This is a genomic window from Mesorhizobium sp. WSM4904 (assembly GCF_029674545.1).
Classification (GTDB): Bacteria; Pseudomonadota; Alphaproteobacteria; order Rhizobiales; family Rhizobiaceae; genus Mesorhizobium.
The window spans coordinates 224,568-281,544 of sequence record NZ_CP121354.1; the positions used below are offsets into that span (position 1 = coordinate 224,568).

At 64.5% G+C, this 56,977-nt stretch carries 53 protein-coding genes (2 of these 53 only partly in view); 29 read left to right on the forward strand and 24 right to left on the reverse strand.

Annotated features, from left to right (window positions below; translation table 11 throughout):
• The 5 genes from nhaA to QAZ47_RS01070 form a co-directional block, all read right to left on the reverse strand.
• Window positions 1-959, reverse strand: partial view of a Na+/H+ antiporter NhaA gene (nhaA, locus tag QAZ47_RS01050; RefSeq protein ID WP_278232193.1) — the 5' portion only. The gene continues 226 nt to the left of window position 1, outside the view; the window shows 959 of its 1,185 coding nt (coding positions 1-959); the start codon lies at window positions 957-959; its stop codon lies off the left edge, out of view.
• A gap of 321 nt (window positions 960-1,280) precedes the next feature.
• Window positions 1,281-1,844 carry an ActR/PrrA/RegA family redox response regulator transcription factor gene (locus QAZ47_RS01055; protein WP_278075268.1) on the reverse strand — a complete coding sequence of 188 codons (564 nt, stop codon included), beginning with the start codon at window positions 1,842-1,844 and terminating at the stop codon, window positions 1,281-1,283.
• Between the two features lie 105 nt (window positions 1,845-1,949).
• Window positions 1,950-3,275 (reverse strand): ActS/PrrB/RegB family redox-sensitive histidine kinase, encoded by a 1,326-nt coding sequence (locus tag QAZ47_RS01060; RefSeq protein WP_278232194.1) that lies wholly within the window; start codon window positions 3,273-3,275, stop codon window positions 1,950-1,952.
• Window positions 3,276-3,656: 381 nt separating this feature from the next.
• Window positions 3,657-6,119 carry an ATP-dependent helicase HrpB gene (hrpB, locus tag QAZ47_RS01065; protein WP_278232195.1) on the reverse strand — a complete coding sequence of 821 codons (2,463 nt, stop codon included), beginning with the start codon at window positions 6,117-6,119 and terminating at the stop codon, window positions 3,657-3,659.
• Between the two features lie 56 nt (window positions 6,120-6,175).
• Window positions 6,176-7,066 (reverse strand): DMT family transporter, encoded by an 891-nt coding sequence (locus QAZ47_RS01070; protein ID WP_278232196.1) that lies wholly within the window; start codon window positions 7,064-7,066, stop codon window positions 6,176-6,178.
• 25 nt (window positions 7,067-7,091) lie between these two features.
• Between QAZ47_RS01070 and QAZ47_RS01075 the strand changes: the two genes are divergently transcribed.
• The 15 genes from QAZ47_RS01075 to QAZ47_RS01145 all read left to right on the forward strand — a co-directional run bounded on the left by QAZ47_RS01075 (window position 7,092) and on the right by QAZ47_RS01145 (window position 21,158).
• The gene (locus QAZ47_RS01075) at window positions 7,092-7,781 is read left to right on the forward strand and encodes a PIG-L deacetylase family protein (protein WP_278232197.1); all 690 of its coding nucleotides are present in this window, start codon (window positions 7,092-7,094) and stop codon (window positions 7,779-7,781) included.
• A 242-nt stretch (window positions 7,782-8,023) separates the two neighbouring features.
• Window positions 8,024-9,355: an ABC transporter substrate-binding protein gene (locus QAZ47_RS01080; protein ID WP_278232198.1), complete on the forward strand. Its 1,332-nt coding sequence runs from the start codon at window positions 8,024-8,026 to the stop codon at window positions 9,353-9,355.
• Window positions 9,356-9,462: 107 nt separating this feature from the next.
• Window positions 9,463-10,410, forward strand: coding sequence for a sugar ABC transporter permease (locus tag QAZ47_RS01085; protein ID WP_278232199.1), 948 nt, complete (start codon window positions 9,463-9,465; stop codon window positions 10,408-10,410).
• Window positions 10,407-11,357, forward strand: a complete 951-nt coding sequence (locus QAZ47_RS01090; RefSeq protein ID WP_278075262.1) for a carbohydrate ABC transporter permease — start codon at window positions 10,407-10,409, stop codon at window positions 11,355-11,357. Before QAZ47_RS01085 ends, QAZ47_RS01090 begins: the two co-directional genes overlap by 4 nt.
• Before the next feature lie 216 nt (window positions 11,358-11,573).
• Window positions 11,574-11,777 carry a hypothetical protein gene (locus QAZ47_RS01095; protein ID WP_278075261.1) on the forward strand — a complete coding sequence of 68 codons (204 nt, stop codon included), beginning with the start codon at window positions 11,574-11,576 and terminating at the stop codon, window positions 11,775-11,777.
• A 2-nt stretch (window positions 11,778-11,779) separates the two neighbouring features.
• Window positions 11,780-12,886, forward strand: coding sequence for an ABC transporter ATP-binding protein (locus tag QAZ47_RS01100; protein ID WP_278205117.1), 1,107 nt, complete (start codon window positions 11,780-11,782; stop codon window positions 12,884-12,886).
• Window positions 12,879-13,892, forward strand: coding sequence for an ABC transporter ATP-binding protein (locus QAZ47_RS01105; protein WP_278232200.1), 1,014 nt, complete (start codon window positions 12,879-12,881; stop codon window positions 13,890-13,892). The genes QAZ47_RS01100 and QAZ47_RS01105 overlap by 8 nt, the downstream gene beginning before the upstream one ends.
• 77 nt (window positions 13,893-13,969) lie before the next feature.
• Window positions 13,970-15,610 (forward strand): dihydroxyacetone kinase subunit DhaK, encoded by a 1,641-nt coding sequence (locus QAZ47_RS01110; RefSeq protein ID WP_278232201.1) that lies wholly within the window; start codon window positions 13,970-13,972, stop codon window positions 15,608-15,610.
• 10 nt (window positions 15,611-15,620) lie between these two features.
• Complete coding sequence (dhaL, locus tag QAZ47_RS01115) at window positions 15,621-16,220, forward strand: dihydroxyacetone kinase subunit DhaL (protein ID WP_278232202.1); 600 nt, start codon at window positions 15,621-15,623, stop codon at window positions 16,218-16,220.
• A complete protein-coding gene (dhaM, locus tag QAZ47_RS01120; protein ID WP_042645089.1) occupies window positions 16,220-16,609 on the forward strand; it encodes a dihydroxyacetone kinase phosphoryl donor subunit DhaM in 390 nt (129 codons plus the stop codon). The genes dhaL and dhaM overlap by 1 nt, the downstream gene beginning before the upstream one ends.
• A gap of 19 nt (window positions 16,610-16,628) precedes the next feature.
• On the forward strand, window positions 16,629-16,931 hold the full coding sequence (locus QAZ47_RS01125; protein ID WP_278075255.1) for an HPr family phosphocarrier protein: 303 nt from the start codon (window positions 16,629-16,631) through the stop codon (window positions 16,929-16,931).
• Window positions 16,932-16,972: 41 nt separating this feature from the next.
• Window positions 16,973-18,547, forward strand: coding sequence for a phosphoenolpyruvate--protein phosphotransferase (gene ptsP / locus QAZ47_RS01130; protein WP_278232203.1), 1,575 nt, complete (start codon window positions 16,973-16,975; stop codon window positions 18,545-18,547).
• A 7-nt stretch (window positions 18,548-18,554) separates the two neighbouring features.
• Window positions 18,555-18,986, forward strand: a complete 432-nt coding sequence (locus QAZ47_RS01135; RefSeq protein WP_278232204.1) for a hypothetical protein — start codon at window positions 18,555-18,557, stop codon at window positions 18,984-18,986.
• A gap of 80 nt (window positions 18,987-19,066) precedes the next feature.
• Complete coding sequence (dhaK, locus tag QAZ47_RS01140; protein ID WP_278232205.1) at window positions 19,067-20,053, forward strand: dihydroxyacetone kinase subunit DhaK; 987 nt, start codon at window positions 19,067-19,069, stop codon at window positions 20,051-20,053.
• A gap of 79 nt (window positions 20,054-20,132) precedes the next feature.
• Window positions 20,133-21,158, forward strand: coding sequence for a nucleotidyltransferase family protein (locus QAZ47_RS01145; protein WP_278232206.1), 1,026 nt, complete (start codon window positions 20,133-20,135; stop codon window positions 21,156-21,158).
• Between the two features lie 16 nt (window positions 21,159-21,174).
• On the opposite strand, the gene QAZ47_RS01150 is transcribed toward QAZ47_RS01145, so the two are convergent.
• The 3 genes from QAZ47_RS01150 to QAZ47_RS01160 are packed head-to-tail and all read right to left on the reverse strand — an operon-like array spanning window position 21,175 to window position 22,879.
• On the reverse strand, window positions 21,175-22,161 hold the full coding sequence (locus QAZ47_RS01150) for a serine kinase (protein ID WP_278232207.1): 987 nt from the start codon (window positions 22,159-22,161) through the stop codon (window positions 21,175-21,177).
• A complete protein-coding gene (locus QAZ47_RS01155) occupies window positions 22,158-22,592 on the reverse strand; it encodes a lasso peptide biosynthesis B2 protein (protein ID WP_278232208.1) in 435 nt (144 codons plus the stop codon). Before QAZ47_RS01155 ends, QAZ47_RS01150 begins: the two co-directional genes overlap by 4 nt.
• The gene (locus QAZ47_RS01160) at window positions 22,592-22,879 is read right to left on the reverse strand and encodes a PqqD family protein (protein WP_278232209.1); all 288 of its coding nucleotides are present in this window, start codon (window positions 22,877-22,879) and stop codon (window positions 22,592-22,594) included. Before QAZ47_RS01160 ends, QAZ47_RS01155 begins: the two co-directional genes overlap by 1 nt.
• 594 nt (window positions 22,880-23,473) lie before the next feature.
• Between QAZ47_RS01160 and QAZ47_RS01165 the strand changes: the two genes are divergently transcribed.
• The 3 genes from QAZ47_RS01165 (at window position 23,474) to QAZ47_RS01175 (ending at window position 27,570) form a co-directional block, all read left to right on the forward strand.
• The gene (locus tag QAZ47_RS01165; RefSeq protein ID WP_278232210.1) at window positions 23,474-25,381 is read left to right on the forward strand and encodes a propionyl-CoA synthetase; all 1,908 of its coding nucleotides are present in this window, start codon (window positions 23,474-23,476) and stop codon (window positions 25,379-25,381) included.
• Window positions 25,382-25,512: 131 nt separating this feature from the next.
• Window positions 25,513-26,592 (forward strand): acyltransferase, encoded by a 1,080-nt coding sequence (locus tag QAZ47_RS01170; protein ID WP_278232211.1) that lies wholly within the window; start codon window positions 25,513-25,515, stop codon window positions 26,590-26,592.
• A 264-nt stretch (window positions 26,593-26,856) separates the two neighbouring features.
• A complete protein-coding gene (locus tag QAZ47_RS01175; protein ID WP_278232212.1) occupies window positions 26,857-27,570 on the forward strand; it encodes a metallophosphoesterase family protein in 714 nt (237 codons plus the stop codon).
• Between the two features lie 82 nt (window positions 27,571-27,652).
• On the opposite strand, the gene QAZ47_RS01180 is transcribed toward QAZ47_RS01175, so the two are convergent.
• On the reverse strand, window positions 27,653-28,645 hold the full coding sequence (locus QAZ47_RS01180) for an NmrA/HSCARG family protein (RefSeq protein WP_278232213.1): 993 nt from the start codon (window positions 28,643-28,645) through the stop codon (window positions 27,653-27,655).
• A 143-nt stretch (window positions 28,646-28,788) separates the two neighbouring features.
• Between QAZ47_RS01180 and QAZ47_RS01185 the strand changes: the two genes are divergently transcribed.
• Complete coding sequence (locus tag QAZ47_RS01185; RefSeq protein WP_278232214.1) at window positions 28,789-29,721, forward strand: LysR family transcriptional regulator; 933 nt, start codon at window positions 28,789-28,791, stop codon at window positions 29,719-29,721.
• 102 nt (window positions 29,722-29,823) lie between these two features.
• Here the strand turns inward: QAZ47_RS01185 and QAZ47_RS01190 are convergent, their stop codons facing one another.
• The 6 genes from QAZ47_RS01190 to QAZ47_RS01215 all read right to left on the reverse strand — a co-directional run bounded on the left by QAZ47_RS01190 (window position 29,824) and on the right by QAZ47_RS01215 (window position 37,424).
• The gene (locus tag QAZ47_RS01190) at window positions 29,824-32,208 is read right to left on the reverse strand and encodes a polysaccharide biosynthesis tyrosine autokinase (protein ID WP_278232215.1); all 2,385 of its coding nucleotides are present in this window, start codon (window positions 32,206-32,208) and stop codon (window positions 29,824-29,826) included.
• A 167-nt stretch (window positions 32,209-32,375) separates the two neighbouring features.
• Window positions 32,376-33,272, reverse strand: a complete 897-nt coding sequence (gene galU, locus QAZ47_RS01195) for a UTP--glucose-1-phosphate uridylyltransferase GalU (protein WP_127857925.1) — start codon at window positions 33,270-33,272, stop codon at window positions 32,376-32,378.
• 74 nt (window positions 33,273-33,346) lie between these two features.
• Complete coding sequence (locus tag QAZ47_RS01200; protein ID WP_278232216.1) at window positions 33,347-34,297, reverse strand: glycosyltransferase family 2 protein; 951 nt, start codon at window positions 34,295-34,297, stop codon at window positions 33,347-33,349.
• Entirely contained in the window at window positions 34,287-35,225 is a 939-nt protein-coding gene (locus QAZ47_RS01205) for a glycosyltransferase family 2 protein (protein WP_278232217.1), read from the reverse strand. Before QAZ47_RS01205 ends, QAZ47_RS01200 begins: the two co-directional genes overlap by 11 nt.
• Window positions 35,222-36,208, reverse strand: coding sequence for a glycosyltransferase family 2 protein (locus tag QAZ47_RS01210; RefSeq protein ID WP_278233746.1), 987 nt, complete (start codon window positions 36,206-36,208; stop codon window positions 35,222-35,224). The genes QAZ47_RS01205 and QAZ47_RS01210 overlap by 4 nt, the downstream gene beginning before the upstream one ends.
• A gap of 28 nt (window positions 36,209-36,236) precedes the next feature.
• Window positions 36,237-37,424 carry a glycosyl transferase family 1 gene (locus tag QAZ47_RS01215; protein WP_278232218.1) on the reverse strand — a complete coding sequence of 396 codons (1,188 nt, stop codon included), beginning with the start codon at window positions 37,422-37,424 and terminating at the stop codon, window positions 36,237-36,239.
• 372 nt (window positions 37,425-37,796) lie between these two features.
• Here QAZ47_RS01215 and QAZ47_RS01220 point away from each other — a divergent pair, with 372 nt between their 5' ends.
• The 4 genes from QAZ47_RS01220 to QAZ47_RS01235 all read left to right on the forward strand — a co-directional run bounded on the left by QAZ47_RS01220 (window position 37,797) and on the right by QAZ47_RS01235 (window position 42,865).
• Complete coding sequence (locus QAZ47_RS01220; protein ID WP_278232219.1) at window positions 37,797-39,104, forward strand: glycosyltransferase family 4 protein; 1,308 nt, start codon at window positions 37,797-37,799, stop codon at window positions 39,102-39,104.
• A gap of 260 nt (window positions 39,105-39,364) precedes the next feature.
• Window positions 39,365-40,861, forward strand: a complete 1,497-nt coding sequence (locus tag QAZ47_RS01225) for a lipopolysaccharide biosynthesis protein (RefSeq protein ID WP_278232220.1) — start codon at window positions 39,365-39,367, stop codon at window positions 40,859-40,861.
• An 80-nt stretch (window positions 40,862-40,941) separates the two neighbouring features.
• Window positions 40,942-41,964: a phosphoribosyltransferase gene (locus QAZ47_RS01230; RefSeq protein WP_278205149.1), complete on the forward strand. Its 1,023-nt coding sequence runs from the start codon at window positions 40,942-40,944 to the stop codon at window positions 41,962-41,964.
• 109 nt (window positions 41,965-42,073) lie between these two features.
• Entirely contained in the window at window positions 42,074-42,865 is a 792-nt protein-coding gene (locus QAZ47_RS01235; protein WP_278232221.1) for a family 16 glycosylhydrolase, read from the forward strand.
• A 64-nt stretch (window positions 42,866-42,929) separates the two neighbouring features.
• On the opposite strand, the gene QAZ47_RS01240 is transcribed toward QAZ47_RS01235, so the two are convergent.
• The 9 genes from QAZ47_RS01240 to QAZ47_RS01280 all read right to left on the reverse strand — a co-directional run bounded on the left by QAZ47_RS01240 (window position 42,930) and on the right by QAZ47_RS01280 (window position 51,759).
• The gene (locus QAZ47_RS01240) at window positions 42,930-44,009 is read right to left on the reverse strand and encodes a glycosyltransferase (RefSeq protein ID WP_278205151.1); all 1,080 of its coding nucleotides are present in this window, start codon (window positions 44,007-44,009) and stop codon (window positions 42,930-42,932) included.
• A gap of 60 nt (window positions 44,010-44,069) precedes the next feature.
• Entirely contained in the window at window positions 44,070-44,513 is a 444-nt protein-coding gene (locus tag QAZ47_RS01245; RefSeq protein WP_278232222.1) for a hypothetical protein, read from the reverse strand.
• Window positions 44,514-44,524: 11 nt separating this feature from the next.
• Window positions 44,525-45,970, reverse strand: a complete 1,446-nt coding sequence (locus tag QAZ47_RS01250; RefSeq protein ID WP_278232223.1) for a GMC family oxidoreductase — start codon at window positions 45,968-45,970, stop codon at window positions 44,525-44,527.
• Between the two features lie 111 nt (window positions 45,971-46,081).
• A complete protein-coding gene (locus tag QAZ47_RS01255) occupies window positions 46,082-47,413 on the reverse strand; it encodes a UDP-glucose/GDP-mannose dehydrogenase family protein (protein WP_278232224.1) in 1,332 nt (443 codons plus the stop codon).
• A gap of 131 nt (window positions 47,414-47,544) precedes the next feature.
• A complete protein-coding gene (locus tag QAZ47_RS01260) occupies window positions 47,545-48,417 on the reverse strand; it encodes a glycoside hydrolase family 16 protein (RefSeq protein WP_278232225.1) in 873 nt (290 codons plus the stop codon).
• Window positions 48,418-48,545: 128 nt separating this feature from the next.
• Complete coding sequence (locus tag QAZ47_RS01265) at window positions 48,546-48,935, reverse strand: hypothetical protein (RefSeq protein ID WP_278232226.1); 390 nt, start codon at window positions 48,933-48,935, stop codon at window positions 48,546-48,548.
• Window positions 48,936-49,060: 125 nt separating this feature from the next.
• The gene (locus tag QAZ47_RS01270) at window positions 49,061-50,077 is read right to left on the reverse strand and encodes a glycosyltransferase family 2 protein (RefSeq protein ID WP_278232227.1); all 1,017 of its coding nucleotides are present in this window, start codon (window positions 50,075-50,077) and stop codon (window positions 49,061-49,063) included.
• 61 nt (window positions 50,078-50,138) lie between these two features.
• Window positions 50,139-51,296, reverse strand: coding sequence for a nucleotidyltransferase family protein (locus QAZ47_RS01275; RefSeq protein WP_278232228.1), 1,158 nt, complete (start codon window positions 51,294-51,296; stop codon window positions 50,139-50,141).
• A gap of 274 nt (window positions 51,297-51,570) precedes the next feature.
• Complete coding sequence (locus QAZ47_RS01280; RefSeq protein WP_278232229.1) at window positions 51,571-51,759, reverse strand: hypothetical protein; 189 nt, start codon at window positions 51,757-51,759, stop codon at window positions 51,571-51,573.
• A gap of 36 nt (window positions 51,760-51,795) precedes the next feature.
• Between QAZ47_RS01280 and QAZ47_RS01285 the strand changes: the two genes are divergently transcribed.
• From QAZ47_RS01285 to QAZ47_RS01310, 6 genes are all read left to right on the forward strand, one after another.
• Window positions 51,796-51,948, forward strand: a complete 153-nt coding sequence (locus tag QAZ47_RS01285; protein ID WP_278075231.1) for a lasso peptide — start codon at window positions 51,796-51,798, stop codon at window positions 51,946-51,948.
• 163 nt (window positions 51,949-52,111) lie between these two features.
• Window positions 52,112-52,411: a PqqD family protein gene (locus QAZ47_RS01290; protein ID WP_278232230.1), complete on the forward strand. Its 300-nt coding sequence runs from the start codon at window positions 52,112-52,114 to the stop codon at window positions 52,409-52,411.
• Window positions 52,395-52,811 (forward strand): lasso peptide biosynthesis B2 protein, encoded by a 417-nt coding sequence (locus QAZ47_RS01295; protein WP_278232231.1) that lies wholly within the window; start codon window positions 52,395-52,397, stop codon window positions 52,809-52,811. Before QAZ47_RS01290 ends, QAZ47_RS01295 begins: the two co-directional genes overlap by 17 nt.
• A 3-nt stretch (window positions 52,812-52,814) precedes the next feature.
• Entirely contained in the window at window positions 52,815-54,737 is a 1,923-nt protein-coding gene (locus QAZ47_RS01300) for a lasso peptide isopeptide bond-forming cyclase (RefSeq protein WP_278232232.1), read from the forward strand.
• Window positions 54,734-55,723: a serine kinase gene (locus QAZ47_RS01305; RefSeq protein ID WP_278232233.1), complete on the forward strand. Its 990-nt coding sequence runs from the start codon at window positions 54,734-54,736 to the stop codon at window positions 55,721-55,723. Before QAZ47_RS01300 ends, QAZ47_RS01305 begins: the two co-directional genes overlap by 4 nt.
• A gap of 8 nt (window positions 55,724-55,731) precedes the next feature.
• Window positions 55,732-56,977, forward strand: partial view of an ABC transporter ATP-binding protein gene (locus QAZ47_RS01310; protein WP_278232234.1) — the 5' portion only. Its footprint extends 662 nt past the window's final position; the window shows 1,246 of its 1,908 coding nt (coding positions 1-1,246); its start codon is at window positions 55,732-55,734; its stop codon lies beyond the right edge, outside the window.

Here is a 56,977-nt window from a genome sequence, read left to right on the forward strand (position 1 = left end):
GCAAGGCCGAGCCGGATGGCGATTGCCGAGGAGCCGAACACGCCGACCAGCTTGCCGAGCACCAGGCCCGCCGCGACACCCAATGTCAGCGGTTCGACCAAGGCGGAGACGCTCAGGCCGCCGAGCGAGACGCCGGCATTGGCGAAGCCGAAGATCGGGATGACGATGAACGGCACGAGCTTGTGCAGGCCGTGCTCCAGCCGGTGCAGCGGCGAATGCTCGACATCGTGGCCTATGCCGGGCGAGCGCTCGAGCGGAATGGTGAGCGCCAGCGCCACGCCGGCAAGCGTTGCATGCACTCCCGATTTCAGCACCAGCACCCACAGCACCGCGCCTATCACGAGATAGGGCAAGAGGTTCATCACCCGCATGCGGTTGAGCGCGATCAACACGGCGATAGCCGCGAAGGCCGCCGCCAGATAGGCGAGCGACAGGCCGCTGGTGTAGAACAGCGCGATGATGATGACCGCGCCGAGATCGTCGATGATGGCCAAGGCGGTGAGGAACACTTTCAGCGAGGCCGGCACGCGGCTGCCGAGCAGCGAGAGCACGCCGAGCGCGAAGGCGATGTCGGTGGCGGTGGGGATCGCCCAGCCGGACAGCGCCGCCTGGTTGTCGCGGTTGACGGCGACATAGACGAGCGCCGGGACCAGCATGCCGCCGGCGGCGGCGATGCCCGGCAGCACGCGGTGCGGCCAGGTCGAGAGCTGGCCGTCCAGCATCTCGCGCTTGATCTCCAGGCCGACCAGCAGGAAGAACACCGCCATCAGCCCGTCATTGATCCAGTGCGAGACGCTGAGCGGCCCGAGATAGGCGTGGAGGACTGCGAAATAGGTTTCGGCGAGCGGCGAATTGGCGACGATGAGCGCCAGCGCGGCGGCGGCCATCAGAATGATGCCGCCGGCCGCCTCGCCGTCGAGGAATTCGCGCAGGATCGATTTCGGCCGCTCGTCGCGCATGGGATCTCCCTAACTCAGCCTGTTGGCCGGAAACCTGTAGTCCAATGATGCGCAGCGTCAGTGGCGATGCAAGGCTTACGATTTACACGGCAGCGCAGGCTTCGAAAATTAGCTGAAATGCCCACCCCTTCGTCATCCACGGGCGAAGCAAGGAGCGAAGCGACGCGGCGCAGACCCGAGGATCCATTCCGTTATATCGGAGCGGTGCCAACGGTGCAGAATTCTGCACCGCTGCATTCTTCGGCCGGCGTCACGGAATGGATCCTAGGGTCTTCGCGACGGAGCTTCGCTCCTGCTTCGCCCTAGGATGACGACGCTGGTTCACCGAGGCGCGCGTTTGGCTAGTATGCGCTGCAAGGTGCGGCGGTGCATGTTGAGCCGGCGCGCGGTCTCGGAGACGTTGCGGTCGCACATTTCGTAGACGCGCTGGATATGCTCCCAGCGCACGCGGTCGGCCGACATCGGGTTTTCGGGCGGCGCGGCACGCTCGCCGGCGGTGCGCGTGAGCGCGGCGAAAACGTCGTCGGCATCGGCGGGCTTGGACAGATAGTCGATGGCGCCGAGCTTTACCGCCGTCACCGCTGTGGCGATATTGCCGTAGCCGGTCAGGATGATGGTGCGCGCATCGTCGCGCTTCTCGCGGATGGCGGCGACCACGTCGAGGCCGTTGCCGTCGCCCAGCCGCATGTCGACCACCGCATAGGCTGGCGGATGGGCGCGAGCCTTGGCGACGGCCTCTTCCACGCTCTCCGCCGTCTCGACCAGGAAGCCCCTGGTTTCCATGGCGCGGGCAAGCCGGGTGAGGAACGGCTTGTCGTCGTCGACGATCAGCAGCGAGGTGTCCTCGCCCTCAACCATTGCGCCAGTGGTTTCGTCCGCGCTCATTTCATCAGCATCCTACTGCCTTACTTTTACGCAGATACAATTCCGCAACAGCAATGTCCAATTTTTACAGCCGGCAACAGACCTGCCATGCAGCAGGCGCAAGGCTCAGGCATTGTCGAAGATGGAGGCGGACACCTGCTCCTGATTGAGGAAGACGCTTCTGGGCCAGGTGATCTGCACCACCGCACCTTCGCCGAGCCCGCTCGAATTGCGGAAATCGATCGTGGCGCCCGAGCGCTCCAGCAGGGTCTTGGCGATGAAAAGCCCGAGGCCGAGGCCGCCGCCGGCCTCCGTGCCCTGGCGCGTCGACATATATGGCTCGCCGATGCGGTCGATGATTTCCGGCGGGAACCCCGGTCCGTCGTCCGTGATGGAGAAAGAGACCTCCTCGCTATCCCAGTTCCAGCTGACGGTAACCGTCTTCTTGGCAAAGTCGACGGCGTTCTCTACGAGGTTGCCGAGCCCGTAGATCACGCCGGGACTGCGCTGCCCGACCGGTTCCGGGCCGATACGCTCGCCGGGACGCAGCTGGATCGTGATGCCGAAATCGCGATGCGGGGCCGTCACCTCCTCGACCAGGGAAGTCAGCGGCAGGCGCGAAAGATGCGCCTCTCCCTCCGAAGACAGGCTGGTCAGCCGCTTCAGGATCTCGCGGCAACGCTCGCTCTGCGAACGCAGCAGCTTCACGTCCTCGCCGAATTTCGCATCCTGGCCGAGCGCCTTTTCCATTTCCTTGGCGACGACGGTGATGGTGGCCAAAGGCGTGCCGAGCTCATGTGCGGCTGCCGCCGCGAGGCCGTCGAGCGCGGAGAGATGCTGCTCGCGCTGCAGGACCAGCTCGGTGGCGGCGAGCGCATTGGCGAGCAGCCGCGCCTCCGCCGCGACGCGGAAGGCATAGATCGCGGTGAAGGCAATCGAGGCGAACACCGCCATCCACATGCCGGCGACATAGATGAAGGGCATCGGCAGCGGCGCACCCCCGTACCAGGGCAGCGGCAGGTGGAAGAACACAAGCAGCGTGGCCGCCGCGATGACCAGCGCGCCGAGCACCGCGGTGAGCCGCAGCGGCAGCGAAGCGGCGGAGATGACGACGGGCACCGAGAGCAGGACCGAGAACGGGTTGGTGAGCCCCCCGGTCATGTAGAGCAGGCCGGCGAGTTGCAGGCTGTCGATGGTGAGAATGGCAAAGGCGGAGAGCGGGGTCAGCCGATGTGCCGCCGGATAGCGGAAGGTCAGCCAGAGGTTCATCCAGGCCGAGCAGGCGATGAGCGCGAAGCACATCGAGACCGGCAGCGGGAATTCCAGCCCGTAGGCCACCACGAGAACGGTGAGGCTCTGGCCGACGATGGCCAGCCAGCGCAGACGGATCAGCGTGTTGAGCCGCAGCCGCTGGCTCTGTTGGGAATCGGGTGCGCGCAGAATGTTGATCATCGACTTACGATTATAGCCGCAGGAGGGTAAGCGCTAGTAGCGCTGTAAAGGCGCCTTGACTGGCTGGCACCCGGTGTTTCGGTTCACCATCACGGGCGCTTGGTGATTGGCCGGGGCCTCTCGCGATTCGTCATCCACGGGCGGAGCGACGCGAAGCGGAGCGCAGACCCGAGGATCCATTCCGTTACCTTGACCTTAGAATGCTGCGGAGCAGAATTCTGAACCGTCGCAACGCTTGGAAGTCACGGAATGGATCCTCGGGCCTACGCGCGTCGCTACGCTCCTTGCTCCGCCCGTGGATGACGAAGTGATGGGCATTTGCGCCAATCGCCAACGCGCGTTGCCCACTAACGCGAATGGCCCGCCGAAAGCGGCACGAACCTATGCCCCGCGCGGCTTGGCGCGGCTGGTGGCGGCGGCAAGCAGCGGGTTTTCCGGCCAGACATGCTTGGGATAGCGACCGCGCATGTCTGCGCGCACGTCCGCCCAGGAGCCGCGCCAGAAGCCGGGCAGATCGCGTGTCGTCTGGATCGGGCGGTGCGCCGGCGACAACAGCTCGAGCGTCAGCGGCACCGTGCCGCCGGCGATCGCCGGATGTTTGTCGAGGCCGAACAACTCCTGCACGCGGATCGCCAGAACCGGCCATTCGCCGTCATATCGGATCGGCACATGGCTGCCCGAGGGCGCGCCGAAATGGGTCGGCGCCAGCGCATCGACCTTGTGCTGCAGCTCGTGCGGGACCAGCGACATCAACCCTGCCGCGAGCGTGGCCGGCTCGATCGCCGCGAAAGAGGCCTCGCCGGCAAGGAAAGGCAGCAGCCAATCGTCGAGCCGATCGATAAGCACCTGGTCCGAGACGTCCGGCCAGGGCGCGCCGAGGCCGCGATGGAGCCAGCCGAGCCGCTGGCGCAGCGTCTCCGCCTCCTTGCCCCAGTCGAGCAGCGCCAGGCCATGCTTGCGCAAGGCATCGAGGATGGCGCGGTCGGCATCGGCGCCCGACGGCGCCGGCAGCATGCGCTCGGAAAGCGTGATGGCGCCGAGGCGTGCAGTCTCGCGCACACGCACGGCGCGTCGCTCGCGGTCGAAGTTGGCTTCCCGTTTCGTCTCGATGCGGTTGGCGAGCGCCGCGCGGATATCGGCCTCGTCGACGGGCGCGGCGGCGGTGATGCGGGCGTTCTGCGCCTTGCCCTGAAGGTCGGCGACGACCAGCCAGGTCTCGCCAGCGAGCGGATCGGCGGCGTCGACCATCGCGCCGGAACCGTTGGCGAGCACGAAGCGGCCGCGTTCGCCGCGCGCCCTCGCGACGCGATCCGGCCAGGCATGGATCAGCAACGCACCGGCCGCGGCCGGCGTGTCGGCCTTTCGGTCGCCAGCCTGCCTGGCCAGGCGCTCGGCAAGCTGCCGGGCGGCATTGGCGCGCGGCGATTTTTCGGTGCGAAAGCGCATCAATCGGCGCTCGAGGTCGGCGCTGTCGCCGCCAAGCCCGCGCTCGGTGAGCAGCACGGCAAGCGTCGCCGCTTCCAGCGCCTGGCCCGTCTTTGCCGCTTCCGCCACCATATGCGCGAGCCGCACCGGCAGCGCCAGCTTGCGCATCGCCGCGCCCGCCTCCGTCAAGCGACCGGCAGTGTCGATGGCGTGCAGCGCCTCGAGCAGCACCCGCGCCTCGTTGAGCGCGGGCGCCGGCGGCGGATCGAGGAATGAGAGGCTCGTCGGATCCGCTACGCCAAAAGCGGCGCAGTCGAGCAGCAGGCCGGAAAGGTCGGCCTCGAGGATTTCCGGCGGCGTGAAGGCGGGGAGTGCTGCCGTCTGCTCGGCGCGCCACAGCCGGATGGCGACGCCCGGCTGCGTTCGCCCGGCGCGGCCGGCGCGCTGGTCGGCGGAAGCTCTGCTGACGCGCACGGTCTCCAGCCTCGTCAGGCCGCTCGCCGGCTCGTAGCGCGGCAGGCGCGACAGGCCGGAATCGATGACGACGCGCACGCCGTCGATGGTGATGGAGGTCTCGGCGATCGACGTCGCCAGCACCACCTTGCGGCGGCCGGGCGGCGCCGGCTTGATTGCCGCGTCCTGCATCCTGTTGTCCAATTGGCCGTAGAGCGGGACGATATCGGTGTCAGCCGCGACGTTGCCTTCGAGCCGCTCGGACGTGCGCTCGATCTCGCGCTGTCCCGGCAGGAAAGCGAGCACGCTGCCCTGCTCCGTGCCAAGAGCGAAACGGACCGCCTTGGCCATGGCGTCCTCGACGGCCGTGCCGGCCGGCCGCTCGTCATAGCGGATGTCGACCGGGAAGGCTCGGCCCTCGCTCTCGATCACCGGCGCTCCGGAAAGAAGCCTGGCGACGCGCGCGCCGTCGAGCGTCGCCGACATGACCAGCAGGCGCAGGTCCGGCCGCAACGCCCCCTGCACGTCGAGCGCCAGCGCCAGCCCAAAATCGCCGTCGAGAGAGCGCTCGTGGAATTCGTCAAAGATCACCGCCGAAACGCCGGGCAGTTCCGGATCGTCGAGGATCATGCGGGACAGCACGCCTTCGGTGACGACGAGGATTTTTGTCCGCGCCGAGGTGCGGTTCTCCATGCGCATCGCATAGCCGACAGTGCCGCCGGGCTCCTCGCCGAGCAGCTCGGCCATGCGGTGGGCGGCGGCGCGGGCGGCGAGCCGGCGCGGCTCGAGCAGCACGATCCGGCCCGCGCCAAGCCAGGGCGCGTCGAGCAGCGCCAGCGGCACCAGCGTCGTCTTGCCGGCGCCGGGCGGCGCCACAAGCACGGCGCTGTTGCGCCCGGCAAGTGTTTGCCCGAGCGCCGGCAGCACGGCTGTGACCGGAAGTTCCGGCAAGGGTTTCATCGTCATCGCGTCCGCATATCAGCCGTCGCAGTCGCCGCGCAACGTGTGAGACAGGCGACCGGTCAAAGCCTTGTTCGCGAAAATGGGTTCCAGCGCACGGTGCCGAGCCGCACTTCCTCCCGCACCATCGTCAGCAGGCCGGAGCCGCCGACCACCGCCAGACCAACCAACGACAGCCAGTCTGGGTATTCCTTGAAGAACAGCGCGCCGAGGATAACCGCCCAGACGATCTGCGAATAATGCGTTGGTGCGATCCGGTTGGCGGGAGCGTATTTGACGGCAAGCAGCTGCAGCAATTGTCCGCCGGCGGTGAAGACACCGGCCAGGATCAGCCAGACCAGTTGGCCCAGATTGGGAAGCGAGAACGACGTCGCGGCCGTGCCGACCCCGTTGAACAGCAGGCCATAGCCGACCAGCGCGCCGAGGATCGTGGTACGCCTTTCCTGCTGGGCAAGCGAACGCATCAGGATGACGCTGGTGGCGGCGAGGAAGGCATTCGCGAAGGCGGCGAGATGGCCGAGATGGAGTTCGCGAAAGCCCGGCCGCACCACCAGCATGACACCGGCGAAACCGGCGGCGACGGCAAGCCACCGCCAGGGGCCGACGCGCTCTTTCAGGATGACGGTCGAGAGGATGGTGACCAGCAACGGCGCCAGGAAGATCAGCGCATAGACTTCGGCCAGCGGGATGGTGGTGAAGGCATAGACGCTGAGCACACCCGAGGCGATGCCGGCCCAGGCGCGAGCCTGCACGGCCCATGGGCGTTTGGTGCGCCAGAAGTCGCGCCATCGCTCATCGGCCGGACGGGTGAAGAACAGGAAACAGCCGGCAAACAAGGTTACGAAGAAGCCTATCTCGAAGACCGTGAACTGCCCGCCCAGGCTCTTGATGACGGCATCGCTGCACGAATAGCTTGCATAGGCGATCAGGGCGAGCAGGATTCCGTTCGGCACGTTTCGATTTCCGGGAGAGAAGCAAGTGAAGGTACTGGCACTGGGGGCCCATCCCGACGATATCGAGATATTCATGTTCGGTACGCTCGCCGCCTATGCGGCGCTAGGCGCAGAGCTCACTTTTGCGATAGCCACGGACGGCGCCAAGGGCGGCAAGGACGACCCCGCGGCACTTGTCCGCGCACGCCGCGAAGAGGCGACCATGGCGGCCGGCCTGCTCGGCGTCACGCCGCGGTTCCTCGAGTTCCCCGACGGGGCACTGGTTGCCGATGCCGCGCTCATTGCGGCGCTGAAGGCGCTGATCGCCGAGGTGAAGCCCGACCTTGCCATCACCCATGCGCCCAACGATTATCATGGCGACCATCGCGCGCTGTCCGACGGCGTGCGCATCGCGGCGTCCTTCGCGGTGCCGGCATTGCATGCCGACACGCTCGGCGGCACTGGCTTCTCGCCGACGCATTACGTCGACATCTCCGCCCATTGGGACATCATGGCGCAAGCGATCCGCGCGCATCGCTCGCAGGATCCCGAGCGTTTCGTCGCCAGCGCACGCACGCAGAACGAATTCCGCGCCGGCCAGTGCAACGGCGCGCCGGGCGCGCTGGCCGAGGCTTTCCGCTTCGAGCCGGTCTTCCCCTTTGCTGACATCCGCGAACTGCTGCCGCCGGCGCCGCCGATCCTGCCGGTGACGGTCAGCACGAAGAGCGCCAAGTAGCCGGCTGACGAACGACCGGTCGGAGCGACCGGCGGTTATTTCCCAACGATTTCAAGCATCGCTTTCGCCATGCTGCGACGCAGCAACGAATTCACTTGCGTTGTTTAGTAAAAAGAGCATCACTAAACAAATTACTAAACATCGGCGACGCATCGCGCGTCATGTTTGGGCCCTCGGAGGAGCGAGGGTCGAGGGCTTTTGAAACCGTCATCCGGACGCGTTTCGCAAATGGGAGGTAAGGCATGAAATCGACCTGGAAACTGGCGTTGGGACTGGCCTCGGCGATCACCGCGTCGACCGCCATCTCGAACGTCGCGCATGCGGAAGACCTGACGCTTTGCTGGGCGGCCTGGGATCCGGCCAACGCGCTCGTGGAACTGTCCAAGGACTTCACCAAGGAAACCGGCATCGGCATGAAATTCGAATTCGTGCCGTGGACCAACTATGCCGACCGCTTCCTCAACGAGCTCAACTCGCACGGCAAGCTCTGCGACCTGATCATCGGCGACAGCCAGTGGATCGGCGGCGCGGCCGAGAACGGCCACTACGTCAAGCTGAACGACTTCTTCGACAAGGAGAAGATCAGCATGGACGATTTCGTGCCGGCGACGGTGGTCGGCTATTCGGAATGGCCGAAGAACACGCCGAACTACTGGGCGCTGCCGGCCATGGGCGACGTCGTCGGCTGGACCTATCGCAAGGACTGGTTCTCGCGGCCCGAGCTGCAGAAGGAGTTCAAGGAGAAATATGGCTGGGACCTCGCCCCGCCGACCACCTTCGACCAGCTGAAGCAGATCGCCGAATTCTTCCAGAAGCGGCAGATCGACGGCAAGACGGTCTACGGCGCCTCGATCTATACCGAGCGCGGCTCGGAAGGCATCACCATGGGCGCCATGGACGTGCTCTACAGCTATGGCTTCCAGTACGAGAACCCGAAGAAGCCCTACGAGATGGAAGGTTTCGTCAACTCCGAGAAATCGGTGAAGGGGCTGGAATTCTACAAGGCGCTCTATGACTGCTGCACGCCTCCTGGTTCCTCCAATGCCTACATGGGCGAAGGCGTGGACGCCTTCAAATCCGGACAGGTGGCGATGCATATGAACTTCGCCTTCACCTGGCCGGGCCTGCAGAAGGACGAGAATGTCGGCGGCGACAAGATCGGTTACTTCGTCAACCCGAAAGGTCCCGACGGCGACCAGTTCGCCCAGCTCGGCGGTCAAGGCATCTCGGTGGTTTCCTATTCCGACAAGCAGGAATCGGCGCTGAAATACATCAAGTGGTTCGCCAACAAGGACGTGCAGGCGAAATGGTGGTCGCTCGGCGGCTATTCCTGCCTGAACTCCGTCGTCAAGGACCCGAAGTTCCCGTCCAGCCAGCCCTATGCGCAGGCCTTCCTCGACTCGATGGCCATCGTGAAGGACTTCTGGGCCGAACCGAGCTACGCGCCGCTCTTACAGGCCTCGCAGAAGCGCTTCCACGACTATGTCGTCGCCGGCCAGGGCTCGGCCAAGGACGCGCTCGACGGACTGGTCAAGGACTGGACGCAGATCTTCCAGGACGACGGCAAGATGTAAGGCTCCTCCCGAGCTTGATCGAGGCGTCCCGTGCCGCCCTTGGCACGGGACGCAGTTCAGATAAATTCCATCGCCGAGACTGACCCGTGACCGAAGCAGGACTAACCATGCTCAATCGGACTGCGGACAACGTTGCCCGGGCGACACCGGAGCCGTTGGCCAGGAGGATCCGGGGCATCAGCGACAAGGGCCTCGCCTGGCTGTTCATCTCGCCGACGATCCTGTTGCTTTTGGCCATCAACATCTTCCCGCTGTTCTGGGCGATCTATCTCTCCTTCACCAACTACCGCGCCAACCGGCCGAACGAGGTGGTGAAGAATCTGGGGCTTGCCAATTACCGGCGCATCTTGGGCGATCAGGACATCTGGATCGCCATGCAGACGACGGCGCATTTCGTGTTCTGGACGATCCTCCTGCAGACGGTGATCGGCTTCACGCTGGCCTGGCTGATCGACCGCAAGTTTCGCGGCCATGCCTTCTGGACGACGATCATCCTGGTGCCGATGATGCTGTCGCCGGCGGTGGTCGGCAATTTCTGGCGCTTCCTCTACGAGCCGCAGATCGGGCTGTTCGCCTATGCCGTCTCCTTCGTCACAGGCATTCCGCCGACGAATGTGCAGATGCTGTCCAATGTCGAGCTCGCGCCGTGGGCGATCATCATCGTCGACACCTGGATGTGGACGCCTTACGTGATGCTGATCTGCCTCGCCGGCCTGCGCTCCATCCCCGAATACATCTATGAGGCGGCCGAAGTCGACCGCGCCTCCAACTGGCGGCAGTTCTGGTCGATCACGCTGCCGATGGCGCTGCCCTTCATCATGCTGGCGGTGCTGTTCCGCGGCATCGAGAACTTCAAGATGTTCGACATGGTCAATCTCCTGACCGGCGGCGGGCCGGGCTCGACCACCGAGGTCGCCTCGATCACGTTGAAGCGGCAGGCCTTCGAGAGCTGGCGCACCGGCTATTCCTCGGCCTTCGCCATCATCCTGTTCGTCGCGGTGTTCGGGCTGGCCAACATCTACGTCAAGGCGCTCAACAAGGTGAAGCAGAGATGAGCCTGACCACCGCCCATTCCGTCGTCGCGCCTTCGGCGAACTCGAAGCGGATCGCCGGCGCGATCGTCGTCGGCTACGCGCTGGTCTCGATCGTGCCGCTGCTTTGGATCTTCGCCACCAGCTTCAAGACGCCGCCGGATTCGATCGCCTATCCGCCGAAAATCGTCTTCCAGCCCAGCATCGAGGGCTATTGCAACCTGTTCACCACCCGCACAAGGCAGACGCCGGAATATATCAACTCGCTCGGACCGGCGACCGGCTTCTGCGACGAGACGGTACGCAAGCGCAACATGGTGATCGCAGGGCCGTCGAACTTCCTGCCGCGCTTCGTCAATTCGCTGATCATCGCCTTCGGCTCGACCTTCTGCGCGGTGTTCCTCGGCACGCTCTCGGCCTATGGCTTCTCGCGCTTCAAGGTGCCTCTCGCCGACGACCTTCTGTTCTTCATCCTGTCGACGCGCATGATGCCGCCGATCGCGGTGGCGATCCCGATCTATCTGATGTACCGCGAGCTCGGCCTCTCCGACACCGCGCTCGGCATGATCCTGCTCTACACCGCGGTCAACGTCTCTTTGGCCGTGTGGCTGCTCAAGGGCTTCATCGACGAGATCCCGCGCGAGTATGAAGAAGCGGCGATGATCGACGGCTATACGAGGCTGCAGGCCTTCTGGCGCACCGTGCTGCCGCAGGCCACGACCGGCATCGCTGCGACCGCCATCTTCTGCCTTATCTTCGCCTGGAACGAATATGCGTTCGCCGCACTTCTGACCTCCGGCACGGCGCAGACCGCGCCGCCCTTCATCCCGACCATCATCGGCGAAGGCGGCCAGGACTGGCCGGCGGTGGCCGCGGGCACGACGATCTTCCTGGTGCCGATCCTCGTCTTCACCATCCTGCTCCGCAAGCAATTGCTGCGCGGCATCACCTTCGGCGCGGTGCGCAAATGATTGATGTGGGAATAACTCGACCCCCACTCCGTCGAGCTTCGCTCGACACCTCTCCCCGATCGACGGGGGAGAGGAAGGGCGCGAACTTCATTCAGCCAGGCTCCTTTCCTCTCCCTCCGGAGGGGGGAGAGGCGGCGCTGCGAAGCAGCGACGGAGTTGGGGAACCACTTGGCAACCATCTCTCCCCCTAAACGGGGAGAAGGACGGGAGGAACGCATGAGCCGCACTGTTGTCTCAAAGCGCTCCTCCTGGCCCCGCTGGGCCCGGCGCGGCCTGATGGAGAACATCGCCACGGCGATCATCGCCATAGGTTTCCTGATGCTGTTCCAGTCCTTCGCGCTGGCGCTCTACAGCTATTCCTTTGTCACCATGCTCGCCGGCACGGCAATGTTCATCATCGTCTCGAAATTCCCGGAATAGCCATGGCCGAGATCCGCGTTCAGAATCTGAGGAAAGCCTTCGGCGAGTTCGTCGCCGTGCAGGATTCCAACTTCGTCGTCGAGGACGGCGAGTTCTTCGTCATGCTTGGACCATCGGGTTGCGGCAAGACGACGACGCTGAGGATGATCGCCGGACTGGAACTACCATCCGGCGGCAAGATTCTGCTCGGCGGTGAAGACGTCACCATGCGCCGGGCGCGCGAGCGCGACATCGCCTTCGTTTTCCAGCTCTTCGCGCTCTATCCGCACATGAATGTGCGCAAGAACATCGGCTTTCCGCTTTTGGCGCAGGGCATGGCCTCGGCCGAAATCCGGCAGCGGGTGGAGGAAACGGCGAAGCTGCTCCGCATCGATCACCTGCTCGACAAGTCCGTCTCCGGCCTGGCCGGCGGCGACCGCCAGCGCGTCGCGCTCGGCCGCGCCATCGTGCGGCGACCGAAATGTTTCCTCATGGACGAGCCGCTCGGCACCCTCGACACCGAATTCCGCGATCTGATGGTGCATGAGCTGCGCGAGCTGCACAATCGCATCCACGCAACGACGGTCTATGTCACGCATGACCAGATGGAAGCGATGTCGATGGCCGATAAGATCGCGGTGATGAACCACGGCGTCATCGAGCAGTTCGGCAGCCCGCGCGAGATCTACGACCGGCCGGCGACGATGTTCGTCGCCGACTTCATCGGCTCGCCGCCGATGAACTTTTTGCGCTTCGGCGGCGGGCTTGCCAAAGGCGCGAAGGAGATCGTCGTGCAAGGCGCCAAGGTGGCCGTGCCGGAAGTGCGCGAGGATATCGCGCCCGCCGACATGGCGCTTGGCATCCGGCCCGAGCACATCCGCTTCGACGACGCCTCGAAGCTGCGCGGCGCGATCTACGGCACCGAATATCTCGGCACCACGCAGATCGTCGCGGTGGAGACGGCGGACGGCATCATCAAGGCGCGGGTGCCGGCCGGCATTCATCTGAATCCGGGCGAACGGGTCGGGCTGACGCTGAGCAGCGCCAGGCTTTCGCTGTTCGATAAAGGCACTGGACGCGCGGTCAGAACCGCCATGCATGATCAGGCAGCGGAGGCGCGCCATGGCTGACGTCCATGTCCATGGGGTGACCAAGAGCTTTGGCGAGACCGTCGCCGTCAGCGATCTCGACCTGCAGATCAAGGACGGCGAATTCGTCGTATTGCTTGGCCCGACCGGCGCCGGCAAGACGACGACGCTCAGGCTGATCGCCGGGCTGGAGCGGCCGGACAGCGGCACGATCCGCATCGGCGGGCAAGACGCGACGACACTGTCGCCGGCCGAGCGCGACACCGCCTTCGTGTTCCAGCAATATTCGCTCTACCCGCATCTGTCGGTCTACGACAACCTCGCCTTCCCGCTGCGCTCGCCGGCGCGGCGTTTTCCCGAGGAAGCGATCCGCCGCCGTGTCGAGGAAGTGGCGCGGATGGTGCGCATCGACCATAAGCTCGAAAATCGCTCGACCAGATTGTCGGGCGGCGAGATGCAGCGCGTCGCCATCGGCCGCGCGCTGGTGCGGAAGCCCGCGATCTACCTGATGGACGAGCCGCTGTCTTCGCTCGACGCCAAGCTGCGCGCCGATCTCAGGCTCGAGCTGAAACGCATCCAATCGGAGCTCGGCGCCACCATGCTCTATGTCACGCACGACCAGGTCGAGGCGATGACCATGGCCGACCGCATCGGCATACTGGCCGACGGCGTGCTGGTGCAGATCGGCACGCCGCGCGCGATCTATTCGGAGCCGACAAACCTTCATGTCGCCGCCCGGCTCGGCCAGCCGGCGATCAACCTGTTGCCGGCCGGGCTGCTGCCCGATGGCGGCGCGCCGACCGGCACGACGACGATCGGCGCGCGCACCGAGCATCTATCGATCGAGAAGGCGGCCAACGGCCATGCCGACGGTGTCGTCGACTGGGTCGAGCATCTCGGCGACCAAAACCATCTGCATGTCACGGTAGGCGCAAAGAAGCTGGTGACGCTGACCGATCCCGACACGCCGCTCGAAAAGGGGGACAGAGTGACGATCCGCTACCGCTCGCCGCTTTATTTCGGCTCGAACGGGCAAAGGCTGATGTAGCGGGGATAGCCGGCTCGCATTGTTTGCACACGCCACATTCCGATTGACGATACGCAGATACGGACTGGACGAAATCCATGAAGCACTTTTTCAATCGCAAAGAGACGATCGTCACCGAGGCGCTGGACGGTTTTCTTGCGACCGCGGGCTCTGGCACGCTGGCGCGCCTCGACGGCTATCCCGAAATCAAGGTCGTGCTGCGCGCCGACTGGGACAAAACGAATGTCAGCATCGTTTCCGGCGGTGGCGCCGGGCATGAACCCTCGCATGCCGGCTTCGTCGGCGCCGGCATGCTGACGGCGGCCGTCTCCGGGGAGATCTTTGCTTCGCCGAGCGTCGAGGCGGTGCTGGCGGCGATCCGCGCGACGACCGGGCCGGCCGGCTGCCTTTTGATCGTCAAGAACTACACCGGCGACCGGCTCAATTTCGGTCTCGCCGCCGAAAAGGCGCGCGCGGAGGGTTTTGCGGTCGAAATGGCGATCGTCGCCGACGACATCGCGCTGCCCGACATCGCCCAGCCCCGCGGCGTCGCCGGCACGCTGTTCGTTCATAAGATCGCTGGGCATCTGTCGGAAAGCGGCCATGACCTGGCTACGATCACAGCCGCAGCGCGCGCGGCGGCGAAAGACATCGTTTCGCTGGGCATCTCGCTCTCCTCCTGCTCGATCCCTGGCCAGGCGCATGAGGACCGCTTCGGCGCGGATGATGGCGAACTCGGCCTCGGCATCCACGGCGAGCCGGGCGCCGAGCGCATCGCGCTGCAAAGCGCCGGCAAGCTGGTCTCCGTGATGGCCGAACGCCTCGCCGCGCGGCTCGACGTCGGCAGCCATTATGCGATGCTGATCAACAATCTGGGGTCGGTGCCGCCGCTGGAGATGTCGCTGATCGCCAATGCCGTGTTGTCCTCGCCGCTGGCAAAGGCGGTGACGCTGACCGTCGGCCCCGGGCACCTGATGACCGCGCTCAACATGAACGGGTTTTCGCTGTCGCTGATCAAGCTCGACGCGGAACGCGAAGCCGCGCTGCTGGCGCCGGTCGGCCCGCACGCGTGGCTGCCGGCGAAACCGGTGCGCCGCCCGGTCGTTATCGCAGCGGGCAAGGCCGCCATTGGTGGCGCCGCCAAGGCGGCCAGCCGCGACGCCGGCTCCGAACGGCTGATCGCCGCGATTTGCAGAAGGCTGATTGCGCTCGAAGAGCCTCTCAACACTCTCGACGCCAAAGCCGGCGACGGCGACACCGGATCGACGGTGGCGACCGGCGCGCGCAGCGTGCTCGACCGCCTCGACACGCTGCCGCTTGCCGATCGGGCGGCAACGCTTGCCGCAATCGGCGACACGCTGGGCACCTCGATGGGCGGCTCGAGCGGCGTGCTTTTGTCGATCTTCTTCACCGCCGCGGCGCAGGCGCTCAATGGCGGCGCATCGCTTAGCAAGGCGCTGCTCGCCGGCCTCGACCGGATGACCTTCTACGGCGGCGCCAAGGTCGGCGACCGCACCATGGTCGACGCGTTGGAACCGGCGCTGAAAGCGCTCGACGCGAGCGGGCTGGAAGCTGCGGCCCAGGCCGCCCGGCACGGCGCGGAGACGACTGCGGCCATGCAGAAGGCGAAGGCCGGCCGCTCCGCCTATGTCGGCCGGCAGCTTGACACAGCGGATCCGGGCGCCTTTGCGGTGGCCGAGGCGTTCGCGGCCGTAGCGGCCATGTTCGCCCCGGCATGAAGGACAGAGAATGCCCGCATCCGAATTCTCTCGATTGATCGCGGCGGCGGCGGATACGATCGCGGCGCATGCCGACGAGTTGACCGCGCTCGACCAGGCGATCGGCGACGGCGACCATGGGCTGAACATGAAGCGCGGCTTCGAAGCCGTGCGCGCCGAGGCCCAAGCAATCACGGCGAAACCGCTGCCGGACGCGCTGAAGGCGGTCGGCACCAAGCTGGTGATGACGGTCGGCGGCGCCTCCGGGCCCCTGTTCGGCACGCTGTTCATGGCGCTCGGCAAGGAGTTGCCGCCGACGCCCGACCGCGCCGCGCTGACGGCGGCGCTCGGCAAGGCGATCGAGGCGGTTTCGGCGCGCGGCAAATCGCAGCCCGGGCAAAAAACCATGCTCGACGTGCTGCAACCGGTGTATGAGGCGCTGGGGCAGGGCAAGACGGCCAGCGAAATCGCCGAAGCCGCCGACCGGGCGGCCGAGGCCACCGTGCCGATGAAGGCCCTGCGCGGGCGCGCCTCCTTCCTGGGAGAGCGCTCGATCGGGCATATGGATGCCGGCGCGCGCTCGACCGCGCTGCTGGTGCGCGCAGTCGCTGAAGCGATCGAGGGTAATTGATGAGCAATGTCGGCATCGTCATTGTATCGCATTCGCCGCTGGTCGCCGAGGGCACGGCCGACATGGTGCGCCAGATGGTGGGCGACGAAGTGCCGCTTGCATGGTGCGGCGGAAACGGCCATGGCGGGCTCGGCACCAGCGTCGAGGCGATCATGGGCGCGATCGACAAGGCCTGGTCGGAAGCCGGCGTCGCCATCCTGGTCGATCTCGGCGGGGCCGAGACCAACAGCGAGATGGCGGTCGAGATGATCGGCGAGCCACGCTCGCACAAGATAGTCGTCTGCAACGCGCCGATCGTCGAGGGCGCGGTGATGGCGGCGACGGAATCCTCCGGCGGCGCCTCGCTCAAGGAAGTGGTGGCGACGGCGCATGAATTGTCGCCGTCTTGAGTGAACGGGAACCGACTGAATGTCCGCATCCGCCGAAGCCACGGTTCTGATCACCCACGAGGTGGGGCTGCACGCGCGTCCTTCGGTGAAGTTCACCAAGCTCGCAAAGTCGTTCGCGGCCGAGGTGGAAGTGGCGGTGGCCGCCAACGGTCCGTGGTTCGACGCCAAGAGCATCGTCAAGGTCATGGCGGCCAAGGCGCCGAAGGGAACCGTGCTGCACATACGGGCAAGAGGTGACGGCGCCCAGGAAGCGGTCGGCGCGCTGGTCGAGCTGGTGCAGCGCGATTTCGACGAGGATGCGGACCATGCCCGCTCCGCTTGACGCAAGCCAGCCCAGTTCCCCGGCCGCAAGGAACGAGGGTCATGCGGCTTGAGGGCATTCCAGCCTCTCCAGGTTATGCCGAAGGGCCGCTGTTCGACGTCGACCGGCCGCCAGCCGGCTATAAAGCCAAGGCGAGCGGGGCGGAAGAGAAAGCAGCCCTGAAGGCGGCGATCGGCAAGGCTGTGAGCCGGCTGACCTCGCTTGTTGAAATCGCCGATGGCGATGCCGCCGGCATTCTCGAATTCCACATCGCCATGCTGGAGGACAATGCGCTGAGCGGTCCGGCTTTCGCGGCGATCGGGTCCGGAGAGCCGGCCGATCTTGCCTGGCGGCAGGCGCTGGATGCCGAAATCGCCGGCTATGAGGCGTCCGACCAGGACTATTTCCGCGCGCGTGCCGCCGATTTGCGCGACATCCGCGACCAGGTGCTGCGGGCGCTGAGCGAGGACGGCGGCACGGCGGCACCTCCCGGCGCCATTCTCCATGGCGTGGACCTCGCGCCGACGCGCTTCCTGGAAACGGATTGGAGTCGCGGCGGCGGCATTGCGCTCGAGGCCGGCAGCACGGCCAGCCATGTCGCCATGCTGGCGCGCTCGCGCGGCGTGCCTATGGTGGTAGGACTTGGCGCTTTGGCGGACAGGCCAGTCGGGAACGCGCTGCTCGATGCCGAGCATGGCGGTGTCGTGATCTCGCCCTCGCCGGCGGAGATCGAGGCGTTCCGGCGGTCATCCTCCTCCTTCGCGGCACGACAAGGCCAGGCGCAGAGTTTTCTCGCGCAGCCGGCGGCGACCAAGGCCGGCACGCCCGTGCGGGTGCAGGTGAATATCGCCTATCCTTCCGATGTCGACAGCATCGGTATCGAGACATGTGACGGCGTCGGCCTGATGCGGACGGAATTCCTGTTCGGCAAGGCGCTGCCGGACGAGGAGACGCAATACCAAGCCTACCGCAAGGTGCTGGAGTGGGCGGGCGAAAAACCGGTGACCATCCGCACGGTCGACGCCGGCGGCGACAAGCCGATCCCCGGATTTACCGTCGAGGAGACCAACCCGTTTCTAGGTTTGCGCGGCATCAGGCTGTCGCTGGCGCGGCGCGACATCTTCCGGGTGCAAATCCGGGCATTGCTGCGCGCCGCCGTACACGGCAATCTGAAGGTCATGTTCCCGATGATCGCCACCGCCGAAGAATATGCCCAAGCCGCAGCGCTGTTCGCCGAAGAGCAGGCGGCGCTCGCGACGGGAGGTGTGGCGCACAGAATGCCGCCGCTCGGTATCATGGTCGAGGTGCCGTCGGTCGCCATCGCACCAGAGGCGTTCGCCGATGTCGCCTTCTTCTCGATCGGCTCCAATGATCTCACGCAATATGTGATGGCGGCGGCACGCGATAATGCCGCCGTCGCGCATCTGAATTCCGTCCGCCATCCGGCGGTGCTGCGGCTGATCGAGTCGGTAACCCATTTCGGACGGGAGAAAGGCATTCCGGTCAGCCTCTGCGGTGACGCCGGCGGCGATCCCGCCGCCATCCCGACGCTGCTCGAAGCCGGCCTGCGCGATCTTTCGGTGGCTCCGACGCAACTCGCGATGGCCAAGGCGGCGATCGCTGAGGTTTCGGTGTAAGCGCGGCATGGCCAAGGCAGCCAAGATACAGGAAGCCAGCTCGGAAGACGCGATCCGCGCCTACAAGACGATCCTGTCGCAGGTCATCGACCAGCGGCCTTCCGGCATGCGCCAGCGGCTTGCCGATGCGCTCGGCAAGCACCGCAGCTTCGTCACGCAGATCTCGAGCCCGGCCTATTCGATCCCCATTCCGTCGAAGCATTTGCCGGCTATCTTCACCGTCTGCCATTTCAGCCCGGCCGAGCGCGACCAGTTTCTGGTCGCCTATCACCAGGCGCATCCCGGCAAGATGCCGGCAGCCTCGGGCCCGCGCAAGACACGCCACGTCTCGCTCATCGTGCCGGATTTCGGCGACGACAGGCAGAATGCCGCGCTCGACCGGGCGATCAACGAATTCATCCAGAAGATCACCAGCATCGCCGGCAAGGGCAGCGGCTGACAAAGCAATCTCAGGAAGAGTGCGTGGCGGTTTTCCTGGAATTGCGCATATCGGATCCAAGGCTATTCGGGAGGACGGCCATGAAGAAGTTTCTCAATTCGGTGGACACGGTGCTCACCGAAAGCCTGGACGGCTTCGTCGCCGCGCATTCGGACATTCTCGTGCTCGGCGACGAGCACAAATTCGTCCGCCGCAGAGAACTGAAACCGGGCAAGGTGGCGCTGATCTCCGGCGGCGGCTCCGGCCATGAGCCGCTGCATGGCGGGCTGGTCGGCCACGGCATGCTGGACGCCGCCTGCCCCGGCCAGGTCTTCACCTCGCCGACGCCGGACCAGATGCTGGCGGCCGTGCAGGCGGTCGACACCGGCGCCGGCTGCCTGTTCATCGTCAAGAACTACGAAGGCGACGTTATGAACTTCGACATGGCCGCCGAAATGTCGGAAGGCGTGCTGCAGGTGGTGACCAATGACGACGTCGCGGTCGAGAATTCGTCCTACACCACCGGACGGCGCGGCGTCGCCGGCACGCTGGTGGTGGAGAAGATCGTCGGCGCCGCGGCCGAGCAAGGCATGGCGCTGCCAGCGCTCAAGGCACTGGGCGATCGCGTCAACGGCGCGACGCGCTCGATGGGCGTGGCGCTCACCAGTTGCACGGTGCCTGCGGCGGGCAAGCCGACCTTCGAGATCGGCGACAACGAAATGGAATTCGGCGTCGGCATCCATGGCGAGCCCGGCAGGCGGCGCGATGCGCTGAAGAGCGCCGACGCCATCGCCGAGGAGGTTTGCGCGGCGATCGTCGGCGACCTGGGCGACCGCGCCAAGGGACCGGCGCTGCTGTTCGTCAACGGCTTCGGCGCCACGCCGTCGATGGAGCTTTACCTGATGTACAACAGCGCGCGCAAAATCTTCGAGAAGAGCGGCGTGACGGTGGTCCGCTCGCTGGTCGGCTCCTATGTCACCTCGCTCGACATGGCTGGATGCTCGATCACGCTGACGATGCTCGACCAGGAAATGACGGCGCTGTGGGACGCGCCGGTGCGCACGGCGGCGCTGCGCTGGGGGATGTAAGCCTTCACTGGCTTGCCCCACGCTTTTCTGCGACCATGTTCGGGTAATTTGCACGCCATTCGCGAACATTGCCCGGTTGATGTTGCCACCGCTTTCGCCTGCCGAGGAAAAACTGCTGCTCGACTTTGCCGACCCCGAAGTGCCGGCCGACGGGCAACGGACCCTTTCGACAAACAGCCTCATGGCGCTGCTCGCCAATGCCGAATTCCACGGCATCCTGCCGATCATGCTGCGCAAGCTTCGGGAAATCGGCGACGCCAAGCTACCGGCAGATACGGCCTTGCGGCAGAAGCTCTCCGAATTGCGCGACCAGGCGACGCTTGCGACCGGGCAGTCGATGCTGCTGCAATATCACGGCGACCGGATCATGAAGGCCTTGGCGGCGAAAGGCATTCCGGCCCGCATCGTCAAAGGTCCGGTCTTCGCGCGCAAGCTCTACCGCCATGCCGCCGACCGGCCGTTCACCGACATAGACATCCTCGTCGACCCCGCCAGCATCGCAGAAGCCAATAGTGTGATCGCCGGCTGCGGCTTCGAGCTTGCCAGCGGCGAGGCCGAGTCGCACGAGCTGCAGGAGTTCAAGTGGCTGGAGAAGGAGAACTCCAGCCTGCTGATCGAGCTGCACGGCAACCTGGTGCATGACACCGGCATGCGGCGGCGGCTGTCTCTCGGCTTTCGCGAGCTGCAGGTCATCGATGGAGGCGAGGCCGACACGCCGGCGGCGCTGCTCACCATCGCCATCGTTCACGCCGCCGGTGGCCACAAGTTCCACCGGCTGCAGCTCTGTGTCGACGTGCTGCAGGGCGTGCGCGCGCTGCAATCGCCGGACGTGGAAGCGCGGCTGCTCGACGCCGCGCGCATGACCGGCATCGAGCTCGAGCTGGCGACGGTGCTGAACGTGACCGGGCGCCTGTTCGACGAGCCACGCGCGATCGCGCTTGCCAACCGCATCAAGCCCGATCTCGCGATACGGCTCGCCAAATGGCTGATCACCGGCAACATGCTGCTCAGGGTCAACTCGCGGGACAAGGTGCGCTCGCGCCTCAGCCGCGATGCCTTCCGCTGGGTCCAGCGGCTGGCCCGGGCGAGACGCTACGCTGCGTGAGCGCCCGTGGAAAACTCTACTCCTCCAGCGTCGCGCGGATCAGCGCTGCTGCATCCGCCGGCCTCGCGCCGACTTCCAGGGTGAAGGTCGGGACTGCCTTGACCAGTGCCGCGATCGACGCCATGCGCCGTTTCTGCATCGGCAGGAGGCCGGTCAAGCCGGTCCTGACATTGTCGGTGGCAAGCGCAACCATCGCGTCGGTCCTGGCCAAGGGCATAAGCCGGGTCTGGCCATCGGCCGAGCGCGCCAGATGCAGGAGCGCCGCGACAGGCCTGGCGCGAACATCCTCGATGCGGATGATTTCGCCCAGCCGCTCCAGCGAGACGGCCTGCTCGCCCTCGGCGTCCCATGTCTCGCTTAGGCAGGCCGAGAGAAACGGCAGCATCGCCGCGGTGTTGCGGTGGATCTTCACCTTGCGCGGCATGCCCCAGGCCGTGGTGCCGCCTGGCGCCGCGCTGAGGATCATCACATCGTCCGAGCAAAGGCCGAAGCCCCGCGATGCCAGCGCCATTGATGTCGTCGACTTGCCGATGCCGCTCGGCGCATGGATCAGCACCAGCGCCTCGCGGCCGGGCAGGGTCAGACCGGCGGTATGGAGCATGTGCTGGCCGCCGGCGTCGAGAGCGGCATCCAGCACCATCATCAGCAGCGTCCATTTGACCTTGCTGTCGGGATGGACGCGGATATCGGCCCAGCCCTCATCGGCATGGATCGAGGCTGTCTGGAGGCCGGGAAAGACCAGATAAACGACGTCGCCGGCGTCGATGATCCGGCAATGGCCGTCCGGCGGCGCTTCGCCGTCGAAGGCGAGCTTTCCTTCCGGGTTTTCGGGCAGTGCCGACGTTTCGACGATGTTGATGCGAAAGCCGGGTTCGACCGTTTCGTCGACGCGCAAGCTGCCGAGCATCAGGTCGAAGCTCGGCCAGAGATCGGCGCGCTCCGCCGATATGCCGATGACCTGGCCGTTGAGGTCATAACAGACTGTGGTCGCGGCACCGGTCAAGCGGCGCGCGCCTTTTGGCTGCCGCCGGGATGGCGATAGATCTCGACCATGTCGGGAAGGCTGTCGCTGACCACCGGCTTGCCGTCAAGGCAGACCCAGCAATGTGCCGACAGGCGTGGTTCGTGCATCGATTTGGCATCGACGCCGAAGCGCAGCTCGGGATCGAAACCGGCCATGCGCAGGAAACGGAAGCCGAGCAGCCCTTCTCGCAGGCATCTGCGGTCGCGCATCAGCCAGGGATGCCGGACCGCGCGGTTGACGCGGGTGACGATATAGGCGGAAGGCAGGCCGCGATAGGGCGTGGGCGCGTCGAGCGGCGCCCATTTCAACACCGCCTCGAAGTCGCGCCGGCCGACCAGCACCGGTATCAGCCGGGCGCTGAGCCACAGATGGACCCGGAACAGTGCACGCAGGATTGGTCCGTCGGCCATCACGCGCCCGTAGCGGCCAGGATGCCTTCCGCCACCAGCTCGGCGGCGAGTGCCGCCATGTCCTGGTCGAGCGTCACCTTGTCGACTTCGAATTCGTCCGACAAGAGATCGACGATCTGGTCGAAGCTGCGCACGCCATCGATCTTGTCGAGAAAGGCCTCGGTGGTGCCATTGCAGGTGTAGAGCTGGCCGCTGCGTGCCAGAAGCACGACCGCGCCGTCGCCGACATGCTGCACGGAAGCGTCGTCCGCCATCCGCAGGACCGTTTCAGAGGCGATTTCGACCATGCGCCTATCCAGACAATTGCCGGAGAAGGATTTACCGCCGCCTCCCGGCGCTGTCCATCGCCTGACGACGACTGCTGCGCGTCGGCCATCTTCAGGCGATGACCGACATATTGAGCCGCCCTCGCCGTGCCCACTGTCAAGTCGCCGGCACCCGTCAGGGTTGCCAACTTTCCTTCAGGTAAGCTAAGTTTCGCCGGGGGTTTTCGGGGGAGTGGACAGTATGCGTTACAACTGGGATCGAGCTCCGACGGCATTCGAGCGCCATCGGAAGGCATTGGCGGCCGCGATATTGATCGCCGGCGGTGTGGGGCTGATGCTTGCGGCCTTGCCGCTTTAAGCGGAATTCAACTTCCTGACAGGCAAACGCGCTCCCACCCGGGGCGCCGCCGGATATGTTTGCCGGCAACGTCGACCAAAATGCAGGAAGACATGGCCGGCAAAAGCGGCCTAAAGCGCATCGCGATCTTTCAGATCGCTTAGCGCGCTTTAGGTTTTGATTTTACGCATGTCTTTTGTCCCGAAACCGGTTCCCACTTTCGTGAGACATGCTTTAGGCTATTGCCGGACGACGAAATGTCCTGGGAGGAAAAGTCGATGGCGTCACGCTACCACGAGGTCTATGAGGGCTGGAAACGCGACCCCGTAGGGTTCTGGGCCGAGGCGGCCAAGGCGATCGACTGGTATTCGCCGGCAAAGAGCGTCTTCGATCCGACGGCCGGCGTCTATGGTCGCTGGTTCACCGGCGCCACCTGCAACACCTGCTTCAACGCCATCGACCGCCATGTGGCGGGCGGGCGTGCCGACCAGCTGGCGCTGATCCACGACAGCGCGATTACGGGCACGATCCGGAAATTCACCTATGCGGAACTGAAGCGCGAAGTGGTCGCGCTTGCGTCGGTGCTCAAGAACCGCGGCATCGGCAAGGGTGATCGCATCATCATCTACATGCCGATGGTCGCGGAGGCGGCCATTGCCATGCTCGCCTGTTCCCGCATCGGCGCCGTGCATTCAGTGGTGTTCGGCGGCTTCGCCTCGCATGAGCTCGCCACCCGCATCGACGACGCCAAGCCGAAGCTGATCATCTCCGCATCCTGCGGCCTGGAGCCCGGACGGGTCGTCGCCTACAAGCCGCTGCTCGACAAGGCGATCGAGATGTCGAAGCACAAGCCCGACGCCTGCCTGATCCTGCAACGCGAACAATTGCGCTGCGAGATGAAGGAAAATTATGACTTCGACTATGCCGACGCGGTTGCCCGCGAGCGGGCGGCCGGCGCCAATGTCGACTGTGTGCCCGTGCTCGCAACCGACCCGCTTTACATCATCTACACCTCCGGCACGACCGGCCAGCCGAAAGGCATCGTGCGCGACAATGGCGGCCACATGGTCGCCCTGAAATGGACCATGGACAACGAATTCGGCGTCAAACCGGGCGAAGTGTTCTGGGCGGCCTCCGACGTCGGCTGGGTGGTCGGCCATTCCTACATCGTCTACGGGCCGCTTCTGCACGGCTGCACCAGCGTGCTGTTCGAGGGCAAGCCGATCGGCACGCCGGACGCCGGCACCTATTGGCGGGTAATCTCGGAGCACGGCGTGGTGGCGCTCTTCACCGCGCCGACGGCCTTCCGCGCCATCAAGGGGCAGGATCCCCAAGGGGAGTTCGTGCCGAAATACGACCTGTCGAAGTTCCGCACCCTGTTCCTCGCCGGCGAGCGCGCCGACCCTGAGACCATCAAATGGGCGGAGCAGAAACTCGATCGACCGGTGATCGACCATTGGTGGCAGACCGAGACCGGCTCGCCGATGACCATCAACCCGGCCGGTTTGGGGCTTTTGCCGGTGAAATACGGCTCGCCCGGCGTGCCTATGCCTGGCTACGACATCCGCATTCTCGACGATGCCGGCCACGAGGTGCCGCGCGGCACGCTCGGCAATGTCGTGGTCAAGCTGCCGCTGCCGGCCGGATGCCTGCCGACGCTCTGGAATGCCGATGCCCGCTTCCGTCAGGCCTATCTCGATGAGTTCCCGGGCTTCTACAAGACGGCCGATGCCGGCATGGTCGACGACGACGGCTACCTCTATGTCATGGCGCGCACCGACGACATCATCAATGTCGCCGGCCACCGTCTCTCGACGGGAGCCATGGAGGAGGTGCTGGCCGCGCATCCCGATGTCGCCGAATGCGCTGTCATCGGCATCGCCGACGCGATGAAGGGCCAGGTGCCGCTCGGCTTCGTCGTGCTCAATGCCGGGGTGTCGCGCGACACCGGCGCGATCGAGAGCGAGGTGGTGGGGCTGGTGCGCGAGCGGATCGGTCCGGTCGCCGCCTTCAAGACGGTGGTGACGATCAAGCGGCTGCCGAAGACGCGCTCCGGCAAGATCCTGCGCGGCACCATGCAGAAGATCGCCGACAAGGAGGAATGGACGATGCCGGCGACCATCGACGATCCCGCCATCCTCGACGAGATCACCGTGGCGCTCAAGGGACGCGGCATCGGTATCTAGCGCCGTCGGTATTGGGGAGCGGATCGCAGCATCAGGCGCTTCCACGAATTCGTACCGCACCGCAATCGGCTGTTGTGCAATGCAGCAACAGTTCGTAAAGTCCGCCTGGGGGGCCATTCCCAAGGTAAGGCATGGCTCAGCACAAGACGACTTTCGGCGGCGTCGACATATTGCGTTTCCTGGCCGCCGTCATGGTGATGTTCTATCACTACGGCTTCTGGGTATGGGCGTTTCCCGGCGGCGTGTCGGCACGCTCGACCGGTGGCATCCCGCCCCATCCCGAGATGGCCTTTGTCGGCTCCGGCTGGGTCGGCGTTCAGGTGTTCTTCGTCATCAGCGGCTTCGTGATCGCCTTCAGCGCCGAGAACTCGACGCCGCTCAAGTTCTTCGAAGCGCGCGTCAGACGGTTGGCGCCGGCGGTCTGGGTCTGTGCGCCGATCTCGGCCATCGTGCTGCTCATGGTCGGCCTTTCCTGGCCGACGGACGCCGTGGTGCGGCTTGCCCGCACGGCGCTTTTCGTGCCTTTCGAGCCATGGGTGGACAGCGTCTACTGGACGCTCGGGATCGAGATCGCCTTCTACGCCATCGTCTGGATACTGCTGCGGCTTGGCCGCTTCGACCTCATGGAAGCCGTCGCCGTCGTCATCGGCCTCGTCAGCACGCTGTTCTGGTGCCTCTATTTCGCCTTCGGCTGGACCGACCTGGCGGAGACGCGCTGGCTGCAGCTCGCCCTGGTGCACCACGGCGCGTTCTTCGCCGTCGGCGTGCTCATCTGGCTGATGCGCTTCAAGGCGGTGACGGTGCCGCGGCTCTGCTTCTCAGCCTTGTTCCTGGCTGGCGGCGTGCTGCAGATCATCAGCTCGGTCGACGTGCACAGCATCAAGGTGGAAGCCACGATGCCTTACGCGCCGCCGATCATCGTCTTCCTCGCAGCGGTTGCGCTGATGGCATGGTCGCTGAGGCTCGATTTGTCCTGGCGCGGCTGGCGCCGGATCGGGCTGATGACCTATCCGCTCTATCTCATCCACGATGTCGTCGGCGCGGCGATGCTAGGCGTCCTGGTCCGAGTCGGCGTGCCCTACCTAGTCTCGATCCCGATCGTCGGCGCTGCCATGATCGCCGCAAGCTGGCTGGTGGCGGCCGAGGCCGAGCCGCGCATCCGCCTGCTGCTCGACCACACGCTCTTCCGCTATCGGCTGAAAGCCGCCTAATGCATGTCGCCCAAAGGTGCGCAGCGGTTTTGGGAAACGACATGCATCAAAACGAGAACTTAAAGCGCGTCGCCTGAGTCCGTCTCAACGCGACGCGCTTTAAGCAAAGCACGGTTGCGGTGTGGAATTGTTTGCATCCGACATGATATCGAGGCTTGGTCCACGCTCCGTGGCATGACCCTTAATTTGAGTACCGAGCCGCAATCCGTGAGCCTGTTCCAGCGATCTAGACGACCCCGACCCTTGCCGCGCGAGCGGCTGGTGATGGATATGCGCGACACGGTGGTCTACGCGATCGGCGACGTGCATGGCTGCCTCGACGAGCTACGCGCGCTGGAGCAGAAGATCCTGCTCGACGCACTGCAGTTCCGTGGCCGCAAGATCATCATCATGCTCGGCGACTACATCGACCGCGGACCGCAGTCGCGACGCGTGATCGAGCACCTCATGGCGCCGCCGCCGAAAGGCTTCCTGCGCGTATGCCTCGCTGGAAACCACGAGGTGGCGATGCTCAACTATCTCGACGGCTACCTGTCGCGGGACCCATGGCTCGCGGTCGGGGGGCGGGAGACCCTCTATTCCTACGGTATCGACCCGGCCCATCTCGCCAATCTCTACGCCTCAGGCGAAGAAGTCGACGAACGTATCCGCGAGACGATTCCCGCCAGTCATGTCGCCTTCCTGCGCACGCTGCCGGTGATGGTCTGCTCGGAGCAGTTCGTGTTCGTGCATGCCGGCATCCGGCCCGGGATCGCTCTCGAGGAGCAGGACGAGGCCGACCTGCTCAACATTCGATCCGACTTCCTCGCGGCGGCGCATCACCTCGACCGCTGGGTCGTGCACGGACATACGATCGTGGACGTTCCAACGCTCGAGGGTCGCCGGCTCGGCATCGACACCGGCGCTTTCCAGAGCGGCCGGCTGACCGCCCTCAGGATCGTCGGCAAATATGGACGGCTGCTGTCGTCCAGGGATTGAGAGTTGTTCCGACCGCTCTGAGTATTAACTCCGGAAGGAGAAACGCTCGACGCCGCCTTCATGACGCAAGCACAGTTCGCTCTCAGGTCGGCGCAAGCTCGGCATCTGCGGCGGCGCCAAAGGACAGCAGATCGCCTTCCCACTTGCTGCGCTTAAGGAACTGTTCCCAAGTCACGGCATCCGGATCGATTCTCCGACTCCAGGTCAGATCGCGCTCAGGGGCGTAGTAGCCATATTCGACGGCGTATTCGACCATACCCACCAACTCGCGCACGAGATGCTCATTGCCGGCGAAGCTCGGAAAATGGCGCAACAAGTCTTCACGCGAATAGGCAGAGGCATAGCGGGCGCGTTTTCCGGTGACCCGCACAAACGTGTCCACCATTTGCTGCGCCGAGATAAACTCGCCGATCACAGGCAGGACTTCGCCAGCGTATCGCGCCGGGTGGTCAAAGATCTCGCGCACCGCCGGGCCGGCCGCAGTGAGCGGATCACAGAACGGCATGGGGATATCCGGCGGCAGGTATATGGCAAACGTTATGCCGTCCTCCCCGCCGCGCGGCACGTAGTATTCCAGGAAGTTGGTGTAGTAAAACGCCAGATACACAAACGAGCTGCGGACGGGCAGGCCGCGAATGTAATCCTCTACCTTTGCCTTGTCCGTGAAATGCGGCGCCCACTTGGTGCCGCCGGTGATGGCTTCGACATTTTCGAGTCCGCTGAACACCACCTGCTCGACGCCGGCGGCCACCGCCGCGTCGGCCAACTCCTTGCCGAGGTCGAGTTCGGGTTCCGCCGGCGGCACCTTGACGATGGGCGGCGTCATCAAGAACGCCCCAGCCGAGCCTTTCATCGCTTCGGCGAGCTCGGCCTGCCTGCCGAGTTCAAGAGGCGCCACCACGACTTCGGCACCCTTCTTCGCCAGGGCCTGCGCGGGCTGGCTGTCGAGGCGTCGCGTCAGGGCACGTACCCTATAGCGCCCGCTGTCGAGCAAGGAATTGGCGACGCTACGGCCTTGCTTGCTCGAGGCGCCAACAACGGTGATCAGAGGTTTGGAAGTATCGGCTTGGCTCATGCTGGTTATCCTGGTTGAGAGGCGGAACCGCTTCGTCCCCGTCCTTCTTCCTCGGGCGCGCCGCGTGTCGGCCTTGATCGCGGAATCTCGGCTGGCGCGAGCTATATTGGAAATCATGAAAGTGTTCGGCTACTATCCATGCCGTGGATACCAAGCGCCTTGACCTCAATTTGTTGGTTACCTTGGAGACGCTGCTGGTCGAGCGGAACGTCACGAAGGCGGCTGCCCGGCTGCACCTGAGCCAGCCAGCGGTAAGCGCCCAGCTAAACCGCCTCCGGCGTGAGTTCGATGACCCGCTGCTGATTCCTGCCCAGCGAGGCATGACGCCGACGGTCAAAGCGATGGAGTTGCTCGATCCGTTGCGCCAAGCCCTTGATCAAGTTCGCGCAACGGTCGCTTCGCATAGGAACTTCGATCCGGCGAAGGCCAACCTGACCTTCGCAATCGCTTGCACGGACTATCTGCAAGCGGCCGTGGTCAAGCCGCTCGTTGTGGAACTCAGGACGCGGGCGCCCGGTGTTCGCGTCGCGATCCGCAATCTGGACGTGCCGCAGCTGGAGGCGCAGATGGCGCGCGGCGATGTGGATCTGGCGCTGATGACGCCGCAGGCGGCCCCGCCAAGCCTTCGCACCCGCCATTTGTTCGATGAGCGCTATGTGCTCATCGGCCGCCGGAAGCATCCGCGGCTGCGGGAAGGAATCACGGTCGCTGAATTTGCCATGCTGGAGCAAGTGATCGTATCTCTGGACGGGGGCAGCTTCGTGACACCGTTGGACAGCGCTCTGGCCGCTCTCGGACACAAGCGCAACGTGGTGCTTTCCGCGGCTTCGTTCCTGTTTGTCCCCGAGATCGTGTCGCACTCGGACTTCGTGGCACTGGTCCCGGAACGGCTGGTGCGCGATTCCGCGGACCAGCTTGAAGTGATGGACTGTCCGTTCCCCGTTGAAGGCTTTGCAGTGGGAATGGTGTGGCATGAGCGCAATCACGGACACAGCGGCCAGCGCTGGATCCGTGAAGCTGTCGTCTCCCTTGTCGCGCGACAATCCTCGTCCCAAGCGCGCGACAGTCACAGCTAGGGGGGTTCAGCGTTTCACGGAATCGCCGAACCGCTCTAACTATTTGTTTTTACGCATTCCGGACGGAAAATCGTTACACAGTTTTCCTGGAATTGCTCTAAATCAGGCGGCCTGCTTGGAGCGAGACTCCGACTTCTCCAGATAGTAGCTCGAATAGCGGTCGAAGAACTTTTCCGAAGCGCCGAGCGAGCCGTATTTCGCAAGCTTCTTCAGCTCGACCTTGTTGAGCACCGCGCCGACGATCTTGTCGGCGATATAAGGCTCCTGCTCCAGCATCGAGCGTATCATGGCGCGTGGCGTGCGGCCCCATTCGGTGACGAGCACGAAACCATCGACCAGCGGCGCGAAGGCCTTGGCGTCGACCACCGGACCGAGCGGCGGCAGGTCGACGATGATGTATTCGAACGTCTCCCTGGCGTTCTCGATGAAGCGCCGCATGCCGGCCGAGCCCAGCAGCTCGCTGGTGTGCGAGAACTGGCCGCGCAGCACCGCGGGGATGATCGCCAGCTTGGTCTGGCGGTCGACCTTGCCGACCGACTGCCAGGTCTGCCCGCTGACCACCGCTTCCATCAGCCCCTGCTCGGTCTCCATGCCGAGGCTGCGGCTGAGGCCGGGGTTGCGCAGGTCGCCGTCGATCAGCAACGTCTTGGCGCCATTGGCGGCGAGCAGGCCTGCAAGGTTTGCCGCGACCGTCGACTTGCCTTCGCCGGGCAGGACCGAGACGACGCCGATCACCCGGCTGTCCTTGTCTTCCATCACCACATCGAACGCGATCTTGGCGTTGCGGAGCGTCTCGGCGAACATCGAGGCCGGTGCGTCGAGGCTCACCCGCATGCGCGCCCTTTTCTCGGCCGCCGACAGGCTGGTGACCTTACCGTCGGCCGGCAGGTCGTCCGGCTTCGCCTCCTTGGCCCTGCCGCCGCCGATCGTCGGCAGATAGCCGAGGAACTTCAGACCGACGCGGTCTCGAACGTCCTCGCCGGTGCGGAAGAAGCGCTCGTTGAATTCGTTCAGGCCTCCGAAACCGGCGCCGAGCATGAGGCCAAGCACCAGCGAGAGCGCCAGCACCCTGATGGTGCGCGGGCTGGATGCGGCCAGGGGCATGTTCGCGTCCGAGATGATGCGCACCTTGCCGACAGGGAAGGATTGCTGCTGCGAGGCTTCCTGGTAGCGGCTGAGGAAGGTCTGGTAGAGTGTGGAGAGCGCCTGCGCCTGCTGGTCGAGTTCCCTCAGCCTCACCTGCGACTCGTTGTCGGCCGAGCTCTGGCCGGCAGCGGTGGTGATCTTCTGCCTAAGCTCGGCCTCGCGCGCTTGCGCGACTTGGAAGTCGTTGCGGTAGCTTTCGGTGATCTGCTTCAACTGCCCGAAGATCTGCGCCGACACATCAGCCTTTTCCCTGGCGAGCGCCACCGCCTGCGGGTGGTCCTTGCCGAAGTTCGCCTCGACATCCTGCAGCCGCTTGGAGACGGCGAGATAGCGGGTCTTGAGGCCGATGATGACAGAACTGCTCGGCTGATCGGATGCAATCGCGGAATCGTTGAAGGCATTCTCGGAACCGCTTTCGACGATCGCCTTGTACTGCTGGTAGCGGGCGCTGGCCCGCGCCGTATCGGCCTGTGCGATGATGAGCTGGGCGTTGAGGTCGGACAACTGCTTGCCACTGATCAACTGGCCGTCGCTGTTTGCGGACAGCCCGTGCTCGGCCCTGAATTTCTCGACCTCCATGGCGGCCTGCTGCGAACTTTGGCGAAGCTCGGTCAGCCTGCCCTGCAGCCAGACCGCCGCGCGCTCGGTGGCGTCGAAGCTGGCGTTGAGCTGATCGGCGAGATAGGCCTCGGCATAAGCCTTGGTGATGGCCGTGGCGAGCGCCGGATTGGTCGACTGATAGCCCAGGGTAATGACGTTGCTGCGGCCGACGCGATCGGCCATCAACTCGGTCTGCAGCTTGAGGACCGCATAGTCGTGACGCGCGGCGGTGATCATTGCCTGGCGTGTCGCTTCGTCGACGTTCTGGATTCCTGGAATGTCATCCGTGCCGGAGCCGCCGCGAAAATAGGCAACCGCGCCGCGCAGGAAACCGATGCCCCGCGCAAGGGCCGATTGCGGCGGATACATGAACTCGTCGTTCTGGTCGAGCTTCAGCTTGTCGACAACCACCGATGCCAGCCGCGCCGAGTTGAGAATTTCTATCTGGCTGAGGATGGTCGCGTCCGTCTGCTGCGTGGCGTTGGCCGCAGAAATGTCGTCCACGACCTTGTTCAGGCCCTCGTCGATCAAAACGCTCGAGACCGACGTGTATTGCTTGGGCGTGGTCTGCAGGTAGATCACACCCAGGAACAGGCCGATGACGGCGCAGACCGCCACCACCTTGGCCTGCCGGGCCGCCATGCCAAGCAGACGCTCGACGTCGATGAAGTCTTCACCCTTTTCCGCTTCGGTACTGGGCAATGGCATCCTCTTGTCGAGAGGAAAGTTGGCATAATTCATCTTCGGTCCAATTCCAGGTTGCAGGCGCTACTGGCCTTCGAAGAGTGGCGTCGTTACCAGAAAAGACCACGCAACATCCGTGCCACGGGGCGCCTGGCCAGGAAAGCCAGGCGCTTGCGCGGCTGTCGCGCCATCGCGATTGCGCATATGCACCCAAAATTTGGGCATTATGCGGCTACTTCCCGGCGCTCGTGCGACCGGACGAATTGCTGCAGCATTTCGAAGACCGGTCCTTTCATGTCGTCGCGCGCCAGGGCAAAGGCGATGGTGGCCTCGATGAAACCTTCCTTGGAGCCGCAGTCGAACATGCGGCCGTTGAAGGGCTGGGCATAGAAGGGCTGGCTCTCCGCCAGGCGGACCATGGCGTCGGTGAGCTGGATCTCGTTGCCGGCGCCGCGCTGCTGGGTGCCGAGCAAGGCGAAGATCTCCGGCTGCAGGATATAGCGGCCGTTGATGTAGAAGTTCGACGGCGCGTTGGCGGGAGCCGGCTTCTCGACCATGGCGGTCACCTCGAAGCCGGAGGCTACCTCGGCGCCGCGGCCGACGATGCCGTATTTGCCGGTTTCCGAAGGATCGCAGCGCTCCACCGCGATGACGTTGCCGCCGGTCCGCTGATAGAGGTCGACGGTTTCGGCGAGGCAACCCGGCGCGCCGAAGGACACCATGTCGGGAAGCAGCAGGGCGAAGGGCTCGTTGCCGATCACGTCGCGCGCGCACCATACGGCATGGCCAAGGCCATGCGGCGACTGCTGGCGGATGAAGGAGGTGGCGCCGGCCACCGGCAGCAGGCTTTCCAGCGACTGGAGCTGCGCCTTCTTGCCGGTCTGCTCGAGGGTTCCGATCAGTTCAGGATGCAGGTCGAAATAGTCTTCGATGACGGCCTTGTTGCGGCCGGTGACGAAAACGATGTGCTCGATACCGGCCTCGAACGCCTCGTCCACGGCATATTGCACGACAGGCTTGTCGACGACGGGCAGCATTTCCTTCGGCATCGACTTGGTCGCCGGCAGGAACCGCGTTCCGAGCCCCGCCACCGGTATCACTGCCTTCCTGACTTTCTGCATCGCTTATTCCTTCTGAGGAGATCGATTTCAACCTATCGCTGGCTATGAAAATGCATTCCATCCGCCCGCATGCTTCACCTCCCCGTCCCCACGGCAAACTGTGCCGCAACCCTTCTGAGCCGGACCGCGATCGGCATCGACATATGCCTGACCGCGGCCGGATCGCTGAGCGCCGTGCGTATCGCCTTGAGCGGCGCACGCGCCTTGATGTGCTGAACCAGTGACAGGAACGAGGCCGCCTTGCGCAGGCTGCGGCCGCGCCTCGCGAAGGCCGTTCTGGCGGGCTCGTCCATGAAATGTGCGGCGGCGAAGGCGGCATCTGCCTCGGCCATCGCCTCGACATGATGCAATTCGAGCACCCGCGAGATCGAACCGGTGCGGATGTGATAGACATAGCCCGTGGTCGGCTCGACCACGCAGCGGCCGCCCTTGGCCAGCGCGCTCGCCAAAAGAATGTAGTCTTCGCCGATGCGCAGCTTCTCGTCGTAGCGAAGCTGGTTTTCGTCCAGGAATCGACGCTGGAAGATCGGCTTCAGATAACCGAGGTTGAAGCGCGATTCGAAGACCACGTTGCCGGCGATGTAACCGGCCAGCGAGATTTCACCGAGCTCTTCGAGATACTCGGTCGGGAACATGATGTCGTCGGGCGTGCCGTCCTCGCGCACGACCTGGACATTGTCGACCACGATCTCGGCGCCTGCCTTTTCCGCCCGCGCGATCATCGCCGCCAGCCGGCCGGGCAGAACGGCATCGTCGGAATCGAGCACGGCCACCCAGCGTCCGCGGGCAAGATCGAGCCCGGCATTCCTGGCGCCGCCGGGACCCCGGTTGGCGGGAAGCGCGACCACCTTGACGATGTCGCCGGGATAGGCGCGCGCGACATCGAGCGTGCGGTCGCGCGACCGGTCGTCGACGACGATAACCTCGACGGTGACGTCGCGCTGCGCGATCGCGCTGGCGATCGCCCGATCGAGGGTCGCCTCGGCGTTGTAGGCGGCGATGACGAAGCTGACGTCAGGCTGCACGCTTGTCCCCTTCCTGCGGGTTCAGGCCGTACTGGCGGATTTCGCGGACGCCGACCAAACCGCTGACGACGCCGACATGCATAATGCCGCGCAGCACGCTGCGGTTCCGTCGCACCGGGCTGACCGCGGTCAAAAGCGCCATGCCGAAGCAGTAGGCCGCCTTGGCGGAAGCGAGACCGACCTGACTGATGCGGCGCACGCCACCGGTGTTGCGTCCGATGAGGTGGCCATGCGTTTGTCCGAAGCGGAAGCGGCGGCGGCGCAGCCACTCGAAGGCAGCCCTCGAGCGCGGCACCACCTCGTCGACAAAGGCCCGCGGGGCGAAGGCGATGCGCCCGCCGGCCTTGACCATATGATCGAAGAACTCCGTATCCTCGCCGCCGGTCTGGCCGCGCGCCAGGCTGAAGCGTCGGTTGCGCAGGCTCTCCTCGGTCATCCTGAGCAGGACGTTGCAGGTATAGCCGGTGCGGATCTCGCCGCGCACCCAGACGGGCAAGGTCGAGTGGAAGTCGCCCTTGCGCATCCAGTCCGGCGCATCCTGACGATAGGTCGCGCGAACCGGCCCGAGCACGGCCGTCGCGCCGGTCGCCTCCGCGGTCGCGACAAGCTCGACAAGCCAGCCCGGCGACGCCGTCTCGTCGTCGTCGATGAAGGCGACGAGGTCCGATACGCTGGCATCGAGGCAGGCATTGCGGGCGATCGAGATGTTGCGGGCCGGCGCGTGGCGATAGCGGATCGGCAGCTTCAGTTCCTGCGCCAAGGCCTTTACCTGCGGCCGTGCCGTCGGCTGATCGTCATTGTCGGCCACGACTATGCCGATCTCGAAGCCGTCGGGCTTCTCCAGCGCGGCGATGGAGCGCAGCGTGTCGGCAAGCTCCGGCCGGCGGAAGGTGCAGATGCAGATGTCGATCGAGCGGCCGGCCATCATGCCGCCTCGCGCTGCGATCGGGGCGTGAGAAGCTGCAGCCAGAAGCCGACGGACCAGCCGAAATGCATGACCATCGCCGAAACGCCGGCCAGCGCCATGCCCGGGTTGCGCTGGCGAATGGTCGTCACCGCGCCGTAGCCGAGGCACACGATCGCCCAAAGCAGGAAAGGCACGGCCGCCAGCCAGGAGACGAAGGAGAAAAGCGCCAAAAGAACGACCGGCGCGACCAGCAGCGGGATCATCTGCCGCAGCTTCGGCACCATGCGATGCTTCAGCACGTTCTTCGCGCGGCCGCGGCCATAGCCGAGATATTGGAAATAGAGGCTCTTCAGCGTTGCGCGCGGGTAATAGATCATATGCGTCTCGCCGCTCATCCAGATGCGGTAGCCGGCCTGGCGCAGCCGATAGTCGAGCTCGGCGTCCTCGTTGTGGCTGAAGCTCTCGTCATAGCCGCCGACCGCCCTGAAGGCGCTGATGCGCATCAGCGCATGGTGGCCGTGGTCGACCCATTCGCCGGCCGACATGTGGCGGTGCTTCGAACCGCCGGTGCCGAGCTTGGAATTCTGCGCCGCGGCGACGGCCTTCTGCACCGCGCCGGTACCGCTGGTCAGCATCGAGACGACGACCGAATCGGCGCCGGTAGCAAGCGCCTCCTCGATCAGCCTGTCGCAATAGTCGGCGGGATAGCCGCCATGCGCGTCGATGCGGATGACGTAGCCGGCGTCGTCGCCGAACGTCGCCACCGCCAGGTTGACGGCCGCGCTCTGGATGCGCTTCGGATTGGCGAGCAGCACGACCCGCGGATCCTCGGCGGCGATCTTTTCGACGATGCCCTGCGTGCCGTCGGTGCTGCCGCCATCGGCGACGACGATGCGCGCGCCCAGTCTTGCCGCAGCCGGACGCAACTGCCCGAGCAGCACGCCGATATGAGCAGCCTCGTTGAGGCTCGGAATAACGATCAGGCTCGATGCCGTTGTCCGCATCATCGGCTTTTTTCCATCCTCAGCCATCCTATGCCAGCGCCTCGGTCGCGAAGGCCCCGCGAACGGCGGTCAGGCCACGCAGCTTGTCGACGAAAGCCAGGCAATCGCTGCGGTCGTAGCTCCAGGTCCGCGGATTGCGGGCGAGCACGCGCGACTTCAGCTTGCCGAAGCGTTCCTGGCTCATCCGGCCGAGCGCGGTGTCGAGCCCTTCGGGCGTGGCTTCCGACAGAAGCACGCCGATGTCCTGCCGTTTGAGGAACCGGCCGGTTTCGGTGCTCGCCATCGAGATCGGCACGGCGCCGAAACGGCAGCCTTCGTAGAGGCGGTTGGGAAGCAGCCATTCGGAATTCTGGCCCTGCTCGAAGAAATCGATCGCCCAGGAGAAGTGCACCTCCCGGTAGATCGCCGCCATGTCCTCCGGATTGCGATAGGGACCGCGAAAGGAAAGCCAGGGCTCGGCTTCGACGAAGGCGTGAAAATCCGGGAATTCGGACAACGCCGGACGGCCTCTCAGCACCACTTCGAAGCGTCCGTTCTGCCGGCGGGTGAACTCGGCCAGGATATCCAGGGAGCGGCGACAGCGAAGCGCGCCGAACCAGCCGATGCGCCAGGGCGGCGCCGCCGAGCCGTCCTTCCCAAGCACATCGTCCACTGGCGGATCGTCGGCCGGCGCCGGCATGGTGTCGAAATATTTGTTCTCGATCAGCTCGACCGGTGCGGCGATTTGCCCGAACGGCTGGAAATAGTTGGCGATGAAGGCGGGAGAGCTGGTCACCAAAAGCTTCACATCGCGGGCGAGATGGCGTTCGACCCCGCGCAGCGTCTTGCCGACAAGGTCGTTGCGCAACACCAGCCGATGGATGTCCAGGCATTCGTAGACGATCGGCACAGCGGCGCCGAAAACCCGGTTGGCGCGGCGGGCAAGCGCCAGCATTTCGAGGTTGCGCGCGATGATCAGGTCGGGTCGCGCCACGGCGCCAAGCTTGGCGCCAATCGACACGGCAGCCTTGGCCACCGCGCCGATGCGCTGCGCGAATCGGCCATCGCGCGTCGGGCCGAGGTCGACCGGCTCGATACCTTCGATCTCGACGATCGGACTGGGGGTTCGGCGGAAACCCGCCAGGGTTATCCTGGCACCGCCTGCCCTGAGCATTTTGACCCTCCGGCGCACCGCCGGATCGGATACGTCATGCACAAGGTACAAGACATGCAGCATGAAACTCGACCGCAGTTGGGCCCGCCACCCAAGAGGATGCTAGTACAGCTTTTGCTGCATCGCAACATTTTTGGTGCAGCGTAGCAAAAAGGCGCAGCTCTTTTCGCGTCGCACAAATTTCCGGCAGATCAGCCCGCACCGTCGCAAAGCGGCACGACGCACGCGCGTCAGCGAGCGGCTCAAGGCGCAACTGGCGACCAGATTCTCGAACCCGAAACGACGCATGTTCAGGATATGCTAAATTATATGTTGCACTGCAATACAAAATGGTTTTTAAATTGTAACCGTAAGTAGGGCTTCAGAACTTGGCTTGGGGATTGCCGCCTGCATTTGATTTGCAGTGCGGAAGCGTAGAGTTGGGCTGACTCTGCGTTGCTGAAGCACTTTGCGAAGACTCCCCCAGCCGCCGGTTTGCACGGGTGGGGTTGTGGGATGAGTGAGTCTCTTCGCATTGCCGTTTACGACGACAAATATCCGACAAGCTTCGTTACACCGCGTTCTTCGAGACATACGATCTTGCGCAAGCGGTTCCTGCCGCTGAACTTCGTGTCGTCGAAACTGGAAGGCGTCACGCTGATCGAGCCCGATCGGTCCGTCGCCCTCGTACATGCGTTCAACCGGATACCGCTCAATTCCTCCAGATTTATCATCTCCTTCGAATCGCACCTGCCGCGCCAGTTCGCCCTGCGCAAGAAAGGTGCAATGGCGAAATATATGCGGTCGCGGATCGCCAGCCCCAGTTGCCGCCGGATCATCGCCCTGTCGCATTTTGCCCGCAGATGTTTTCTGGACCAACACGCCGACAACCCACATGTCGGCGTGCTGACGGACAAGCTTATGGTGCGCCATCCCAATGTCATCGTTCCCGCCGTCGAGGATGCGATGGTGGACAACGACGCGGAAGAACTCGTGCTGACGTTCGTCGGCGCCCATTTCGGCCGCAAGGGCGGATGCGTGGCGGTCAAGATCGCCCAAAAGGCGATCGAGCGAAACCTTCCCATCCGGGTGAACGTCATCTCGAGCCTGCAGGTCGGCGGTCCCATTTGGACCGACCCGACAAGTCCGGGATTCTTCGACCGCTATATCAGGCTGCTCGATCTGAAAAATGTCCACCACCATGGCGTGCTGCCCAATCATGCGGTGCGGCAATTGCTGCGCAATTCGCATTTCGGCATTCTTGCCACCTTCGGCGACACGTTCGGCTATTCGGCGCTGGAATCGATGTCGGAACACACGCCGGTCCTTGGAACGAGAGTTTGTGCCCTGCCGGAATTCCTCGAGGACGGCGTCAATGGGATTTCATTGCCGGTGAAGCTGAACGAAGTCGGCGATTGGTGGAATCCGGGATATGATTCTCGCGGCGACGCGGCTTACGCACGGTATTTCGGCGACGAGGTAGAACGCCTTGCAACCGAAGCCGTCGAGCGGCTGACGCCATATATCGGGCAGCCGAAGCTGATGGCGCCGCTCCGCCGCCAGGCCCGCGGAACGGCCGAGGTCATGTTTGGTTCGAAGCCGGCGGGCGAATTTCTCGATGGGCTTTATGGCCGCGTGGCGCTGGAGCGAACCACGGATCCGGCACGGCTTGATCCAGCGCTCGACATTTCCTCGCCTCAATCCCTGCCGGCTGATTTCGGCCTCCAGGACACGGACCCAACCCGGACCGCTTCGGCAGCTTGAATTTCAACAGGCGTCAAAAAGCAGATCGCGCGTAAAGCCGCGCCACGGCGCAATCGTCCTTGCCGAAGGCTCACAGTGTCAGATGTCTGCCGCCGGTCGGCGAATTGGCTAAAATTTGCTGCATTGCAACAATTTTGATGCGGCGTCGCAAAAATTGCCATATCTTTGTTGCACTGCTTGACGCTGGGGTGGGGCATTTCGGTGCTCGGCGACGGTCAGGTTCACGGACCCGAACTGCACAAAAGTCAGGAATCCTCGATTTGGAAGCCAATGCATTCGATCCGCCACAGGGCTCTCTTCGCAAATCGGTCGGGCGCGGCGCCGTCGTAACTGCCGTGGCGCAAGGCGTGCGCGTGGCGACGCAGATGGTTTCCGTCATCGTGCTGTCCCGCCTGCTGTCGCCGCAGGATTTCGGTGTCATCGCCATGTCAGCGCCAGTACTGGCCTTCATCGCGCTGTTCCAGGACTTTGGCCTCACCCAGGCGACGATCCAGAAGACCGGTATCCGGCATGAGGAGGTCAACTACCTCTTCTGGATCAACACCGCGGTGAGCGCGATCCTGGCCTGCGTGCTTGCGGCAGCGGCGCCGCTCGTCGCGGCCTTCTACGGTGAGCCTCGCGTCAGCGGCCTCGTCGCGGCGTTCGGCCTGCAGATCATGGCCTACGGGCTGGGCGCCCAGCACCTGGCGCTGCTGACGCGCCGCATGCAGTTCACGCGGCTGGCCGTCATCGATGTCATCAGCGCGGTCATTGGCCTTGTCGTGTCGATCGCCTGGACCTTCATCGACCGCTCCTACTGGGCGCTTTTCGCCGGCACGCTGACCGGCGCCATGCTGCCGACGCTTTGCTACTGGGGCTCCTCGCGCTGGCGTCCCGGGTTGCCGCGCAAGGTCGAGGGCATCGGCCAGTTGATCCATTTCGGCGCCGGCGTCACCGGGTTCAACTTCGCCAATTTCTTCGCCCGCAACCTCGACAATGTGCTGATCGGCAAATACTGGGGCGAGGCGCAGCTTGGCCTCTACGATCGCGCCTACAAGCTTTTGCTCTTCCCGCTCAGCCAGATCACCAATCCGCTGTCGAAGGTGATGGTGCCGGCGCTCTCGCGGCTGAAGGACGAGCCGGACCGCTACCGAAGCGCCTATCTGCGTGTGATGCCGCTGATCCTGCTTGTGGCGCTGCCCGGGGTCGCCTTTGCCACCGCCATGTCCGACACGCTCATTCCCTTCGTGCTCGGCGAGCAGTGGCGACAAAGTGCTTCGATCTTCCTGGCGTTGGGCTTCGCCGGGCTGCTGCAGCCGCTCAACAATCCCGCGGGTTGGCTGTTCGTCAGCCAGGGCCGCTCCGGCGATTTCATGCGCTGGGGCGTCGTCACGGCCGTGACCTCGGTGATGGCCTTCGCCATAGGCCTGCCCTACGGCGCGCTCGGCGTCGCCATCGCCTATGCGATCAGCGAATATCTGAGAACGCCCTTCCTGTGGCTCTACATTGGCAAGACCGGACCGCTGCGCGCCAGCCATGTGCTTCACGCGGCAGCGCCTTTCGTGATCGGCGGGCATGTGGCGCTGGCCCTGGTCTGGCTCGCCAAGCCGATGTTGCCGACCCAACCCGTTGTCGCGCTGGTATGCGGGACGGCGCTTTCCTATGCCGTCACTATCCTCATCTCGCTCGCTTTCGGTGCCGGCCGCGAAGCGCTTCGCGAGGCCTTGAAGTTGGTCCCCGCCCGAGGTTTTTCCCCGGCGCCCAGCCAGGCGAAATGACCTTGTTCGGCGACAGCGCCGACCACGATTCTGTCGTCGGCTGAAAGCCGGCAAAACTGCTGATTGAGGGTAAGGCTACGATGAATTACCGATCTATTTCGGACATGAACGACGCGATCCTGCGCAACCTGCACCGGCTGCCGCGCGACATCGACTTGGTGGTCGGTGTGCCGAGAAGCGGCATACTCGCCGCGACGCTTGTCAGCCTGACGGCGAACATCCCGATGACCGATCTCGACAGCTTCCTCTCCGGCAAGGTCTACACGTCGGGTGTCACCAAACGCCGTGCAGCGCTCGACCGGCAGCATTCCGAGATGCGCAAGATCCTGGTGATCGACGACAGCGTCAGCGGCGGCAACGCCATGCGCGACGCGCGCGGCAAGATCGCGGCCGCCGGCATCCAGGGCGATTTCGTCTTCGCCGCCGTGTTCGGCCTGCTGCCGCAGCACAAGGAAACCGACATCGTCTTCGAGGTCGTGCCGCATCCCCGGATGTTCCAGTGGAACTTCATGCACCACATTTTCCTCGAGCAGTGCTGCGTCGACATAGACGGCGTGCTCTGCCTCGATCCAACCGAGGAAGAAAACGACGATGGACCCGCTTACGAGAAATTCCTCACCGAGGCGCGGCCGCTGCTCGGGCCGACGCGCAAGATCGGCTGGCTGGTCACGAGCCGCCTGGAAAAATACCGCAAGCTGACCGAGGCGTGGCTTGCCAGGCATGAGATCAAATACGACCACCTGATCATGCTCGACCTGCCGAGCAAAGCCGAGCGACAGCGGCTCGGCGCGCATGGCAGCTTCAAGGCCGAGTTCTACCGCAAGTCGGAGGCCATCCTGTTCATTGAAAGCGAGCACGAACAGGCGCTCAAGATCGCCAAACTGTCGGGCAAGCCGGTGCTGTGCGTCGAAACCAACATAGTAAGCTTTCCCGACGCCCTCTCGCTGCCGGCGCTGGAGCAGGCCGCCCGCAACCTTCCAGCACGTCTCAGGCAGGTCAATTCGCATGGGGGGCGCAAGGCAGCCGCCAAGAAAATGGCACAGTTGCTGCTTGGCAAACGCGGTTATGAGACGCTCAAGAGCCGGATCAAGCGACCAGCATGAACACAGAAGCACACCCTGCACCCATTTGAAGATCGAAAGCTCAGTCCAATCGAAATGAACGACCCTCGATGAGCTACCGAATATCGGAGCTGTGGCCGGAGATCAGCCTATGGACCTCACACGCAGAGAATTGCTGACATCCCTTCTCGCTCCTGCGGCAATGCCGCTGGTTGCCGGACGCGCCATGGCGCAAACCGCCGATGAAGGCGCAAAGCCTACCCTCGCCCCGCTTCCGGATTGGTCGAAAGTCAAGCTCCAGCTCTGGAAATACGACAATCCGTTCGTTCCCTCGCAATGGAGCGAGCCCAAGCTCGGCGGCTATGACTGGAAGGCCGCAAACGTCAAGATCGTTGACGGGGCGCTTCAGCTGACCGTCAGCGAAAAGGCCTCCGCGCAAGTTATCGCGGGCGGCAAATCGGAGTCGGCGTCGGCGCGTTGGGAAGTGGATGTGACGCTGCCGACCATGAGGCCCGGGCTTGTCGCGGCTCCGCTGTGGACATTCAACGACAAGGCTCACGAAGAAATCGATTTCGAAATCGTGGGCACGAAAGGACTGCAACTCACCGTCTGGGCGAACGTCAACAATCAGCACAAGAGCGTGTGGGTCAAATGGGTCCAGCTTGGCGATCTCTCGGGCAAGCGGTACCGGCTCGGCATAGAATATGAAGCCGGCAAACGGGTGACCTTCCTCATCGATGGAGACGAGGCCGCCGTCGTGACGCCTGCCGATACGGCCGGCGGTGCGTTTCCGGACAAGCCGATGCGGCCTTATTTCGATCTGTGGGTCGCTGCCGGCGACGTGATGGACCCGCGCTGGGCCGGCAAATGGGAACCGATGGCGCCCGCCGACAAGCTGGTCATGACCATGCATGGCTACAGGCGCACCGACCTCGGTGCGTGAAGGCCGGCAGCCGCAAGCCGGGGGTTGCATCGGCGTGCCGCCGTTGACGGATGCGACAGCTTGGCTATGCCGCGCGGCGGGAACGTTGCTGCGCCGCCTTGTCGAGTAGTGAGAAGAAGATAGCGAACTGACGTTCCGGGTCGAGTTCCGCTCGCTCGGAGAAGGTGCGAGCCGCGGTCGAAAGCCGTTCATACTCCTGTTTGTCGTTCCACAGCCGCCTCACCGCCTCGACCCAGTCCGTGAGCGGCGCGTCATAATCCAGTACCACGCCGCCGGAACCGATCGCCTCCGGCAGGCCGCCGCGCCGCGAGCCGACGACCGGGATGCCACTGCAATGGGCTTCCGAAGCGACGCGGCCCCAGGCCTCTTCCCATTTGCTCGGCGCAAGCAGGATCCTGGTTCGGCCGTAAACCGTCTTCATGTCGTTCGTGCGGCTCTCCAGCTTGATGTTGGAATAGGGCGCGATAGCCTGTTCGACGCGGGCGCGATGGTCTTCGTCCAGCTTCCAACTCTCAACGAACAGGAACGGGATTTCCGGAGAGGCAGCCGCAATCTTCACCGCAAGATCGAAGCCTTTCTCTTCATAGGGGTTGATGAAGGTGACGAACTCGCCGGTCGTCGGCGTGCTGTAGAGGGCGGGACTGATCGTCGGCGGCAGGACCGCCGAATCGATGCCGAACTCCCGCTTGTAGGTGCGCGCCGTGAATTCGGAATTGGCAATGTAGTGCGCGGAATTCAGCTCACGAAGGTCGCCGCCCAATTCATGGAACTCCACATTCCTCAGATAGACGACCAGCGGCACACCCTCGGCCTGCAGCGCCTTGCCGAGCGGGACCGACTTGTGGCACTGCACCACCGCGACGTCCGGCTTCATCTTCTCGACGGCAAACCGGGCGGCTTCCCAGGGAAACCAGGCACGCACCACCGGGTAGCCGGGAAAGTTGTCGATGACCGCTGGCTGCCGCAGCAGTTTCATCTTGGCGCGCGCCCTGAAGCCGAAGAAGCCGTCTCCGAACAAGGCCGCGAGCACCGATGCCTCATGTCCGTGCTCGATCAACTGCTCTGCCAGGTGATGCGTGCTCGACTGGACGCCGCCGCTGAATTCGGGCGTGTATCCGTTGCCGCCTGCGAAAATCACTTTCATGGGCTCGGCTCCTTGTCACGTTTGTTTGGCCCGACGGCGTGTTTTGCCCGCCCCGCGACTTCAGACATTTTGCTGCTCGAGATTGGCGAAGGGATTGGTGCATGGATGCCAACCGGTGAAGCGGATCGGGTCGGCGGGCGAGCTGCGCCAGGCATAGTCGGTCAGCATGTGGAACTCGGCGATGACCCAGCGTTCGAAATTCCTGACATCCTGCTGCTTCTGCCCGGGCAGGAATTCGCGCGCCTTGTCGAGCCTCACCGTCTCCAAAAGCGTCACCGCATCCGCCAGCTTGTCGCTCGGGAATACCCACGGATTGCGGCTGCGGAATTCGAGCACGAACTGCTGCAGATGCTCGATGCGCATGTTGAGCGACCCGAAGTATCTTTCGAGCGTGACGCGGACCAGATCCTCATCCGAGAAGGACGATACCGCGGCAGCGGCGATGCCCGTTGAGGCGATGCCGCCGGCAACAACGGCCAGCGCGGTGCGTCGCGTGATCTTCATCGGCCCCTCCTTCATGCCAGCCGGGTCGCCGCCCGCAGCGAAAGGGCGGCGGCGGTCAGGCTTGGGTTGGCGCAGGAGCAGCTCGGATAGGTGCTGGTGCCGACAACGACCAGGTTCCGGAGCTGGTGGTGGATCATGTCGCGGTCGACCACCGAGTCGGCCGGGCCGGTGCCCATCCGCAAGGTGCCCTGCACATGCGATTCGGTCGGCCGTATGCCACGGTCGAAGATCTGTTCGACCGGCAGCGGCTTGAGCAGCGCCGGCAGCCGCTCGAGCGCCTTGGCCATGCCTTTGGTTGCGTAGTCCGACGCATCCTTGAAGCTGACGAAGGCATTCTCGTCCTTGTCGAGGATCACCCGGTTTTCCGGATCGAGCAGGTTTTCGGTGACGATGACCAGCGGCAGCACTTGCCGCAGCCGACCCTTCTCGGCACGCATGCCATGCTGCCAGCGGTTCTCGAAATAAACCAGCGCCGCCGCGTGCTCGGCGCGATGCGGGCCGTCATAGAGACCGAAATTCAGGCCGGTGGTGATGGTGCTGCCGTCGAAATTGTCGACGCCGTCGAGATAGACCTCGTAGTTCCAGCCGTAGGATTCGTGCAGGCCGAGCCCGACGAACTCGCCGCCAAGCCCGGAGCGCAGCATGATCGCCGGGCTCTGGATGGCATTGGCGCCGAGGATGACCAGGTCGCCGCTGACCGAATATTCCTTGCCGTTGCGCAGGAAAACGACCGAACGGACCGAACCGCCCGAATGGTCGAGCCGGCGCACCTCGGCGCCCAGGCACACCGACACGTCCGCGTGCTGGAAGACGTGCATCAAACCGTTGTTGACGGTGAACTTGGCGTCGACCGGACACAGCCAGCACCTGAGGTTGGCGCAGCATGAGGTGCGCTGCGCCGTCGCCACCCGGGCGCGGGCGGTCGGCATGACGAAATGCTGCTCAGGCTGCGCCGCCTTCATCATCCGGTCCGGCGTCGACATGCGGTGCGGCGGCTGCGGGAACGGCCGCGAGCGCGGCAGCATCCGCGCCATGTCGGGATCGCCCGAGATCGACATGACCTCCTCGGCGTCGCAATAGAACGGCTCGAGATCGTCATAGCTGATCGGCCAGTCGTTGCCGACGCCGTAGGTGCTCTTCAGCCTGAAGTCGTTGGGGTGGAAGCGCGGCGTCTGCGCGAACCAGCAGTTGGTGCCGCCGCCGAGGCCGATCGTGTAGTTCCATGGCTTGTCGGCATTGTCGGTCTTGTAGGTGCTCTCGTCGTCTATGTCGGTGTTGGCGTTCTGGTTGAGCTGCCATTCGTGCGTGTTGTGGCGGCCCCATTCGAGCACCAGGGCGCGGACTTTGCGCCGCTTCAAGAACTCATGCAGGAAGAAGGCTGAACCGAAACCGGAACCGATGACGACGAGATCGAAATGCTCGTTGGCGATTTGTTCGGGCTGAACATCCATCACCATCAGATCGAACCCTTTGCCGAAACGCGCACGATCATGATCGGCCTCCCCGTCATTGTCGGCCCCATTGTCGTTCGCCGGAGCCGATCGGCGGGAGGCTCACCGCAGCCGCCGTCATGCCGCCATCCTGCCGATCGAATGGTATTCGATGCCGTAGCGCGCGATGACCTTCGGATCGTAGAGGTTGCGGCCATCGAAGATGACCGGCGTGGTCAGCGCGTCCTTGAGCGCGTCGAAGGAGGGAGCCCTGAAGCTCTTCCACTCGGTGCAGATCAGAAGCGAGTCGGCGCCGCGCAGCGCCGCCTCCTTGGTGCCGCAAAGCAGGAGATCCTCGCGCAGGCCGTAGATGGCCTGGCATTCCTGCATCGCCTCCGGATCATAGGCTTGCACCTTGGCGCCGGCCGCCCACAGCGCCTCCATCAGCGTGCGCGACGGGGCCTCGCGCATATCGTCGGTATTCGGCTTGAAGGCTAGCCCCCAGACGGCGAAGGTCTTGCCCCTGAGGTTGCCCTGGAAATAGCGGTCGACCTTCTCGAACAGCACCGATTTCTGCGCGTTGTTGCGCTCCTCGACGGCGCGCAGCAGCTTGGCGTCGAACTTCACGCCCTCGGCGGTCTTGATCAGCGCGCGCACATCCTTGGGGAAGCAGGAGCCGCCATAGCCGAGGCCGGGATAGATGAAGTGGTAGCCGATGCGCGGATCGCTGCCGATGCCCTTGCGCACCTCTTCGATGTCGGCGCCCAACTGTTCGGCCAGATTGGCCATCTCGTTCATGAAGCTGATCTTGGTCGCTAGCATGCAGTTGGCCGCATATTTGGTGAACTCGGCGCTGCGCACGTCCATCACGATCATCTTTTCGTGGTTGCGGTTGAACGGCGCGTAAAGCTCGCGCATCACCGCCTCGGTGTCTTCGCTCGACGTGCCGACGATGATGCGATCGGGCTTCATGCAATCGGCGACGGCAGAACCCTCCTTGAGGAATTCAGGGTTCGAGGCGACATCGAAGCTCAGGTCCTCGCGCCCGCGCGCCTTTAGGGTCTCGGCGATCCTTGCCTTGATCTTCTCGCAGGTGCCGACCGGCACGGTCGATTTGCCGACGACGATCTTGGGCGCGTCCATCTCGCGGCCGATGGCCTCGGCGACGGCGAGCACATATTTCAGATCGGCCGAGCCGTCCTCGCCGGGCGGCGTGCCGACCGCGATCATCTGGATCTGGCCGTGTTTGACCGCCGCGGCCGCATCGGTGGTGAAGCGGATGCGGCCGGCGGCGTGGTTTTCCCTGACGAGGCTTTCCAGCCCGGGTTCGAAAATCGGGATGAAGCCCTGATTAAGCCGCTCCACCTTCGCTGCATCGATGTCGACGCACACCACCTCGTGCCCGACCTCCGCGAGCACCGCGGCCTGGACGAGACCGACATAGCCAATTCCAAACACCGTCAAGTTCATTCGGTTCTGTTCCTGTTTAAGGCCGGGCCGCAGAACGACCCGGCCAGTTCAGATGTGCCCAGGCCCTTTTGGGCCTGGATGTTGCGCATGATCTTATCCCAAAACCGGTCCGCCGTTTTTGGGGATCATGCCTAGTTGCTGTTACTTATGCTGCACGCCAGCGATTCCGGGAACTGGCACGGCTGGCCCAAGGCGGTGAAGGCGACGCGCTTGACCTCCATGGTCACCTTGCGGCCGGGATCGGCGAAGGCGCCCATCCAGTTGGTCAGCTTGTCGCTGCCCCACAGGCTGAAGAAGATCTTCTGCGGATTGGTCGGCAATTCGTCCGGATTGGTCACTTCGTTGACCAGCTTGCCGTTGACGTACCAGCGCAGCCGGTCCTTCTCCCAGACGAAGCCATAGTCGTTGAAGCCCTTGTCGGCGCCGCCCCCGACATCGACCAGCTTGCCGTTCTTCGGCTTGCCCTGGATATAGCTGTTCACCTGGACTTTTGACGGATCCTTGGTGAGCACCTCGAAGTCGATCTCGTCCCAGGGCTTTTTGTCCTGCGGCCCGATATAGGTGAAGAACGCGGCGTTGAGGCCCGAGCCGCTATCGGTCTTCATCCGCGCCTCGTAGACGCCATAGCCATAGCGCTGCTTGGTCTGGATCTCGGCGCAGGCGAACTCGCGATCCTTCAGCTTGCGTTTTTCGAAGCTCAGCGAAAGCACGCCGTCGGAAAGCCGAACCAGGTCCTTCGACCAGGTGCAGTTCTGGTGATTGCCATTGTTCCAGCCGTCGGAGACGAACCAGCGCGAACGGTCGAAGTTCGAGAAATTGTCGACAAAGGAGGGCGCGCTCTGCATGCCCTCGGCATGCGCCGGATGCGGGACGGCCGAGACTGCGGCTGCAACGGCGAGCAGCGCTCCTGCCAGGCTTGGCCAAGGACTGCGTGACCCATTCGAGCGCGGACGCGGCGTGCCGCAAGCTGCCGCGATGGACGTGTTGTTCGAATCTGCGTTCATGACAAACTCACCTTGTGTTGTCCGCCCCAACCCAAAGTCACTTCCCGCCCGCCTCAGCGAGCCGCTTCCGATCTTCCGCCCTTTGAACTCCTTTGGTCTCGTATCGATGATAGTGTCCGTGGATGCCTTCAGCCTCGTCCCGCGGCCTTCGCCAATCCGGTCGGCGCTTTGGTCTGCTGCGTGCCGTCGACAATCGCGTCGAGCGAATGACGCAGTTCCTTCATCAAGCCTTTCTGGCGCGTGAGCTCGGCGATGCGCCGCTCGTAGTTCAGGATCGCGCCGGTCATCGCGCTGACGTCCGACGACTTATCCGTCGACGCGGAGCCGTTCTCCATCGCCTCGACCAGGAAGGCCGCGTTGGTCGCCGTCGACCGATAGCGATTCTCCAGCCCGGTTTTCTCGGCCTCGATCTCGGCGCCGATCTGGTCGAACAGCTTCGCCAGACGGTCGAAACGCTGGAGATCGGTCTGCCGGTCGCGGGCCGGGTCCCTGGATCTGAAGCCAAAAATCGAAGCCATTCGATTGGCCTTTCGCAATTGCTGCACCGCAACATAGACTGCCATTCTCGGGGCAAGTAGGCAACCTCGTAGTTTCGGAAAGCGGATTTTTTTGGAAACGGCCCGACGCCGTTGCCGTCGTCCGATCATTCCTTCGCGGCACTTGTCGCCGACATCAGGAAGCGCATCGGCGGCACTTGCTGCTTTGCAGCAATGCCGGCGCGGCGGAACAACGCGTCCAGCTTGTCGGCGGCCACGCCGCGAACGATCGGGATCAGATTGGACTGGCTGGCGAAAGCGTAGGCGGCGGCCGATGCCAGGCCGCGCTCCGCCTTCACGTCGAGGAAATTGCGCAGCCGGTATTTGTCACGCACATGGCGCTCGTGGCGCCGCAAGGCGGCCTTCGAGGCTTCCGGCAAGTTGCCGAGCGCCAGCAGCGCCAGATCGGCATCGGCAAGCCGCTTCAGATCCTGCGTCCTGTGGCGCCCGCTCAGCGAATCGGCGCGAACGATGGCGCCATAGCCGCAAGATTTGATGATCTTGAAACGCGCTCCGCGCGCGACGGCGCGCGCATAGAGCTCGTAATCCTCGCCGAGCCGCAGGTTCTCGTCATAGCTCAACCCGTGCCGGTCGAGGAACGCCCTGCTGATCACCGGTTTGAGGAAGCCTAGCTCGCCGCGCAGCACGCGGCGGCGGGAAATGTTGCCTTCGACGAAGCGCTCGAAGTCGAGGAATTGCGGTTCGGGCGCAAAGGAAGGAGCCGCGACCTTGGTGGGATCGGCCGCCGCATCGTCCCTGATCAGCATGATATTGTCGGCCGCGAAATCCCAGTCGGCGCTGGCGAACAGCCGGCGAAAGCGGCCCTCGAGGAAGAAATCGTCGGCGTCGAGGATGCTGATGAAAGGCGAGGCGGAGGCCTTGATCGCGGCGTTGCGGGCGAAGGAGGGACCGCGGTTGACGTCGAGACGCATGATCGAGAGCCGGCCGCTGCCGTCATCGGCGGCGCGCGCCACATTCTGGGTGTCGTCGGTAGAGGCATCGTCGACCACGACGACTTCCGCCACCTCCGGCTCGCGCAGAGCCGAAGCGATGGCGACCGGTATGGTCCGCGCCGCGTTGCGGGCGGCGATGATGACGCAGACCCTGGGGGTCGTCACGGGCATGTTTCACCTTTCAATTGCGTGAGTGACAGCCCGCCCATGGCCCTGAATATGAAATCGGTCTTCATCCGTTGCTCCGCACCGGCGCGGCAACGGCCGGCCGCTCGAAGATGCGCCGGCTGAGATCGGCGGAGGCCGCCCAGCCGGCTTCGGCCAGATAGCGCACCGGCTCGCGGCCGCAGAGCTCCCATAGCACCGTCCGCCGCTGCGGCCAGCGCAACGACGACAGCCAGGGCGCGATCACCATGTGGAACAGGTCGGCATTGTCGATGCGCGCCAGGATCCGTGTGGCGCGATCCGAAAGCAGCGTGGCGGTGCCGCCAAGCAGGACATCGGCAGCGCGCAAACCAAGCAGCAGCGTATCGGCCAGACCTTGCTCGGCGGCATGGTCGAGCACCATCTTCTGCTCGGTTTCGCTCAACCGACTGGAAGCTGCCCTGACGTCGCAGACATAGCCGGCGCAAGGCTCGCGGTTGAAGAAGGCCTTGGCGACGCTGATGCAGGACAAGAGCAGCATGTCGGGCGCCGAAATCAAAGGCATGGCGGTTCCGGCAATCTCGATCTCGCGCTTGCGGCGCAGGAAGCCGTCTATGTCGCGCGGACTGGGCGAGCCAGGCTGCTGCAGCCGGTGGTGGAGATCGACCGTGGCGGCCCGAACCCCGTCGTCGCGGACCATGTGCTGCTCGCCGAGGAAGCGCACCCACCAGACCGAGCGCGACTTGCCCGCGACCTCGTAGCCGGCCGAGCGGAGGGCCTCGCGGGCGGCGAAGAAACCGGACGGCGAAACCAGTATGTCGACGTCGCCGGACGGCTTCATGAAATGATCACCATAGAGTAATTGCTGCTGCAGCGGCCCCTTCAGGAAGACGAAGTCGACCTGCCTGTCACGCAGCACCCGATGGATGGCGATCGAATCGCCGATGCAGGCGGCGTTCATCGACATGGTGCGCCGGCGATAGCCATCGAGCCATGCGAGCAATTCGGCAGGCGTCGCGGCGATCGCCCCGTGCGAGAGGGCCTTGAGCAAAAAGACCGCGACCTTGTTCAACCTCGCAATGTCGGCAACGTCGGCCACGGAGATTGCCGGAGCCGGCATGCCGCCATGGTCGGCGGCTCCCGCAGCCGGGTTGAAGAACAGCCGCAGACAGGCCTGCACATAGGCGACTTCGTCGGCGCAGCCGGACGCACGCAGCCTGTCGTAGGAAGCATCCTGCACGGCCATGCCCGATGTCGTTCTCCACAAAACCGCCCGCGGCGTTTATACCGCACCTGCGAAGAAAAGCATCGGCAAAAATCAGAACGGTTATCCAGCGAGTTCCGAGGCGGCCTCGCTTCTGCAACCTTCGCGTTCAGATTCGCCGTGTCGCCGATCACTTTTGAAGACAGGCCCGGTGGGCCGCGACGTGACCCGGCAACCGGTATTTTCCGCGCTATCTTCTTCGCAGCTGCGAGAGCGCCATTTGAGTTCGGAAACTTATTCGAACCAAATCAAATGCTTACTTAAACGGCAAAAAAGCAGCGTTGAGCGCCCGGACGATATCCGCCCAAAATGCAAAGGCCGGCGACGTCATCATCGACGACTGCCACCGCAACCGAGAATTGATTAATGCCCGGTAAATCAGGCTTGACTCATAAATGTTGCCGTGCAGCAATTGCAACGCAGCATAGAAATGTGCTGGCGGCATTCTGAAGCCGCTTCCAGTCCTCAGTTGGAGAGTAAAATGGAACAGAATGTTGAGAAGCAACAGTACGAGACCCCCAGCCTGACGGTTCACGGTTCGATCGAAACGATCACGCAGGGCGGCGCTGGTACGACAGCGTTGGACGCGGCATTTCCCGCGCACACGCCGTTCGACCAGCTCACCTTCTCCTGAGGTTGCACGCGTTCGGAGTTGTCGGATTTTGGGGCTCCGAGCGTTTCTTTTAAACAGGTGAGCCGGGGGGCTCATGCCTCCCGGCTTCCTGGCCGGGCGATCGCAGGCAACCGATCCCGGTCCAGGTCGGAAGACGCGTGGCGTTCAAGAACGAGGTTTTAGGATGCACTGGAACCCATCGGACCATGACCGCGTGGTCGCGACCGGCGACGCGGTGGCTTGCGAATTCGGCAACGGACTGGCGCTGCTCCATCTCAAATCCAACATCTACTACAGCCTGAACGGCGTCGGCGCCTACATCTGGGAGCTGATCCAGGAGCCACGACCGATCCTCGACATAAGAAGCGCCGTGATCGCGCGCTACGATGTCGAGGCCGAACGCTGCAAGGCCGATGTCGAAGGCTTGCTCAAGGGGCTGATCGAAGCCGGGCTTGCGAGGCTCCACCATGAGGAACTGGCCTAGGGCCCTCTCCCTTAGCGGCCCGGAGATGCTGTTTCTGGCGCGCTGTCTGGCGGTGGTCGGCCTCGTGCGGCTGGGGCTGACACTTTGCTCCTACAACCGTGTGCGCGCTCTGGTGACCCGGCTGGAGGCGAGGAATGTCGCCGGTATCGCCGATCTGCGGCGTGTAGCATGGGGCGTGGCCGCCGCGGCGCGTTTCGTGCCCGGCGCCAGTTGCCTCACCCAGGCTCTCGCCGGACAATATCTACTTGCCCGCCAGGGCAATGCCTCCAAGATCTGCATCGGCATCGAGCGCGGGACCGGCGCGGAGCTCAAGGCGCATGCCTGGCTGGTCAGCGGCGACCACATCGTGCTTGGCGGCTCGATCAACGGCTTCACCCATCTCGTCGATCACGGGCAATAAGCCATGAGCGGCATCGCCGGAATTCTGCTGAGGCAAGACGGCGGACCCGCCCAGGCGACCGACATCCAGCAGATGCTGGCGCACATGCGCCACCGGGCCCGCGACGGCAGCTCGTGGTGGACGGCGGGAAGCGTGGCGCTTGGCCATGCCTGGCTCGACACGACCGGCGAGAACGGCCCAGGCCCGCTGATCATGGCCGGCGGCAAGCTCGCCATCACGGCCGATTGCCGGCTGGACAACCGCGACGAGCTTCTGGCGCGGCTCGGCGCAGGCGACCGGCCGGTCAACGACGCGATGCTCCTGATGCAGGCCTATCTCACATGGGGCGATGCCTGTCCGACCTATCTGCAAGGCGATTTCGCCTTCGCGATCTGGGACGCCGAGCGCCGGGCGCTGTTTTGCGCCCGCGACCATTTCGGCATCAAACCTTTCCATTATCACTCGACCGCCAGGCGCTTCGCTTTTGCCTCGGAGATCGGCCCTCTCCTCGCTCTGGACGGTGTCGGCACGCGCATCAGCGAGCATCAGATTTCCGGCTTCCTTGCCGGATTGCCCGACGATCCGCAGTCGACCCAGTATGCCGAAATCTTCCGATTGCCGGCCCGCCATATCCTGACGGTGACGGACAGCCAGGTGATGCTTCGTCCCTACTGGCAGGTCGAGCCTTCGCCCAGGCCGCTGCGCCCGGATGCCACTGAGGAATTCAGGCATCTCTTCTCACAGTCGGTGCGGAACCGGATGCGCGGCACGCCCGCCATAGGCGCGATGCTGAGCGGCGGCCTCGATTCGTCCTCGATCGCAGGCGTCGCCGGCCTGCAAGCGGCCGCGGAGCACAGACAGCGGCTGAAGACCTTCTCGCTGGTCTTCGATAAGGGCTCGCCGATGGACGAGAAGTCGTTCATCGACGCGGTGCTCGACCGGCACAGGCTCGACGGCACGATGATTTCCGTTGGCAACTACGCGCCCTTCGCCGAGTTCGAACGCATCCTGGAGGAGCAGGAGGGGACGTTCCTCGCCCCCGGCCTGTCGTTGACCCGCAGCATCTACCGGACGGCGGGTGCCAAGGGGGTGAAGGTGCTGCTCGACGGTCATGGCGGCGACGAGGTCGTTTCGCACGGGCACGGACTGCTGCATGAGCTCGCCAATGCCGGCCGATGGCTTGCGCTCTGGCGCGAGCTTCACGGCGCCACCGGCACCTATGGCGAAGGCATGCTCGCCATGTATTTCCGATTCCTGACCGTCTATGGACCGGCATGGCGAATCGCCAGGTGGCGAAACCGGATGAACCGGCTTCTGTCCAGACTGCGGCTAAAGACCGCCGCACAGGCGCGCGTCCCCGCCTGGGGCGCCCTGGTCAATGCCGAGCTTGCCAGGCGAACCGACCTCGTCGACCGCTTCCACCGGGCCGGCTACATGCCGCCCAGCGTGAGCGCCAGCGAGGCGCTCACCCATCGCTGGGTACTCTCGACCGGACTGGTGCCGCACGCCTTCGAAGTGCTGGACAAGGCCGCCGCCAATTTCGGCGTCGAGCCGCGCTATCCGTTCTGGGACAAGCCGCTGGTCGAGTTCTGCCTGGCGTTGCCCGGCGAGGAAAAGCTCCACAACGGCTTCGGCCGCCATGTGCTGCGCCAGGCGATGGAAGGCGTGCTGCCGCCGGCGGTGCAGTGGCGGCGGGACAAGATCGATTTCACCGCCAACCTGGTCAACGGCATGCTCCGAAACCATCGCGACCTTCTGGACACCGTACTGGTATCCGAGGGCGACCGCATCGCGCCCTATGTCAATCTGAGCGAAGTCAACGCCGCCTATGCGCGGCTGCTGCAAAAACCAGGCGAAGCCGCGCCGCTCGATGTGCAATATGTCTGGCGCTCGATCTCGCTGTCGCTCTGGCTGCGGCGGATCCAGCCGATGGGGAGCCTCGCATGAACGGTTCAGCCGCTCCCATCGCGACCAGGCCGGATCCCGACATCGGGCCCGAAGATCTGAGCGGGCGCGTTCGCCGCTTCTACAGAGCCTATGGCCTGACGATCAGCTCCGAGGTGGCGCTGCCGGAGTTGCAGCCGACGGTGCCGGCGCCGCCCGATATCGCGATCGCAGTCGGCCCGGTCGACTTTCCCAGGCCTGCAATGGAAGGCGGAACCGCCTTTCGCTTCGAGCCGACGCGCCAGTATCTGTCTTGGCAAGCCGTCGGCACCTTCCTGATCAGCGATGCTTCCAGGATCGATGTCGATCCGGCGCCGGGCATCGACGATCCGCTGCTCGCCTTCCCGCTTTTGGGTCCGGTGCTGGCGCTCACCCTCCATCAGCGCCGCCTGCTCGTCCTGCACGCCAGCGCGATCGCCGTTGGCGGCCAAAGCGTGGTCTTCATGGGCGACAAGGGCGCCGGCAAGTCGACCACGGCGGGAGCGATGATCCGCGCCGGTCACCTTCTGCTTACCGACGACGTCGTGGCGCTGGACCTGTCCAACCCTTCCCGGCCGATGATCCTGCCTGGCTTTCCGCAGCTCAAGCTCGCAACCGACGCCGCCGACGCCGTCAGGATCGGCCAGGCGGAGGTGCGGCCGCAGGTGCATCCGCAAATCGAGAAGGCGCAGCACCGTCTCCACAACGGATTTTCAGATGAAGCAGCGCCCCTTGCGCGAATCTATATGCTGAAGCGCGGCGAGCGGGCGGCGATCACGCCGCTGCCAGGCGCCGGCGCCCTGCCGGCGATCATCAGGTTCTCCTACGTCACCCGGTTCGGCCGGCAGGCGCTGGTCGGCGATTTCGCTTCCGCGCATCTCGGCCAGTGCGCGCAGCTAGCCGCCAAGGTCGGGGTCGGCCATCTCGAAGTGCCGGCAGGGCTCGAGCGGATCGACGAGGCCGTCGCCCTGATCGAGCGCGATCTGGCCGCCGGCACGCAGGCAAGGTGAGCGGACGCATGGCCCAGTCCTCGAAACTTCGCCTGTCGCTCTTGCGGGATGTCGCCGGCTTCGGCGGCGTGATGGCACAGATCGGCGGGCGGCGCACGCTGACGGCGCTGGCCTTCCTGATCCTGGGAAGCCTGACCGAGGGCCTCTCGATCCTGCTTGTGATCCCGCTCCTGCACCTGATCGGCAATGCCGACCAGGATTTTGCCGTGCGGGTGCCCGGCGCTCTGCGCTGGCTTCTACCCGGCGGAACGCTGTCGCTTGCGACGGTGCTCTGTCTGCTCGTCGGACTGGTGGCGCTGCAGGCGATGTTCAACCGCTTCAAGTCGCTCTACATGGCGCGGCTGCTCTACGACTTCGTCAACCGCGTGCGCATGAACCTGTTCGAGAGTGTCGGCAAGGCGCGCTGGGGCGTCTTCACCCGCATGCGCGGATCCGATCTCGACCACGCGCTGACCGGCGACATCGACAGGGTGCAGGCGGCGGCCTTCTCGCTGCTGATGCTCGCCCAGACGACGTTGCTGCTTGCCGGCTACCTCGTGGTCTCGCTGTTCATCTCGCCGGTGATGACATCCTTCGCCATTCTCATCGGCGTGATCCTGTTCGTTGCAATGCAGCCCTTCCGTGCGCGTGCCACCGCCTATGGCCGTGTGCTGACGAGCAGCCGCCAGGACCAGTACCGCACGGTCTCGGAATTCCTTGGCGGCATCAAGGTGGCCAAGAGCCTGAATGTGGAAGCGGGCTATTTCGCGCAGCTCCGAGCGACACTCGAGAAGATGAAGGCGGACAACGTCGCCTATGTCCGCAACAGCACCATCGGCACCGCGCTGTTCCAGGTGGCGAGCGTCATCGGGCTCAGCCTGTTCATCTACATCGCGCTGGTGCGCTTCCATCTGTCGCTTGCGGAAATCGTCGTGCTGCTCTTGGTCTTCATGCGGGTCGCGCCGCGCTTCATGGATATGCAGACGCAGGCGCAGCAGGTCCTGATCAACCTGCCGGCATACACCGCCATGCAGGCCTTGCAGGCGCGCTTCGACGCCGAGCGCGAGACGGAGCCCGGCGATGCCGGGCAGGACGCAAGGCTTTCGCTCGACACCGGCCTCAACGTCCGCGGCGTCTCGTTCGCCTATGGCGACGGAAAGCCGGTGGTCGGCGGCATCACCTTCGGCCTTCCCGCCGGCAAGGTGACGGCGCTGATCGGTCCGTCCGGCTCGGGCAAGAGCACGATCGCCGACATACTGCTTGGGCTGCTCGAGC

Coding starts and splice junctions, on each gene's coding strand:
- QAZ47_RS01055 (WP_278075268.1), bottom strand. CDS start 1,844: ATGAGCGCGGACGAAACCACTGGCGCAATGGTTGAGGGCGAGGACACC.
- QAZ47_RS01060 (WP_278232194.1), bottom strand. CDS start 3,275: ATGATCAACATTCTGCGCGCACCCGATTCCCAACAGAGCCAGCGGCTG.
- hrpB (WP_278232195.1), bottom strand. CDS start 6,119: ATGACGATGAAACCCTTGCCGGAACTTCCGGTCACAGCCGTGCTGCCG.
- QAZ47_RS01080 (WP_278232198.1), top strand. CDS start 8,024: ATGAAATCGACCTGGAAACTGGCGTTGGGACTGGCCTCGGCGATCACC.
- QAZ47_RS01085 (WP_278232199.1), top strand. CDS start 9,463: ATGCTCAATCGGACTGCGGACAACGTTGCCCGGGCGACACCGGAGCCG.
- QAZ47_RS01090 (WP_278075262.1), top strand. CDS start 10,407: ATGAGCCTGACCACCGCCCATTCCGTCGTCGCGCCTTCGGCGAACTCG.
- QAZ47_RS01095 (WP_278075261.1), top strand. CDS start 11,574: ATGAGCCGCACTGTTGTCTCAAAGCGCTCCTCCTGGCCCCGCTGGGCC.
- QAZ47_RS01100 (WP_278205117.1), top strand. CDS start 11,780: ATGGCCGAGATCCGCGTTCAGAATCTGAGGAAAGCCTTCGGCGAGTTC.
- QAZ47_RS01105 (WP_278232200.1), top strand. CDS start 12,879: ATGGCTGACGTCCATGTCCATGGGGTGACCAAGAGCTTTGGCGAGACC.
- QAZ47_RS01110 (WP_278232201.1), top strand. CDS start 13,970: ATGAAGCACTTTTTCAATCGCAAAGAGACGATCGTCACCGAGGCGCTG.
- dhaL (WP_278232202.1), top strand. CDS start 15,621: ATGCCCGCATCCGAATTCTCTCGATTGATCGCGGCGGCGGCGGATACG.
- dhaM (WP_042645089.1), top strand. CDS start 16,220: ATGAGCAATGTCGGCATCGTCATTGTATCGCATTCGCCGCTGGTCGCC.
- QAZ47_RS01125 (WP_278075255.1), top strand. CDS start 16,629: ATGTCCGCATCCGCCGAAGCCACGGTTCTGATCACCCACGAGGTGGGG.
- ptsP (WP_278232203.1), top strand. CDS start 16,973: ATGCGGCTTGAGGGCATTCCAGCCTCTCCAGGTTATGCCGAAGGGCCG.
- QAZ47_RS01135 (WP_278232204.1), top strand. CDS start 18,555: ATGGCCAAGGCAGCCAAGATACAGGAAGCCAGCTCGGAAGACGCGATC.
- dhaK (WP_278232205.1), top strand. CDS start 19,067: ATGAAGAAGTTTCTCAATTCGGTGGACACGGTGCTCACCGAAAGCCTG.
- QAZ47_RS01145 (WP_278232206.1), top strand. CDS start 20,133: ATGTTGCCACCGCTTTCGCCTGCCGAGGAAAAACTGCTGCTCGACTTT.
- QAZ47_RS01155 (WP_278232208.1), bottom strand. CDS start 22,592: ATGGCCGACGGACCAATCCTGCGTGCACTGTTCCGGGTCCATCTGTGG.
- QAZ47_RS01160 (WP_278232209.1), bottom strand. CDS start 22,879: ATGGTCGAAATCGCCTCTGAAACGGTCCTGCGGATGGCGGACGACGCT.
- QAZ47_RS01165 (WP_278232210.1), top strand. CDS start 23,474: ATGGCGTCACGCTACCACGAGGTCTATGAGGGCTGGAAACGCGACCCC.
- QAZ47_RS01170 (WP_278232211.1), top strand. CDS start 25,513: ATGGCTCAGCACAAGACGACTTTCGGCGGCGTCGACATATTGCGTTTC.
- QAZ47_RS01175 (WP_278232212.1), top strand. CDS start 26,857: ATGGATATGCGCGACACGGTGGTCTACGCGATCGGCGACGTGCATGGC.
- QAZ47_RS01180 (WP_278232213.1), bottom strand. CDS start 28,645: ATGAGCCAAGCCGATACTTCCAAACCTCTGATCACCGTTGTTGGCGCC.
- QAZ47_RS01190 (WP_278232215.1), bottom strand. CDS start 32,208: ATGAATTATGCCAACTTTCCTCTCGACAAGAGGATGCCATTGCCCAGT.
- galU (WP_127857925.1), bottom strand. CDS start 33,272: ATGCAGAAAGTCAGGAAGGCAGTGATACCGGTGGCGGGGCTCGGAACG.
- QAZ47_RS01205 (WP_278232217.1), bottom strand. CDS start 35,225: ATGATGGCCGGCCGCTCGATCGACATCTGCATCTGCACCTTCCGCCGG.
- QAZ47_RS01210 (WP_278233746.1), bottom strand. CDS start 36,208: ATGCGGACAACGGCATCGAGCCTGATCGTTATTCCGAGCCTCAACGAG.
- QAZ47_RS01215 (WP_278232218.1), bottom strand. CDS start 37,424: ATGCTGCATGTCTTGTACCTTGTGCATGACGTATCCGATCCGGCGGTG.
- QAZ47_RS01230 (WP_278205149.1), top strand. CDS start 40,942: ATGAATTACCGATCTATTTCGGACATGAACGACGCGATCCTGCGCAAC.
- QAZ47_RS01235 (WP_278232221.1), top strand. CDS start 42,074: ATGGACCTCACACGCAGAGAATTGCTGACATCCCTTCTCGCTCCTGCG.
- QAZ47_RS01240 (WP_278205151.1), bottom strand. CDS start 44,009: ATGAAAGTGATTTTCGCAGGCGGCAACGGATACACGCCCGAATTCAGC.
- QAZ47_RS01245 (WP_278232222.1), bottom strand. CDS start 44,513: ATGAAGATCACGCGACGCACCGCGCTGGCCGTTGTTGCCGGCGGCATC.
- QAZ47_RS01250 (WP_278232223.1), bottom strand. CDS start 45,970: ATGGTGATGGATGTTCAGCCCGAACAAATCGCCAACGAGCATTTCGAT.
- QAZ47_RS01255 (WP_278232224.1), bottom strand. CDS start 47,413: ATGAACTTGACGGTGTTTGGAATTGGCTATGTCGGTCTCGTCCAGGCC.
- QAZ47_RS01260 (WP_278232225.1), bottom strand. CDS start 48,417: ATGAACGCAGATTCGAACAACACGTCCATCGCGGCAGCTTGCGGCACG.
- QAZ47_RS01265 (WP_278232226.1), bottom strand. CDS start 48,935: ATGGCTTCGATTTTTGGCTTCAGATCCAGGGACCCGGCCCGCGACCGG.
- QAZ47_RS01270 (WP_278232227.1), bottom strand. CDS start 50,077: ATGCCCGTGACGACCCCCAGGGTCTGCGTCATCATCGCCGCCCGCAAC.
- QAZ47_RS01275 (WP_278232228.1), bottom strand. CDS start 51,296: ATGGCCGTGCAGGATGCTTCCTACGACAGGCTGCGTGCGTCCGGCTGC.
- QAZ47_RS01280 (WP_278232229.1), bottom strand. CDS start 51,759: ATGCCGCCAGCACATTTCTATGCTGCGTTGCAATTGCTGCACGGCAAC.
- QAZ47_RS01285 (WP_278075231.1), top strand. CDS start 51,796: ATGGAACAGAATGTTGAGAAGCAACAGTACGAGACCCCCAGCCTGACG.
- QAZ47_RS01290 (WP_278232230.1), top strand. CDS start 52,112: ATGCACTGGAACCCATCGGACCATGACCGCGTGGTCGCGACCGGCGAC.
- QAZ47_RS01295 (WP_278232231.1), top strand. CDS start 52,395: ATGAGGAACTGGCCTAGGGCCCTCTCCCTTAGCGGCCCGGAGATGCTG.
- QAZ47_RS01300 (WP_278232232.1), top strand. CDS start 52,815: ATGAGCGGCATCGCCGGAATTCTGCTGAGGCAAGACGGCGGACCCGCC.
- QAZ47_RS01305 (WP_278232233.1), top strand. CDS start 54,734: ATGAACGGTTCAGCCGCTCCCATCGCGACCAGGCCGGATCCCGACATC.